Below are 55,454 nucleotides of genomic sequence, written 5' to 3' on the forward strand. Positions count from 1 at the left end.
CGGCCGCCCACCCCCGGTCGAAGTCACTCGGAGATCATCCCACGGGCGGGGTCATGCGCAGGCCATGCACGAAGACGGAACCTGAACAGTCACCTTTAAGCCTCTCCGGTTTCATGGGGATACCCTTCGGCCCGCCTGCATGACGGGGGCGCTGGCTGATCAGCCTCCTGTCCGTGCTGGTTGCAGGCTGCTGACTTGGCCTTCTCACCTTCCCAAACGAAAGCTATGCTCGATAGAAGAATATGAGGCACAGTCACCACACAGAATCAGTGAACCCCCTGTGGCCTGGCTGGAGAGGAATGGCATGAGCGTCCCCCATGGCTTTGATCCCTCCGTATCACCTCGCGCCTACTTCGCCGCCGAGCTGCGTCGAATTAGAGAATCCACAGAAACCAGCCAAAAAGTACTTTCCAAACGGATCGGCTGGTCAGAGAGTCAGATCAGCATGGTCGAGAACGGGCACCGCAAGCCGACCCGGAAGTTCGTCGAAGCGGTGGATTCGGCTCTGAAGCTGGACGATGCGCTCATCGGCCTCTATGACATGACCGATGCCATGGGGGGCCGCTTGCCCGAATGGTTCCGCCCATGGGTGGAGATCGAACGCGAAGCGAAGGTCTTGCGCACCTGGCAGCCGCTGGTGGTTCCCGGTCTCCTCCAGACCGAGGAGTACGCCCGCATCATGCTGAGCGGAGAACCCGGGGTCACCCCCGCACAGTTGGACGAGAATGTAGCCGCACGAATAGATCGCAGGGGGATATTGTCCCGCGCCAACCCGCCTATCCTGTGGGTGGTCCTTGACGAGAGAGTCTTGCGCCACCCCGTTGGCTCCGAGGACGTGATGGCGAGGCAGATCGAACACCTTGCCGAGGCAGCGCAACAGCCCAACATCACGGTCCAGGTCGTCCCCCTCAACTCCGGTGCGACGACTGGTCTGTCCGGCGGATTCGTCCTGGCGGAGATTCCAGGGATGGCCGATGTGGCCTACATGGACTCGGCTCAGCACGGACAGGTGACCGACCGTACGGAGGAGGTAGCGACCCTAAGCTACCGATACGAGGTGATCCGCGCCGAGGCACTGACCAAGCGTGCGTCACTGAAGCTGATCGAGGAGATGGTTCAATGAACGACCTGAGCCGGGAGCTGGCAGAGGCGGCATGGCGCAAGTCCAGCCGGTCATCCAGCAACGGTGGCGACTGCGTCGAGGTCGCCCAACTGTCCGGCGGCCGGAGAGGTGTCCGTGACAGCAAGAACCCCAACGGCCCCAAGCTCGTCTTCACTCCCAGCGAGTGGGACGCCTTCCTGAACGGCGTGAAGGCCGGCGAGTTCGACTAGCCCGCGGTGCCGTTCGGATAACCGTCGGCGGGCACCGCCGCCCCTGTGACCGACGAAGCCCCCGGCGGTTGCCGGGGGCTTCGTCGGTCACTCTGGCCGGGAACCGGCTGCGCGCCCCCTGCTGGAGTGCGACGCGGCCGGACAGCGGCGGAGGTCAGGCCCAGAGCTGGCCTTCCAGGCGCTCCTCGGCCTCGTCCAGGGTGCCCTCGTAGGCGCCGGTGGACAGGTACTTCCATCCGCCGTCCGCCACCACGAACGCGATGTCGGCCCGCTGCCCGGCCTTGACCGCCTTGGCGGCCATGCCCAGGGCGGCGTGCAGGGCGGCACCGGTGGAGACGCCCGCGAAGATGCCCTCCGCGGCCAGCAGCTCCCGGGTCCTGCGCAGGGCGTCGCCCGAGGAGACGGAGAAGCGGGTGGTCAGCACGTCGGGGTCGTAGAGCTCGGGGATGAAGCCCTCGTCCACGTTGCGCAGGCCGTACACCAGCTCGCCGTAGCGCGGCTCGGCCGCGACGATGCTGACGCCGGGGACGTGCTCGCGCAGGAACCGGCCGACGCCCATCAGGGTGCCGGTGGTGCCGAGCCCGGCGACGAAGTGGGTGACCGTCGGCAGGTCCGCCAGGATCTCCGGGCCGGTCGTCTCGTAGTGGGAGCGCCAGTTGGCCGGGTTGCCGTACTGGTAGAGCATCACCCACGACGGGTTCTCGGCGGCGAGGCCCTTGGCGACCCGGACCGCCTCGTTGGAGCCGCCGGCCGCCGGGGAGGAGATGATCTCCGCTCCCCACATGCGCAGCAGCTGGCGGCGCTCCTCGGAGGTGTTCTCCGGCATCACGCAGATCAGCTTGTAGCCCTTGAGCCTGGCGGACATCGCCAGCGAGATGCCGGTGTTGCCGCTGGTGGGCTCCAGGATCGTGCAGCCGGGCCTGAGCAGCCCGTCTTTTTCGGCCTGCTCGATCATCCACAGCGCGGGCCGGTCCTTGATCGACCCGGTCGGGTTGCGGTCCTCGAGCTTGGCCCAGATCCGCACGTCCGCCGAGGGCGAGAGGCGGGGCAGTCCGACCAGGGGGGTGCGGCCGACCGAGTCGATCAGCGATTCGAAGCGCATGAGGAGTGGTTTCCGCTCCGTGTCAGCGCGCGCCGCCGGCCACGGCCGGCAGGACGGTGACGGTGTCGCCGTCGGCCACCGGGGTCTCCAGGCCGCCGAGGAAGCGCACGTCCTCGTCGTTCAGGTAGACGTTCACGAAGCGGCGCAGCGCGCCCTGCTCGATCAGGCGGTCCTGCAGGCCCGGGTGGCGGGCCTCCAGGTCTCCGATCAGCTCCTGGAGCGTGGCGCCCTTGGCGTCCACGGCCTTGGCGCCGTCGGTGTACGTGCGCAGGATGGTGGGGATGCGAACCTCGATGGCCATCGCGAGTCAGTCTCCTTGTGTCGTCGGGGGCGCCACCGGATCAGAACACCGGAGGCGGGAGGGGGATTCCAGGACTGCGGCTCAGCGACAGTCGTAGACGACGGAGAACGGCGTGTGCCCGAACAGGAAGTTCTGCACGGGTGCGAGGCCGGCCTGGCGGACCCGGACGCCGGGACGCGCGCACACGACGTCCTCGTGGGTCGGATCGGCGGTCGGCATGGTGGCCAGTCTACCCAAAGCGGTCATCGTCCCTCACGGCCGTATCACGTGGCGGACGTCACGCCGGGACGATCTCGACCTCCTCCTCGGTCACCACTCCGTCGACGATTCGGTAGGACCGCAGCTCCACGCTCTCCCGCAGCTCCTCGCGCGTGGAGACCAGCACGTAGTGGGCGTTCGGCTCGGAGGCGTAGCTGATGTCGGTGCGGGAGGGGTAGGCCTCGGTCGCGGTGTGGGAGTGGTAGATGACCACCGGCTCCTCGTCGCGGTCGTCCATCTCGCGCCAGACCTTCAGCTGCTCCATGGAGTCGAAACGGTAGAAGGTGGGCGAGCGCTCGGCGTTCTCCATCGGGACGAACCGGACGGGCGTGTCGGAGCCCAGCGGACCCGCGATCACCCCGCAGGCCTCGTCCGGGTGGTCGGCCCGGGCATGTTCAATGATCTTGTCGACCAGTTCCTTCGAGATCGTGAGCATGTCTGGAAGCTACCAAAGGGCTCGGACGAGGCTGTCCTGGAGGTAGGTGAGCCAGTCGTAGGTGAGGTAGGCGGGGTAGCGGGGGTCGTCCTCCGGCAGCCCGGAGAGCTCCTCGTGGAGCTCCTCGGTCACCTCCAGCCGGGTGCCGAGCGCGAGCCGTACGTCGTTCAGCGCCCGCACCCACGCCTGCGCCTGCTCGCCGGTGAGCTCCACCCGGCCGGGCGCGGCGCTGTCGAGCATGGTCTGCGCGTCGGCCCGCTTGCCGTCGCGCAGGGTCGCCTCGGTGTAGCGGCGGAACTCGGCCGACAGCTCGTCGTCCTCGTAGGCGGAGGGGAACAGCCGGGCCAGCACCGGGTCGTCGGACTGCTCGGACGGGCCGATGCCCAGCGCCCGCTCCAGCGGGTCGTCACCGGTCGTGCCCGGCTCGACCAGGTCGAGGATCTGCGCCATCAGCGAGCGCAGGACCGCGACCTCCGCCGGGTCGAAGTCGGCGATCACCGAGCCCTCGGGGCCCGCCGTGAACCCGCTGCTCACGACTGCTTCTGCACGGTGGCCCACAGGCCGTAGGAGTGCATGATCTGCACGTCGCGCTCCATCTCCTCACGGGTGCCGCTGGAGACCACGGCCTTGCCCTTGCGGTGCACGTCGAGCATCAGCTTCTCCGCCTTCTCCTTGGAGTAGCCGAACACGGTCTGGAAGACGTACGTCACGTACGACATCAGGTTGACCGGGTCGTTCCAGACGATGGTCAGCCACGGCAGATCGGGCCGCACGTCCATCGCCGGACGCGCGACCTCCATCGGAGCAGTGCCACCCACGTTCCCCAGTCTGCCCTACTCCGGGCCTAGTCTTCGACTCGTGACGATGAGCATGAGCAGTGCGTTGCTGACGGATCACTACGAGCTGACGATGCTGCAGGCGGCGCTGCGCAGCGGCGCCGCCTGCCGGGGCGCCGTTTTCGAGGTCTTCGCCCGGCGGCTGCCCGGGGCGCGGCGCTACGGAGTGGTCGCCGGCACCGGCCGGGTGCTGGACGCGCTGGAGGGCTTCCGGTTCGGCGAGGACGAGCTCGCCTTCCTGCGGGACGGCAACGTGGTGGACGGCCCCACCCTGGACTTCCTCGCCGGCTACCGCTTCTCCGGCCGGGTGTACGGCTACCGCGAGGGCGACTGCTACTTCCCCGGCTCCCCCATCCTCACTGTCGAGGGCACGTTCGCCGAGGCCGTGCTGCTGGAGACGCTCATCCTGTCGATCCTCAACCACGACTGCGCGATCGCCACGGCCGCCTCCCGGATGGTCCACGCCGCGGGGTCCCGGCCGATCATCGAGATGGGCTCCCGGCGCACCCACGAGGCGTCCGCGGTGGCCGCCGCCCGCGCCGCGTACCTGTGCGGGTTCGCCGCCACCTCCAACCTGATGGCCGGCCGCGTGTACGGCGTGCCGACGGCGGGGACCGCCGCCCACGCGTTCACCCTGCTGCACGACTCGGAGGAGCAGGCCTTCCGGGCCCAGCTCGACGCGCTCGGCACGGGCACCACGCTCCTGGTGGACACCTACGACGTGGCGCAGGCCGTACGGACCGCGGTGGAGCTCGCCGGACCGGAGCTGGGCGCGGTCCGGCTCGACTCCGGCGACCTGGGCGAGGCCGCGCACGAGGTGCGCGCGCAGCTCGACGCGCTGGGCGCGCACCGCACCCGCATCCTGGTCACCAGCGACCTCGACGAGCACGCCATCGCGGCGCTGGCCGCCGCCCCGGTGGACGGCTACGGCGTCGGCACCTCACTTGTCACCGGCTCCGGCTCCCCCACGGCCGCCCTCGTCTACAAGCTCGTCGCCCGCGAGGACGCCTCCGGCGTCATGCGCCCGGTGGCCAAGAAGTCGGTCGGCAAGCCGAGCCGGGGCGGACGCAAGGAGGCCTTCCGCGAGCTCGACGAGTCGGGTACGGCCGTCGCCGAGCTGGTGACGACCTCCGGCGACCGGCCGGCCGGAGCCCGCCCCCTCCAGGCCGAGCTGGTCCGCGACGGCGAGATCGTGGGCCGCGAGAGCCTGGACGAGGCCCGCGCCCGCCACCGCCGCGCCTTCGCGGAGCTTCCCGCCGTCGCCCACCAGCTCTCCCGGGGCGACGTGGCGCTGCCGACCGTGTTTGACTAGCACCATGGCAACCGCGCTGATCATCGTCGACGTCCAGAACGACTTCTGCGAGGGCGGCAGCCTCGCGGTGGGCGGCGGCGCCGAGGTGGCCGCCGCCATCTCCCGGCACGCCTCCTCCCACCCCTACGACCACGTCGTGGCCACCCGCGACTACCACGTCGACCCGGGCGACCACTTCGCCGCCGAACCCGACTTCGTGCTCTCCTGGCCCGCGCACTGCGTGGCCGGGACCCCGGGCGCGGACTTCCACCCCGCCTTCGACACCGGGCGCGTGGAGGAGGTGTTCAGCAAGGGCGCCCACTCGGCCGCCTACAGCGGTTTCGAGGGCGCCTCCGCCGACGGCGTGCGCCTGGCGGACTGGCTCGCCGAGCGTCATGTGCACGCGGTGGACGTGGTCGGCATCGCCACCGACCACTGCGTGCGGGCCACGGCCCTGGACGCGGTGGAGAACAACCTGGCCGTCCACGTGCTGCTGGACCTGACCGCGGGCGTCGCCCGCCAGACCACCGAGGCCGCCGTCGCCGAGCTCGACTCCGCCGGAGTCCTCCTGAGCGGCGCCCCGGTGGTCCGTTCCGCCTGAGGCGGCGTCAGGCCGCCGGGGGCATCCCCAGGAGGTGGATGATCCGGTCGAGCTTCCCGTCCATGGTCCCGAAGTCCTCCTTCAGTCCCGCGACATCCGATTTCAGGCCCGCGACATCCTGCTTGACCTCGACCATGTCCGACTTCAGGCCCGCGACATCCCGCTTGACCTCGACCATGTCCGACTTCAGGCCCGCGACATCCGCCTTCAGGCCCGTGACATCCGTCTTGAGGACCGCGACATCCCGCTTGACCTCGTTGAGGTCTTCCTTGGTGGCGAACCTCTCAAGATCCTTCTTGGTTGCGAGAGTGTCCATCTTCACCAGGATCTGCCCGATTACGGGAGCCATGTACTCCACGACTTCTTCCCTGATCTTCGCGCGGATGATCTCGTCGATCATGTGTCCTCTTTCCGAGAGTACCCGAGTGGCACCTGGAGGGGGCGGGGCCGATGACGTGGGAACGCTACAGGATTCGACTACGGCAGGCATGCAATCGATCACCCTGTGTCAATGAAGAGGTAAACGCAGCCACCACCGGATGGGACAGGAGTATGACGGAGAGTCGCGATCCTCAACCTCACGGTGGTGACTCGTATGCTCCTGCTCGGCGTCCTGTGGCTGCTCGCGGCTCCGGTGTGCGTGTGGCTGCTGGTCCGCGGCCGCGGCCGCGGTCCGGCCCGGCTCGGCGGCCTGCTCGTGCTCGCCGGGCTGGAGGCCGCCACGTTCTGGCTCGTTCCGGAGACCGGGTCACCGGCCCCGCTCTCCCGTCCCGTGTCCGCCGCACCGCCAGAACCGGCCGCGCCCGCCTGCTCGGCCCGGCCGCCCGTTCCCGAGCAGGTGAGGCCGACCAGGAAGAAGCACGGGCTCCGGGCCGTGACGCTCTCCTGGACGGCGGCGGCGGACGAGTGCGGCACCGCGACCGTCGTCCTCCAGCGCAGGAACCACAGGATCAGGGTGTGGCTGCACGAGGGGACGGGCCCTGCACCCGCCGGGGCCCGGACGGTCCCGGTGACCGTGGCGGGCGGGACGGCCTCCGCCGAGCTCCGGTTCGATCCGCCGCTGCCGGGCCGGAGCGAGCTCACGGCCGTCGACGGGCGCACCGGCCGTCCCGTCGCCCTGCGCTGACCCGCACCGGACCCGGAGGCCCCTCAGAGCGCCCGGGGCCCGGAGGGGTCTCCGGGTCCGGCTACCGGGAGCGCTGGGTGGCCCAGAGGCGGATCCTGTCGATCCGCTCCTGCACCTGCTCCGCGGTGGCCTGGGCGATGGCGGGGCCCCCGCAGGCGCGGCGGAGCTCGGCGTGGATGACGCCGTGGGGCTGGCCGGTCCGGTGGTTCCACGCGCCGACCAGGCCGTTGAGCTCCTTGCGGAGGTTGGCGATCAGCTCGTGCGGGGCGAGCTGGGGCTCCTTGGGCTCAGGCGCCTTCCGCTTGGCCTTGAGCTGGTCGGACTGGCGTTTGCTCAGCAGGGTCCGGACCTGGTCGGGCTCCAGCAGTCCGGGCAGGCCGAGGAAGTCCTCCTCCTCCGGGGAGCCGGGCTCGGCGGCGGCGCCGAACTCGCCGCCGTCGAACAGCACCCGGTCGAAGGTGGCGACCGCCTCCAGCGTCTCGAACGGCAGCTCGTCGCCGACGACATCGGGGTTGTCCTTCTTCCGGTTGGCGTCCTCGACGAGGAAGTCGTCGAGCCCCTCCTCGGGGAGCTTGCGGTCGAGGACGTGGTCGCGCTCGGCCTCCATCTCCCCGGCCAGGCCCATCAGGTTGGGCACCGACGGCAGGAAGACCGAGGCGAACTCGCCGCGTTTGCGCGCCCGGACGAAGCGGCCGACGGCCTGGGCGAAGAACAGCGGCGTCGAGGTGCTGGTGGCGTAGACGCCGACGGCCAGGCGCGGGATGTCGACGCCCTCGGAGACCATCCGGACCGCGACCAGCCAGCGCTCCTGCGACGCCGAGAACTGCTTGATCTTCTTGGACGCCTCGGGGTCGTCGGAGAGCACGACCGTGGCGCCCTGGCCGGTGATCGTGCGGATGTGCCGGGCGTAGGCGCGGGCCGTCTCGTGGTCGGTGGCGATCACCAGGCCGCCCGCGTCGGGAACGCCCCTGCGCACCTCGGTCAGGCGCCGGTCGGCCGCGTGCAGCACCTGCCGGATCCAGTCGCCCTTGGGGTCGAGCGCGGCCTTCCACGCCTGGCCGAGCTGGTCCTTGGTGAGCGGGGTGCCGAGCGTCGCGGCGATCTCGTCGCCCGCCCGCGTCCGCCAGCGCATCTCGCCGGAGTAGGCGAGGAAGATGACCGGCCGGACGACGCCGTCGGCGAGCGCCGGGCCGTACCCGTAGGAGTAGTCGGAGACGCTGCGCCGCACGCCCTCGCCGTCCTCGGCGTAGGTCACGAACGGGATCGGGTTGACGTCGGACCGGAACGGGGTGCCGGTCAGCGCCAGGCGTCGCGCGGCGGGCTCGAACGCCTCGCGCACGCCGTCGCCCCAGGACTTGGCGTCGCCCGCGTGGTGGATCTCGTCGAAGATCACCAGTGTCTTGCGGGCCTCGGTCCGGGCGCGGTGCAGCGCCGGGTGCATCGAGACCTGCGCGTAGGTGACCGCCACCCCGGCGTAGTCGCGGGAGGTCGCGCCCTGGCTGTTCTTGAACTCGGGGTCGATCGCGATGCCGGCCCTCCCGGCGGCGTCGGCCCACTGCTGCTTGAGGTGCTCGGTGGGGGTGACGATCGTGATCGCCCGGACGATCCCCCGGGAGAGCAGGTCGCTCGCGATGCGCAGCGCGAATGTCGTCTTGCCCGCGCCCGGCGTGGCGACCGCCAGGAAGTCGCGCGGCTCGCGCCTGCTGTAGAGGTCGAAGGCCTCCTGCTGCCATGCGCGCAGCTTCGGCGCGGTCCCCCAGGCGGCCCGGTCGGGGAACGAGGGGGAGAGGTGGGAGGCGGCGAAGGTGCTCATGCGCCCCTCCTCACCCGCAGGCCCGTCGGGGCGTTCGCAACACCGCTGTGTCTGATGGCTCGCTCGCTTCGCTCACTCACAATTTCCCCAGACTAATCGCCATCGCCGACAGGACGTGCCGGTCGCCCGAGATCCTCGTCAAGGTCATCTCCTCGTGCTAGGGGCCCCACGACCCGGTACGGCTGCGCCCGCCTGTCCCCTCCCGCCGCCCCGCGCGCCCCCTCACCAGGCGTTCCGCGGGCGCGCGGGGCGGGCCGCCGTCACGCCCTGCGGATGCCGGCGACCACCGCCTCGATCCCGGCGCGCACCCCGGGGCCGTCGGGCTTGGCCACCGCGACCACGACCACCGGGGGCCCGCCCGGCCCGGTGAGGAACACCACACGCAGATACGCCGGGCCGTTGACCACGTCGCGGTACTCCGCCCGGAGGGTGCGGCTGTGCCCGGTCCACCCGCCGGCGGCGACCGGCCGGTCGTCGTCGACCTCCACCTCGTCGCCGTGGAGCAGCAGCCTGCCGTACAGGTCGGCGAGACCGACCGCGGCCTCGCGCGGGTCGGCGGCCGGCTCCCCCGGTCCGACCAGCACCGTCACCGCCGCGCCGTCGCCGGCCGCCGAGGTGAACCCGGTGACCGGCGGCACCGCGCCCTGCCGCCACCCGGCGGGCAGCGGGTAGCCGACGCCCGCGGCCGGGTCGCTCACCCGCGCGGGCGGGTCGGCGGAGGGCAGGGTCCGCAGCGCCAGGACGCCCGCGGCGACGGCCACCGCGGCGCAGGCCGCCAGGGCGAGCGCGCCGAGCAGGAGGCGGCGCAGGCGGCGCGGGACCCGGCGCCGGGGCGGCGTGGCGGGCGTGCCGTACCAGCGGGCCGAGGGCGGCAGGTCGTCATCGCCGGACGCCTCGTAGGGACGCGCCCGGCCGGGCAGCGCGGCGCTCCACCCCGGCTCCCCGGGCGGCGCCCGGTGCGGAGACCCCTGCGGCGGCCAGGCCGGCGGAGGCTCCCCCGGCCGCGGGCCCCCCGGCCGGGGCTCTCCCGGGGAAGGCTCCCCCGGCGGCTCCCGCAGCGGCCGTACCCTGCTCGGGGGCGCGTGCGGCGGCCGCTTCCGGCGGGGCGGTTCGTCCAAGGATCCTCCTCCCGGCGGTCAGCGCACTCCCGTCCTACCATGCACCGGCCGCGGGGATCCGGCCAGAGGCGATCACCGATATGGGGCGAAGGTCAGGAGGCGTCGCGCATGCGGCCCGCGGCGGCCGCGCCGGCCAGCCCGATCACCGCCATCAGGGCGACGATCGTGAGATAGCCGGTGGCGATGTCGTCGTGGCCGATCAGGTTGACCAGCACGCCGCCGAAGCCGATGGTGAGCCCGCTGCCCAGGGTGTCGACGACCTGCAGGGCGGCGGAGTTCGCGCCCTGCTCGGCGTCGGGCGACTGCCGCATGGCGGTGACGTTCACGCTGGGCATGCTGACGCCCATGCCGAGCCCGGCGACCAGCCAGGCGGGGGCCATGAGCCAGCCGGTCAGCCCCGGGACGAGCCCGAGCCCGGTCAGCAGGATGCCCGCGGTGACGGCGGCGGCGCCCAGCCGGACCAGCAGGGCGCGGTCCCACTCGCGGCGGGCCTGCAGGTAGGAGCCGGTGCTCCAGCCGAGGGCGCCGACGGTGAGTGCGATCCCGGCCTGGGCCAGGCCGAAGCCGAGTTCCTTCTCCAGCACCAGCGGGATGTAGGAGTTGACCCCGAAGAACGCCGCGGCGAGGACGCCGCGCATCATGATCGTGGTGGGCAGCCCCCTGCCGAACCTGAGCGAGCCCGCCGGCAGCAGCCGGGGCAGTCCCGCGGCGAGGGCGGCCAGGCCCGCCGCGGTGGCGATCCCGCCGGTCACCGGGTCGGTGTGCAGCCGGTCCGCCCCGGCGAGCAGCACCCCGGCGCCGACGGCCGTCGCCAGGGCCGCCAGGGTCATCGGCAGCGGCCGGGAGCGGGGGCCCGATCCGGGGGCGGAGCCGGAGCCGGGGGCCGGAGTCTCGCCCCCGTCTCCGCGCAGCGCGGGAAGCAGCATCACCAGGGCGGGGACCACCAGCGGGACGATCCCGTAGAAGACCCAGCGCCAGCCGACCGTGCCGGCGATGATCCCGCTGACGCCGGGACCGACCAGAGCGGGCAGCACCCAGGCCGCCGAGAGCGCGGCGAAGATCCTGGGCCGGGCCTCGGGGGCGTAGACCCGGGCGATCATGACGTAGATCGCGACGATGGCGGAGCCGCCGCCCAGCCCCTGGACCACGCGGGCGGCGATGAAGACCTCCTTGGACCAGGCCGCTCCGGCCAGGGCCATGCCCGCCGTGAACAGGCCCACGCCGAGCAGGAACGGCACCGCGTGGCCCCGTCGGTCGGACCAGAGTCCGGCGACCACGTTGGCGAACAGGCCGGCGATCAGGAAGGCCGAGATGCTGATGCCGTACAGGTCGAGCGCGTCGAGGGCCTCGGAGACGGCGGGCATGACCGTGCTGATGGACATGCCCTCGAAGGCGATCAGCGTGACGACGAGCAGGATGCCGAGCGAGGCCGTGCGGTAGAGCGGACCGAAGATCCGGGGCGGTTCGTATGGAGCGTCAAGTGTCTTCGGTGCTGTCACCCGTCAAGGGTAATGTCCCCTTCGTCCCGCCGGTACGCGGCCCACGAGTCCTGCATCCGGGCCGCCTGCCCTCTGGTGAACGCGGACATGCAGGCGTCGTGGGAGTAGTCCATGAAGTTGTGGACCGGGTCCGGGCCGTCTCCCGGGCAGGTGTCCTTGCCCGCCGGGCAGCCCATGGTGGGGTGGGCCTCCGGCGGCGTGTCGGCGACCGCGTCCCCGGGAGCCCGGCAGCCGTTCTCGAAGGTGTGCAGCAGCCCCAGCCAGTGGCCGATCTCGTGGACCCCGGTGTAGCCGAGGTCGAAGTCGCGCAGCGACCCGCCGGGCAGGCTGCGCCAGTCGACGACCACGCCGTCGAGCCGGGGCTCGGCGGCGTACCAGTGCGGGTAGGTGGAGTAGCCGAGCACCAGCCGGCCGAGCTGCGCGACGTAGAGGTTGAGCGTGCCGGAGCCGCCCCTGCGCAGGCGTTTCATCTCCCGCTCGTGGGTGATCGGGTCCCGGAACCAGGCGGGGTTCTCGGTCCGGGTGAGGCCGTCGAGCCGGAACCGGATGCCCGTGTCGGCCCCGCCGAACCGGCCGCCGTAGGCGTCGTTGAGGACGGCCAGCTGCCGCTGCACCGCGCCGTCCGGGGCGCCCTGGGCGCCGTCGGTGATCACGTGCACCCAGGTCGGGACGGTGACCGGGGTCCAGGCCGCCCGGCGGAGCACCGGTCGGCGCGCGTCCAGGGCCGCGATCATCTCCGCGACCTGCTCCGGCCCGGGCGCGCGGGGCTCGGGCCCCCGGCCCGGAGACGCGGCCCGCGCGGCGACCGGGCAGCCGGCCGGGCCCGCCGCGGAGACGGCCGCGCCCGGCGGGGCGGCCGCCCGCACCGGAAGGGCCGCCCGTTCCGGGACCGCCGCCGGGAACCGTGCCGGAGCCACGACGGTGACCGGAGCAACGGCGTCCGCCGGAGCCGCGGACGTCCCCGGGGGTCCGTCAGGGGCGGTGCCCGCCCCCGGGGGCGCGGTGCCCGCGGCGAGCAGGCATGCCGAGACGACGGCGATCGCGCGCGAAACCATGACTCCCCCGATAAGCCATCCGACCTGGCCGGATGTCGCTTCTCAGCGACATCCCGACCGTAGCCTCATCGGCGGCGATCACCCGTGAGCAACACTCACTCGTTGTTGCCGTCTTCGCCCTTGGGCAGGCCCTCGTAGATCTCCTTGCACTCGGGGCAGACCGGGAACTTCTGCGGGTCGCGGTTCGGCACCCAGACCTTGCCGCAGAGCGCGCGCACCGGGATGCCGCTGAGCGCACTCTCCATGATCTTGTTCTTCTCGACGTAGTGGGCGAACCGCTCGTGGTCGCCGTCGCCGTGCGACAGGTCCGGCCGTACGTCGCTCTCAGGAAGGATCTTCGTGCTCACCCTCCCGAGTTTATGCGCGCGCCGCCCCGGGCCGCCCACCGGCACGGTCCCGGAAACGGGTACGGCTCCCGCCGGGCGGCGGCGGGAGCCGTACCGGGAGCGGGAGCCGTCGCGGGAGCGGCGCGGGTCAGCCCATGTGGACCGGGGCGCCCTCGGTCTTGCGGCCGGCCTTGACGACCAGCGCGAGCAGCGCGGCGAGGATCGCCACACCGGTGCTGACCTGGAAGCCGAGCTGCATGCCCTCCAGGAAGGAGGAGTTCACCACCCCGGTGATCGCCTGGGCCACCGCCTCGGGCGTGCCGGGCTGGACGGGCGCCTCGGCGAAGGACGCGGCCTGGGTGACGCCCGCCATCTGCTCCGGAGGCAGCGCCGGGAGCCCGGCCGCGCTCCAGTGGCCCGGGAGCACGTCGCCCACCCTGCCCGCGACGATCGCGCCGAGCACCGCGGTGCCCAGCGAGCCGCCGACCTGCATCGCCGACTGCTGCATGCCTCCGGCGACGCCGCTGAGCTCCTCGGGGGCGTTGCCCACGATGATCTCGGTGGCGCCGACCATGACCGGTGAGAGGCCGAAGGCCAGCAGCACGAACGGGACCGCGCTGGCCATGTAGCCGTCCTCCAGGCCCAGGCGGGACAGGAGGAACATCGCCGTGGCGGTGATCACCATGCCCACCGCGATCGGGATCTTCGGGCCGAACTTGCTGATCGCCGCACCCGCCAGCGGCGAGGCGACGATCATTCCCGCGCTCATCGGGAGCATGCGGATGCCTGCGTCCAGCGGGTCCAGGCCGTGCACGCCCTGGAAGTAGAACGTGAGGAAGAACATCGCGCCGAACATCGAGAACGCCATCAGCACCATCAGCACGGTGCCGACCGAGACCGACAGGTTGCCGAACAGGCTCAGCGGGACCAGCGGCTCGGCGGCCTTGCCCTGCCACCAGACGAACGCCGCTCCGAGCACCACGGCCCCGGCGAGGAAGGCGAGCGTCGCGGTGTCGCCCCAGCCGTACTCGGGGGCCTTGATGATCGCCCAGATCAGGCAGAACATGGCGCCCGAGAGCAGCACGACGCCGAGCCAGTCGACCTTGGACAGGGACTCCGCCCTGCTCTCCCTGATGACGAGCATGCCGACGATCAGCGCGACGATGCCGACCGGGACGTTGATGAAGAAGACCGACTGCCAGTTGACGTTCTCCACCAGCAGGCCGCCGACGATGGGGCCGGCCGCGCTGGACAGGCCGATCGTGGCGCCCCAGATGCCGATCGCCATGTTGAGCTTCTCGGCCGGGAAGGCGGCGCGGAGCAGGGCGAGGGCGGCGGGCTGGAGCAGCGCGCCGAACAGGCCCTGGAGCACGCGGAAGGCGATCAGCATGCCGATGGAGTCGCTCAGGCCGATCGCGAGCGAGGTGAGCGCGAAACCGGCGATGCCGATCATGAAGATCCGCTTGTGCCCGAACAGGTCGCCGAGCTTGCCCGCGGTGATCAGGAAGACCGCGAGCGCCAGCAGGTAGCCGCTGGTCACCCACTGCAGGTCGGCGAGGGAGGCCTTGAGCTCCTCACCGATCACGGGGTTGGCGATGGCGACGACCGTGCCGTCGAGCATCACCATCATCACGCCGAGCGAGACCGCCAGCAGAGTGAGCCAAGGGTGACCCTGCCTGGACGATGTGCCCGGTCCGGATGGCGGCGGTGACGCCACCGCCGTCTTGGCGTTGGCCATGGAAGGGTCCCCCTCATCGATTCGATAGATCCCACCTTGGGATGTCAGCTCAGGTAATTTATGTCAGCCGCTGACAGATGACAAATCCTTTTATTGGGCAGTACATGACTTATGGCAGACTGTGAACCCTACGTTGCGAGGAGGTGACAGCCATGAACCAGCCCGGACTGCGGGAGCGCAAGAAGCGCAAGACGCGGCTGGCACTGATCGACGCCGCCCTCGACCTCTTCGCCGCCCAAGGCTACGAGGCCACCACCGTCGACCAGATCGCGGCCGCCGTGGACGTCTCGCCCCGCACGTTCTTCCGCTACTTCGCGACCAAGGAGGACGTCGCGCTCTCCTCTCCCGTCGACGGGCAGGAGGTGATGCTGAGGGAACTGGCCGCCCGTCCCGCCGAGGAGCCGCCCTTCGTCGCACTCGGCCACGCCATGCGCGCGGTCGTCACCGCGCTGCAGGAGGGGGACCTGACCGAGACCGCGAGGTTCCTCAAGACCCGCGAGCTCGTCGAGAGCACCCCCGCGCTCTTCGCCGGGAGCATCCGCCGGATGATGGAGAACGAGCGGCGGCTGATCGCCGAGATCGCCCGGCGCGAGAGCACCTCCCCCGACGACCTCCTGCCCCACTTCGCGGTCTCCCTGTTCACCGCCGTGGCCCGGGTCGGCTTCGAGTCCTGCCACCCCCGCAGCCCGCAGGACCTGCCCGCCTTCGGCGAGCGCCTGGAGCAGATCCTCGCCCTGGCCGAGCGCTCCCTCCGCCCCGGCTGGGACCGGCCCCGGAGCGGCGCCGACGCGGCGCGGCCCGGGGGCTGACGACCGGCTCCCGCCCGGTCGCGGCGGACCCCCGGCCGGTCCACCGGCGCCCCGCGGCGGGCGCCGGCCGTGCGGAGGCGCCCGCCGCGGCGGTCAGTTCATCGAGGGGTCGTCGGGGCAGGTCGCCACGTAGGCGAGCTCGCCGCGCTGGCGGCGCAGCACCGCCCGCCACAGGGAGCCGGGGTCGTCGTGGAAGGTGTCGCCGGGCTCGGCGTCCACCAGGTACCACGCGCCCTCCGCGATCTCCGCCTCCAACTGCCCGGCGGTCCATCCCGCGTAGCCGGCGAAGATCCGCATCTGGGCGATCTCCCCGGCGAGGATCTCCGGCGGGGCGTCGAGGTCGACGGTGCCCAGCCGGGAGACCGCCGCGGTGCCGGTGTGCAGCCGCCGCCAGCCCAGGGGCTCCTGCCCGCTCGGGACCGCGGCCAGCGCCAGGGCGCTGTCGGTCTGGACCGGACCGCCCTGGAAGAGCACGGACGGGCCGGTGACCAGGGCGTCCCAGGTGGGCAGCACCTGGGTCACCGCGATGTCGCTCGGCCGGTTGAGCACCACGCCGAGGGTGCCCCCCTCGAGATCGTGCTCGAGGATCAGGACCACGCAGCGCCGGAAGTTGGGATCCTCGAGCTTCGGTGTGGCCACCAGCAGCGCCCCAACATAGATCGCCTCCGCCATCCCTCCATCATGATGGGTGGAAGCCCGGTTGCGCCGCCCCACCCCCCATCTCGCCCTCCCGGACGCGCGGTCGCGGCGCGGCCTTCCGTGAAAAGCGGTGGAACGCCCGCCGGGGCGGCGCCCGCCCCCGGTCGCGCCGCCTACGCCTCGGTCATGCCGGTGCGGGCCCGGCCCCCGGCCGACTCGCGCACGGCCGCCGCGACGGCGCCCGCCACGTCCGGGTGGAACACGCTGGGGATGATGTAGTTCGGGCCGAGCTCCTCGGCGGTGACCACCGCGGCCAGGGCGCGGGCCGCGGCCAGCAGCATCTCCTCGCTGACCACGCTGGCCTGGGCGTCGAGCAGGCCGCGGAAGACACCCGGGAAGGCCAGCACGTTGTTGATCTGGTTCGGGTAGTCGGACCTGCCGGTGGCCACCACGGCGGCGTGCTCGCGGGCGTCGTCGGGCGAGACCTCGGGCTCGGGGTTGGCCAGGGCGAAGACCACGGCGTCCTCGGCCATCGTGGCGATGTCGTCGCCGTTGAGGATGCCGGGGGCGGAGACCCCGATGAACACGTCGGCGCCCTTGACCGCGCCGCGCAGGTCGCCGGAGTACCCCTCGGCGTTGGTGTGGCCGGCGATCCACCGCAGCGAGTCGTCCAGGTCGTCGCGGCCCAGGTGCACCGCGCCCCGGTAGTCGCAGACGATCACGTTGCGCGCGCCGGCCGCGAGCAGCAGGCGCAGCACGGCCGTGCCCGCCGCACCGGCCCCGGCGAGCGTGATGCGGACCCCGGACAGGTCCTTGCCGACCACGCGCAGCGCGTTGGTCAGCGCGGCCAGCACGCAGATCGCGGTGCCGTGCTGGTCGTCGTGGAAGACCGGGATGTCCAGCAGCTCGCGCAGCCGCCGCTCCACCTCGAAGCAGCGCGGCGCCGAGATGTCCTCCAGGTTGATGCCGCCGAAGCCGGGGGCGATGCAGCGGACGATCTCAACGATCTTGTCGACGTCCTGGGTGTCCAGGCAGATCGGCCAGGCGTCGATGTCGGCGAACCGCTTGAACAGCGCGGCCTTGCCCTCCATGACGGGCAGCGCGGCGGCCGGGCCGATGTTGCCCAGACCGAGCACGGCCGAGCCGTCGGTGACCACGGCGACGCTGTTGCGTTTGATCGTCAGGCGGCGGGCGTCCTCGGGGTTGCGGGCGATCGCCATGGAGACCCGGGCGACGCCGGGCGTGTAGGCCATGGAGAGCTCGTCGCGGTTGCGCAGCGGCACCTTCGACTTCATCTCGATCTTGCCGCCGAGGTGCATGAGGAAGGTCCGGTCGGAGACCTTGTGGATGACGACGCCCTCGACGACGTCGAGCTTGTCGACGATTGCCTGGGCGTGGTCGGTGTCACGCGCGGCGCAGGTGACGTCGATGCGCAGGGTCTCGTGGCCGGCGGTGGTCACGTCGAGCGCGGTGACCACACCTCCGGCGGACTCGACGGCGTGGGTGAGCTGGCTGACGGCCTTGCCGCCGGCCGGCACCTCCAGGCGCACGGTGATGGAGTACGACACGCTCGGCACTGTGGCCACCGTCAATCCGCTCCTTCGCGACCGACCAGGTTCGGGGGTCCTCCCATCGTGCCACTCCCGGGCGGGTGTCCGCGCCCCGGGAGTCAGCCGAGGGCCGCCGACGCGGTGGCGATCAGCTCCACGCAGGCGTCCACCGGGATGGTCGTGCTGTCGAGGACCAGGTGGTACAGCGTGGGCGAGGCGGGGTCGGTCCGGTAGAAGTGGCGGACGTAGGCGGTGCGCGCCCGGTCGTTCTCCTCCACCAGCTTGCGCGCCTCGCGGGCGCTCATCCCGCCGGCCTCCGCCGTCCGCAGGATCCGCCGGCTCTGCAGGGCGTCCAGGCGGACGTGCAGGGCGCCGGGGTGGCCGGCCAGGACGAGGGCCCCCGCGCGGCCGAGGATCACCCCGCCGCGGTCCCGCGCGATCTGCCTGATCACCCCTTCGGTGTGGGTGACGAAGTCCTCGGGGGGCAGGGGCATGGAGCCCGGCAGGTAGACGTCGACGCCGCCGAACGTGGCCGTCGGGAGCCGTACGGCTCCCGACAGCAGCCAGCCGAGCCCGTGCTCGGAGCGGTCGTCGTGGGCGAGCGCCTCCTCCAGCGTGCAGCCGAGCTCCTCGGCCACCGCCCCGGGGATCGCCCGGTCCACGAAGGGCACGCCGAGGCGATCGGCCACCGCGGGGCCGATCACGCTGCCGGCGGTGCCGTACGTGGCGGAGATGGTGACGACCCGCATACCTCGTTCATGCCCGTAAAACCGTACCCGTATGACACTTTTGTCCCGCGATTACGCGTTCCGCGGTTACGCGGGCTCAGAACAGGGCGGAGGCGAGGTTCCTGCGGGCCCTGGCGACGGACGGGTCGTCCGCCGGGAGCGTGTCGAACAGGCCGAGCAGGTGCACCCGCACCCGGTCGCGGTCGTCGCCCGCGGTCCGGCGCACGACCCCGACGAGGCGGTCGAAGGCGGCGTCCACCTCGCCGGAGAGCAGCTCGAAGTCCGCGGCCAGGAGCTGCGCCCCGATGTCGGCCGGGTCGCCCAGGCGGCGCTCCACGTCGGCGGGGTCGACGTCCTGGGTCCGCCGGATCAGACCGAGCCCCGCCAGGCCCAGCTTCGCGTCCTCGTGGTTCGGCGAGCGGGCCAGCAGCCGCTGGTAGGCGGCCGCGGCGGCGTCGAGGTCACCGGCGTCGACGGCCTGCTCGGCGGCGAGGACGTCCGGGTCCACCGGGGGCTCCTCCGGCCGGCCCTCGGCCCCGTCCTCCTCGGAGGGCGGCGGCAGGTACTGGGCCAGGGCCTCCATGAGCTGGGACAGCCAGTCGCGCAACTGCGGCTCGGTGGCGATGCCGGGCACCACCGCCACCGGCTGGCCCTGGAAGATGGCGTACAGGGCGGGCACGTTCTGCACCCGGAGCGCCTGGGCGATCTGCTGGCTGACCTCGACGTCCACCCGGGCCAGCGTCCACCGGCCCGCGTTCTCCGCGGCCAGCTTCTCCAGCAGCAGGCTGTACTGCCTGGCCTGCTCGGCACGGGTGACGGTGAGCTCGAGCAGCACCAGGCTGTTCATGGAACGCTCGACGACCTCGGCCGAGAAGGTGGCGTCGTCGACATCGATGACCTGCGCCGGAACGCCTCCGCTCTGCTGCGCGGCGGTCTCCCGCCGTGCCTGCGCCTCCAGCGCCTGCTTGCGCGCGCCGAGGTCCACGGCACCGTAGAGCGATCCGGGTCGAGTGAAGTCCGCTGGGCTCATGTCCCCAATCCTGCCGCATCACGGGCCCGTCACGGGCCACGGCGCCCGCGAGGGGGCGCCGGTGCACCGGACCGGGGAGCGGAGCGGGCAGGCGGCGGGCGGGCGGCGGGCGGGCGTCGGGGGGAAGGCGCCGGCCGCCCGCCCCCGAGCCGGCCGTGCGGGGCGCGGCCCGTCAGCACAGTCAGAAACGGGCGGGCTCGGTGTAGACGCCCCAGACGTCGCGCAGGGCGTCGCAGATCTCGCCCAGCGTGGCCTCGGCGCGGACCGCGCCGAGCATGGCCGGGATCATGTTGCCCTCGCCCCGGGCGATCCGGACCAGCTCGGCCAGGGAGGCGTCCACGGCCGCCCGGTCGCGGGCCGCGCGGCGCTCGGCCAGGACCCGGTTCTGCTCGCGCTCGACCTCGTGGCTCACCCGCAGGATCTCCAGGGGCTCGTCGATGGAGGCGGTGTGGCAGTTCACCCCGACGATCCGCTTCTCGCCCTTCTCCAGCTTGCGCTGGTAGTCGAAGGCCGCCTCGGCGATCTCGGACATGAACCAGCCGTCCTCGATCCCGCGCAGGATGCCGGAGGTCATCGAGCCGTCGGAGCCCATCTCCCGGATCCTGGCGAAGATCGCCTCGGCCTCCGCCTCGATGCGGTCGGTCAGCGCCTCGACGTACCAGGATCCGCCGAGCGGGTCGGCGACGTTGACGACCTCGGTCTCCTCCATGATCACCTGCTGGGTGCGCAGCGCGATCTCGGCGGCCTTCTCCGTGGGCAGCGCGAGAACCTCGTCCAGCGCGTTGGTGTGCAGCGAGTTCGTCCCGCCCAGCACGGCCGCCAGCGCCTCGATCGCGGTGCGGACCACGTTGTTGTACGGCTGCTGCCCGGTCAGCGAGACCCCGGCCGTCTGGGTGTGGAAGCGCAGCCACTGCGCCTTGTCCGTCCTGGCGCCGTAGACGTCGCGCAGCCACCGGGCCCAGATCCGCCGGGCGGCGCGGAACTTGGCGATCTCCTCGAAGAAGTCGATGTGCGCGTCGAAGAAGAACGACAGGCCGGGGGCGAAGACGTCGACGTCGAGCCCGCGCGACAGGCCGAGCTCCACGTAGCCGAACCCGTCGGCCAGGGTGAAGGCCAGCTCCTGCGCGGCCGTGGAGCCGGCCTCGCGGATGTGGTAGCCGGAGACGCTGAGCGGCTTGTAGGCCGGGATCTCGGCGGCGCAGAACTCCATCAGGTCGCCGATCAGGCGCAGGTGCGGCTCGGGGGCGAACAGCCACTCCTTCTGCGCGATGTACTCCTTGAAGATGTCGGTCTGGAGCGTGCCGTTGAGCCTTCCGGCCGGGACGCCCTGCCGCTCGGCGGCGACGACGTACATGCAGAAGATCGGGACGGCCGGGCCGCTGATCGTCATCGAGGTGGTGGTGTCGCCGAGCGGGATGCCGTCGAAGAGCAGGTCCATGTCGAGCGCGGAGTCGATCGCCACCCCGCAGTGGCCGACCTCTCCGAGGGACCGCGGGTCGTCGGAGTCGCGACCCATCAGGGTCGGCATGTCGAAGGCCACGCTCAGTCCGCCGCCGCCGGCGCCCAGGATCATCTTGTAGCGCTCGTTGGTCTGCCGGGCGTTGCCGAAGCCGGCGAACTGCCGGATGGTCCAGGCCTTGCCCCGGTAGCCGGTGGGGTGCAGGCCCCGGGTGAAGGGATACTCCCCCGGCCAGCCGATGCGCCCGAACCGCGGGTCGTCCCCGGAGGGCCCGTAGACCGGCTCCACCTCCAGGCCGGAGAGGGTCCGGAACTCGGACTCGCGCTTGGCGGCCCTGTCGAACCGCGCCTGCCAGCGCGCCCGTCCCGCCTCGATCTCCTCGGCGTCCATCGCCTGCTCCATTCGTCCGGCTTGTGGCCTCGAAAAAATACTAGGACGTCCTAGTATTTCTTGGCCAGACCTCCCGGGAAGCAGTCCCTGCCCCGCTCAGCCCTCGAAGTCCCCTGCGGCGACCCGCAGGGTCCTGAGCAGCTCGAACATCTGCTCCAGCTCGGCCTCGCCGTACATCGTCATGGCGAAGTCGGCGCCCATCAGCGCCTCGGTCGCCCGCTCCACGACCTCCCGGCCCCGGTCGGTGATCTCCGCCAGCACCCCCCGGCCGTCCCGGGGGTTGCGCCTGCGGCGGACCAGCCCGGCCCGCTCCAGGCGGTCGACGGTGTTCGTGACGCTCGTCGGGTGCACCATCAGCCGCTCGCCGATCCTGGACAGCGGCAAGGCCCCCGTCTTGCTGAAGGTGAGCAAAACCAGCGCCTCGTACCGGGCAAAGGTCAAGTCATGCGGTTTGAGTAGCGTGTCCAGTTGCGCCAACAGGATCTGGTGCGCTCTCATGATCGAGGTGACCGCGGCCATGGCCGAGGACGGCCCGAAGCGAGCACGCCACGTGTCCGCGGCGCGTTCGATGGGGTCGAACGGCAAGTTCAGCTGACCGGTAGCCACAGGGCTACGGTAGCGCGGCCTCGTCCCGGTTCATCCGTATACGTACAGCGACCAGAACGGCGGCTTCGGCGAGAACCCGGGCAGCAAACGTCACACTCAGTTATGGTTCCCACATCGAATGGTGAGGCCGTGGCCAAGAGCCACGCGGACTCAGTCCGGCCTGCGGGGGAAGCGGGCCGGGCCGGATGCCCAGGGGATCGGCTCCGCACATTCACGGCACGGGGGGTGCTTGATGAACGAAAATCCGGACGCGTTCGGATGCCATACCGATCTCGACCCGGTCTTCTGCCCGGTCGACGCGGCGTGGGCCCTGCCCACGCCCCACGGTGCGTGATCACAGGGGCGTTTCACGCGAGGAACTCCAGCAGAGCGCGTTGGTGGCGGTCGCCGTCCTGCTCGTGCTCGGTGTGGTCACTGCGTGGAGCGTCCTCATCCCAGGCGTCAGCGCGTGGGAGAACATCGTCGTCGCGCTCATCGGCTCGCTCCGGATCACCGGGCCGGTGGCCGCCGCCTTCGCCGCCTGGGTGGCGGTCCGCAGGCGGCGCGGGACCGGCGGCCGGGCGCTGACCGCCTGGCAGGCGGTGCGTGCGCCGCTGGCGATCCTGGTGGTCGTCATGGGCTCCTTCACCGCCACCGTGCTGGTCCTGGCGGTCAGGACGATGCTCACCGAGCAGGCGGGCCGGCTGCTGCCCAGCGGCCTGATCATGAGCGTGGCCGGGCTGGCGCTGTACGTCACCATCGGCTGGGTGACGGGCTGGCTGCTGCCCTGGACGATCACCCCCGCCCTCGCCGGGCTCGGCTGCTACGCGCTGTTCAGCTGGCTGGCCGGCAGGTCGGCCTGGACCGACCGGCTCGTGCCCGCCACGCGGGAGCCGTACGACCTGTTCCAGGGACTGAGCTCGGCGGCCTTCACCGACCAGACGCTCTGGCTGGTGGGCGTCAGCGCCGCGCTGCTGCTCGGCTGGGCCGCGGTCGTGACCCGCCAGACCCTCGTGCTGGCCGCCGCGCTGCTCGCGGTCCTGGCCGCCGGGACCGGCGTGGCCAGGCTGCTGGACGACCCGCGGCCCGTGGCGGCGGAGCGGGTCGTCTACAGCTGCCAGGAGTGGCCGATCCGGGTGTGCGTGCACCCGGGGATGCGCAACGGCCTGGACGAGCTCGGCTCGGCCTTCATCAAGATCGCCTCCCGGCTGGCCGGGACGCCCGGCGAGTTCTCCCGGGTGGAGCAGCGCCCCCGGCACGACGACACCTCCCTCGCGCCGGGCGCGGTTCCGGTGCACGTGGACGACCTGGCGACCGGGTTCGCGGACCGGGCGGCCGGCGAGTTCGTGGAGAGCCTGGCGGAGAAATGCGACGGCACGCCGGCCGGCGGCTACCGCGACATCGTGACCGCCTGGCTGCGCGGCGAGCCGCTGCCCGGCGGGCCGCTGCCCGAGCACCAGTACGCCGCCGCGTGGTTCTCCGCCCTGTCCGAGACCCAGCGCCGCGGCTGGCTCCGGCTGCACTACGCCGACTTCGCCGGATGCCGGCTGCAGGCCGCCCACTTCGGCGCTCAGGCGCCCCAGGCCGCCGGGGCGGAGGAGGCGGAGGAGGCGGACCGCCCGGAACGCGGGGGCCGGGACGGCGGGGCGCCGCACGGCGAGGCCGGTCAGGCGCCGCAGGCGGAGGTGCGGGCGACGCCGTGGACGACGCCGGGCGCGGAGATCCCCGCCGCGCCGCAGACGGGGACGCCGCAGGCGCCGTGGCAGGCGCCGGACGGGGAGGGCCCCGCCGCGCCGCAGGCGAGAACGCGGACGGTGCCGGACGCAGGCGGCCCCGCGACGCCGCACGGGGGAGCACGGGGAAGGAACGGCGAGAGAGCCGACCGGGAAACGCCGCGGCAGTGACAAGATCAGCATAGTCTCGAGGTGAGAAGGCGGGCACCGAGGGAAGGAGACCTCTGTGAAGGCTCCCCCGGAAGCATCCGCCGAGGCCCCCTCGGCGCCCCGCCGTCGCCGTCGCCGCTGGCGCCTCCTCGCCGCGCTCCTCGTCGTCGCGGTCCTCCTGCTGGTGGGAGGCCGACTCGCCTGGTCGTGGCTGAACCCGTTCGGCGAGACCGCGGTCGACCGCAGCCAGCCCGTCCTGCTGCAGTCCATCCACGACCTCAGCCGCTTCGAGGCCGCCACCGGCAACTTCCAGGTCGTCGTGGACCTGGAGAAGGACGCCGCCTTCCTGCCCGACGCCATCAAGGGCACCCGGACCCTCTTCGTCGGTGCGGGAGGCGTCGACGCCTACGTCGACTTCGGCGGCCTCTCCGAGGGCGCGCTGACCGTCTCCCCCGACCGCACCGAGGTCACCGTACGGCTTCCGCGCGCCCAGCTGGAGAAACCCAACCTCGACAACAAGCGCTCCTACGTCTACGCCCAGCAGCGCGGCCTCTTCGACCGGGTCTCCGACTTCCTGTCGTCCTCCCCCGGCGACCAGCAGGAGCTCTACGTGCTGGCCGAGAAGAAGATCGCCGAGGCCGCCCAGGCGAGCGACCTGCGCAACCGCGCCGACCAGAACACCAAGGCCATGCTGCAGGGCATGCTGACCACGCTCGGCTTCGACAAGGTCACCGTGAAGTTCGCCGACGAGCCCTGAGCCGACCGGCCGGCCGGAGACGGGCGGTCCCCGCGCCTCCGGTCCGGCCCCGCGCGGCCCGGGAGCGGGCGTCCCCGGAGAGCACCGCTCCGGCCGCGCTCAGGTGAGGGACGCCAGCAGCTCGTCGGCCGCCGCGTAGGGATCGAGGCCGGTGTCCGAGACGCGCGCGGCGAGCGCGTCGAGCCGCCGGTCCCCGTGCAGGTCGGCGAAGCGGGAGCGGAGCGCCGTCAGGGCGATGGCCTCGATCTCGTCACGCGCCCTGGTCCGGCGGCGGCGTTCCAGCTCGCCCGAGGACTCCAGATGCGCCAGATGCCCGTCGAGAGCCTCGACGACCTCCTCGGCGCCTTCGCCCCGGTAGGCCACGGTCGGCACGATCGGCGGCCTCCAGTCGCGCTCGACCAGGGCGATCATGTTGCGGAGCTCGCGGATCGCCGCCTGGGCGCCGTCGCGGTCGGCCTTGTTCACCACGAACACGTCGGCGATCTCCAGGATGCCCGCCTTGGCCGCCTGCACGCCGTCGCCCATGCCCGGGGCGAGCAGCACGATGGTGCTGTCGGCCAGGGAGGCGATCTCCACCTCGGCCTGGCCGACCCCCACGGTCTCCACGAGGACGACCTCGCAGCCGGCGGCCTCCAGCACACGCAGCGCCTGCGGCGTGGCCCACGACAGGCCTCCCAGGTGGCCCCGGCTGGCCATCGACCGGATGAACACCTCCGGGTCGGTGGCGTGGTCCTGCATCCGCACCCGATCGCCCAGCAGCGCCCCGCCGGTGAACGGCGAGGACGGGTCCACCGCGAGCACGCCGACCTTCACGCCCCGCTTGCGGAACGCCTGGACCAGCATGCCGGTCGAGGTGGACTTGCCCACCCCGGGCGAGCCGGTGAGCCCGATGATCCGGGCCCGGTTCGGCCGGTCGGCGCAGAGCCTCGCGGTGATCTCCCGCAGCAGCGGCGAGCCGTTCTCCACCAGGGAGATCAGCCGGGCCACGGCCCGGGGCCGGCCCGCGCGCGCCCCGTCGATCAGCTCATCCAGATCCATGCCACCCTCTCGATCATGGCCCGCGACCGGGGCCCGCCAGGCCGTACCGGAGCGTCCGCGGGACCGTCCGCCCGCTCACGGGCGGACGGTCCCGCGGGCGGGCTCCGCGCGTCAGGCCGAGGGGACCCGGATGATCAGGGCGTCGCCCTGGCCGCCGCCGCCGCACAGGCCGGCCGCGCCGAGGCCGCCGCCCCGCCGCCTGAGCTCGTGGGCGAGGGCGAGCACGATGCGGGCGCCGGAGGCGCCGATCGGGTGGCCGACGGCGATGCCGCCGCCGTTGACGTTGACCTTGTCGAGCGGGACGCCGAGGTCCTTGGCGGACTGGAGGACGACCTGGGCGAACGCCTCGTTGATCTCCAGCAGGTCGAGGTCCTCCACCGAGAGCCCCTGCTTGCCGAGGGCGTGCTTGACGGCGTTGGCCGGCTGGGACTGCAGCGAGTTGTCGGGACCGGCCACGTTGCCGTGGGCGCCGATCTCGGCGAGCCACTCCAGGCCCAGCTCCTCGGCCTTCGCCTTGGACATCACGACCACGGCGCAGGCGCCGTCGGAGATCTGCGAGGCGGAACCGGCGGTGATCGTGCCGTCCTTGCTGAAGGCGGGGCGCAGCCTGCCCAGGGCCTCGGCGGTGGTGTCGGCGCGCACGCCCTCGTCGGCGGAGACGACGACCGGGTCGCCCTTGCGCTGCGGGATGGGGACCGGGACGATCTCGTCGAGGACGCCGTTCTTGATCGCCGCGGCGGCGAGCTGGTGGGACCGGGCGGAGAACTCGTCCTGCTCCTCGCGGGTCCAGCCGAGGCGGGCGTTGTGCCGCTCGGTGGACTCTCCCATGGACACCTGGTCGTAGGCGTCGGTGAGGCCGTCGTGGGCCATCGAGTCGACGATGTCCGCACCGCCGTACTTCACGCCCCTGCGCAGGCCGGGCAGCAGGTGCGGGGCGTTGGACATGGACTCCATGCCGCCCGCCACCACGATGTCGAACTCGCCCGCCCGGATGAGCTGGTCGGCGAGGGCGATCGCGTCCAGTCCGGACAGGCAGACCTTGTTGATCGTCAGCGACGGCACGGTCATCGGGATCCCGGCCTTCACCGCGGCCTGGCGGGAGGGGATCTGGCCGGATCCGGCCTGGAGCACCTGCCCCATGATCACATACTGCACGGCCTCGGGGGCGACGCCGGCGCGCTCCAGCGCGGCCTTGATCGCGATGCCGCCGAGCTCGGCGGCGGTGAGGCTCGACAGGGAGCCGAGGAGCCGGCCGATGGGGGTACGAGCTCCGGCGACGATGACGGAACCAGACATGGAGGGGCCTCCCTGGCAGGAAGTGGGGCGACTTTGCCACCATACCCATGAGTACTCAAGCCGCTGCCATGGAGGTTGGCCCTATGTTCATGCGTATCGACCATGTGGGGATCGCCTGCCACGACCTGGAGGAGAAGATCGCGCTCTTCGAGCGGACCTTCGAGCTGACGGTGGTGGCCCGCGAGGTCAACGAGGAGCAGGGGGTCAAGGAGGCGATGCTCCACATCGCCGACGGCGAGGGCGGAGGCTCCTACATCCAGCTCCTCGAACCGCTGGGTCCCGACACCCCCGTGGGGAAGTTCCTCGCCAGGCGCGGCGAGGGCGTGCACCACGTCGCCTTCGGCGTCCCGGACGTCGCGCGGGCGCTGGAGGAGATCGGCGGCAGGGGGGTCCGCCTCCTCGACGAGAAACCGCGCCACGGCTCCATGGGATCCTCCATCGGATTCCTGCATCCCAAGGATGTGGGCGGGATGCTCACCGAGCTCGTCCAGGCCGCGGAACCGCAGGCCTAGCCATGTCAAACGCAAGAAAGGCTCATGCGTAACAAGTCCACCCACATAGTCGGAGGGGGAGGCCAACGCGGCAACAGCGGAGTACGCTGGCCTATCACCGGACGTGGATCCCGTCACGGCTCCCGCCTCGGATGCCAGAAACCCTCGTCCGGCCCGTGTAGCCGTCTCGCCAACCCAGGATCGAGCCTCCATGCAGTCCGACATCGACGCCCAGCTCAACAACTTCTTTGAAGACGCCCCCGCTCGGGAATTCGACGTGGTGCTCCGTGGCTATGACCGGCACCAGGTCCATGACCACCTGAAGCAGATCGACGGGGAGCTGCGCCAGGCCCGCGAGCAGGTCCAGGGCCTGCAGCGGGACCTGTCCGACTCCCAGCGCCAGCTGCAGGAGCAGGAGCGCCCGACCTACTCCGGTCTCGGCGCCCGGATCGAGCAGCTGCTCCGTCTCGCCGAGGAGCAGGCCACCGAGCTGGTCCAGGCCGCCCGGTCCGAGGCTAACGAGATCAAGGCCGCTTCGAAGGTGGAGGCGGCCGACCTGCGCGCCGCCGCCGAGAACGAGGCCGCGGAGAAGCGCGCCCTCGCCACCCGCGAGGCCGACGACATGCGCGGCACCGCCGAGCGCGAGGCCGAGGAGATCCGCTCGACCGCCCGCCGCGAGGCCGACGAGCTCACCTCGACCACCGAGCGCGAGGTCGCCAAGCTCCGGGCCACCGCCGACCACGAGGTCGCCGAGAAGCGCGCCGACGCCGAGCGCGAGATCGCCAAGCTGCGCACCACCACCGAGCGCGAGGTCGCCCAGCTCCGCGCCTCGACCAAGCGCGAGCGCGACGAGGTCCTCACCACGGCCAAGCGCCAGGCCGACGAGATGCGGGCGCAGGCCCAGCGCGTGCTGGAGGAGTCCGAGGCCAAGCGGGCGCAGGACGAGGCCGAGTTCGAGATCCAGCTCGCCGCCCGCCGCGAGGAGGCCGAGCGCCAGGAGGCCGAGCGCCACGCCACCGCGCAGGCCGCCACCCAGAAGCTGGTCGCCGAGGCCGAGCAGCGGGCGGCCACCGCCGAGCAGCGGGCCACCAAGGCCACCCAGCAGGCCGAGCAGACCCGCCGCGAGGCCGACACCCACGCCAAGCAGCTGCTGGCCAACGCCCGCAAGAACGCCGACCAGATCGTCTCCGAGGCCAAGACGAGCGCCGAGTCGATCGTCTCCGAGGCCAAGGCCGAGGCCGAGCGGAGCCGCTCGGTCGCCCAGCGCCAGGTCGACGAGCTGACCCGCCAGCGCGACAGCATCACCAGCCACCTGGCGCAGCTCCGCCAGCTGCTCGGCGGCGCCCCGCTCCCGGCCACCGAGCCGGAGCCCGCGGTCACCGCGGCCCCGCCGAAGCCCGCCATCGCCGCCGCCAACGACAAGCCGGTCCCCGCTGCCGCCAAGGCGGACAGGGCCGACGACGACGCGGAGTGGTGGCAGGAGTAAGCGCCTCTCGGAGGCGTTGACGACGGCTACGGAAGAGCCCGGTGACCTTCACGGTCACCGGGCTCTTCTTCGTTGGCACGGGCTCCGCTCCCACGTTTTGAACATTATGTTTAACACATTCAATTGACAATATATAGTTTTGACGGCAGACTCGGGACATGGTCTCCACTCCTCGATCTTCCGATGATCCCTTCACCGCTCCCGACCCCGGCCAGACCCGAGCCCAGCGCGAGGCCGCCGCCCTGTTCCGGATCACCGACCGGCATGCGTCCGACACGCGGCTGCGTTACCGCCAGGTGCATCCGGATGTTCCCGGCCCGCACGAGGCCGTGCGGCTCGTCGCCTTCCTGCTCGCGGGCCCGGCCTCACTCCAGGACGGTGAACCGGAGGTGGACCACGCCGACCTGGTGGCCGCGCTGACCCTGCTCCCACGGGTCCGCGCCGAGTTCGACGACGTGGAGGCCGCTCTGCTGAAGATGGCCCGAGGGCGCGGCATGACCTGGCAGGAGATCGCCTTCGGCCTCGGCCTGGGCAGCCCGCAGGCCGCTCGCCAACGGTACGAGCGGCTCATCGAACGCGCCGCTCCCGACCGCATGACCGGCCTGCAGGCAGCCGCGCACGATCCTCAGTGAGCGCGGGAAAGGCTCCACTGTCCGCCGGGGCACGACGGCGGCGGGCCGGAGCACGGCGGCGACGAGCGGCCGGTCAGAGGATCCGGTCTCTGAGGAAGCCGGCGACGGCGCGGTTGAAGGCCTCGGGCTGTTCGATCGCGCTCAGGTGGCCGGCCTTCTCGATCACGGCCAGGCGGCCGTCGGGGACCGCCTCCGTCATCGCCTCCGCGTCGGGCAGCGGCGAGAGCTCGTCCTCCTCCCCCACGATCACGAGGGCGGGGACCTTCAGCGCGCGCAGCGTGTCGAAGGAGTCCGGACGGGCCGCCATGGCCCGCTGGGCCCAGGCGACGGCGCCCGGCGGGGCCGACTGGACCAGGCCGCGGACGCGGCCGAACACCATCGCGCGGCGCTGCCTGGTGGTCGGGCCGACCAGCGCCGGGAGCACCTCCTCGACCAGGACGGAGGAGCCCCGGTCCAGGACCGCGGCGGCGATGCGCTCACGGTTCTCCCTGGCCGCCTCGGGGTCGGCGGTCGCCTTGGTGTCGGCGAGGACCACGCCCAGGACCCGGTCGGGGTGGCGGCGGCACAGGGCCATCGTCACGTAGCCGCCCATGGACTGGCCGCCGACCACGGCGCGGTCCACGCCTTCCTCGTCCAGGAGCCGGGCGACGTCGTCGGCCATCACGTCGAGCGACGGTTCGTCGTCTCCGAGGAGGGATCCGCCGAAGCCGCGCAGATCCGGAGTGATCACCTTGCAGGTGGCGGCGAGGCCCTCGCGCTGGGCCAGCCACATGGTCGACGACATCGGGAACGCGTGGAGAAGGACGACCGGAAGTCCCTCGCCCGCCGATCGTGTGTACAGGCGCACGCAGTCCACCGTAATCGCGGACTCCGGATCTGACACCCCTTGACCGTCCATCGGTTATGAGGTCGCGGTCACCCCTCCGTCGATGAAGAGCACCTGGCCGGTCATGTAGGCGGAGGCCGTACCGGCGAGGAAGACCGCGGGGTGGGCCATCTCCTCCGGGGTACCCCAGCGGCGCATGGGGACGGTCTGGACGGTGGCCTGGCTGGAGCCCGGGTCCTCCCAGAGGTTCCGGTTGAGGTCGGTGGCGGTCCAGCCGGGGCACAGGGCGTTGGCCCGGACTCCGCTCCCGGCCCACTCCAGGGCCAGGCTCTTGGTGAGCGCGACGAGGCCGGCCTTGGCCGCGGCGTAGGGGGCCAGGAACGGCGCGCCCTTGGCCGCCACCGAGGCCACGTTGATCACCGATCCGGCGCCGCGCTCCAGGAGATGCGGCGCGACGGCGTGGCAGACGGCCATGGCCGAGTCGAGGTTGAGCCTCATGAGCTTGTCCCAGCCGGACAGGCGCAGGTCCTTGAAGGGCACGAGGAAGTTGGACCCGCCGGCGTTGTTGACCACGACGTCCAGGTGGCCCAGCGCCTCGATCGCCTGCCGTACGGCGTCCGCCGCGGCGTCCCGGTCGGTGAGGTCGCACGGGATCACCACGGCCCGGCGCCCGCACGCCTCGACCTCCTTGGCGACCTCGGCCAGCGGTCCGGCCGACCGGGAGACGAGCGCGACGTCGGCGCCGGCCTCGGCGAACGCAACCGCGATCGCCCGGCCGATGCCCCGCGACGCGCCGGTCACGAACGCCTTCATCCCGGAAAGATCGAAAGCCTGCACGGCCGCCTCCTCATCGTTCGCGACGCCGCACCGCGCGGCTCGAACCGAACAAGATTCTACGAGTCGGCGACCTCGGTGGGGAGGGGGTGGGCGGCCGGGTTCACGCGGAGGACGATCTCGTTCAGCACGATCCGCACGTACGGCTCGCCCACCCACAGGTGCTTGGCGCCGTCCACTCCGACCACCTCGGCCTGCGGCACCCCGGCGAAGCGGGCGCGGGCCTCCTCCGGCTGGAGGTAGTCGTCGAACTCGGGCACCAGCGCGGTCAGCGGGCGGCCGAACTCCGCCCACGCGTCGAGGTCGGCGTCGCCGGCCCGGTGCAGCGGCGGGGAGAGCAGGACGGCCCCCCGGACCAGCGGGTCGCGGCCCCACTTGAGGGCCAGCTCGGTGCCGAAGGACCAGCCGACCAGCCAGGCGTCCGGCAGGTCGTGGAAGTCGGCGTACTCCAGGGCGGCGGCGACGTCGAACCGCTCCCCCTCGCCGCCGTCGAAGGCCCCCTCGGAGGTGCCGCGCTCGGAGCCGGTGCCGCGGGTGTTGAAGCGCAGCACCGCGAGGTCGGCGAGGGCGGGCAGCCGGTTGGCCGCCTTCTTGTACAGGTGACTGTCCATCATGCCGCCGTGCGTGGGCAGCGGGTGCAGGCAGATCAGCGTGGCGACCGGCGGCCGCTCCGCCGGGAGCGCCAGCTCGCCCACCAGGGTCAGCCCGTCACCGGTGTGCAGCTCGATCGGCTCGCGCCGTGCGGGCAGGACCGTTGAGGCCCGGATCTCCATCTCGTCCCTTTCATGGCTGTTCGCTTCCGCGGCGGCCGGAGCCGGTCCTTCAGTACCGGCTCCGGCCGGGGCCGCGTCTGACCCGGTTGCGCCAGCACGCGGAGTGCCAGTGCCTGCGCTCGTCCTCGCCGCCCGCCCAGGCCGGCCAGCTCACCAGATGCGGCAGGCCCGCCCGGATCTCCTGGTCGCAGCCGGGGCAGCGGTAGACCTTGCCGCTGCCCGCGCCGGCGACCCGGCGCACGTGCCAGTCGCCGTCGGGCCACTCCTCGACCTGGTCGACGCCGGGCACGGCTCCCCCGACGGGCCGGGAGGAGCCCCGGCCGCCGCCGCGGTCGAAGGGGTCCATCCGGCGCGCTTTGCGCGGGCTCACGACGGCAGGTCGCGGATGCTCCGCATCCCGGCCGTGACGAGCTGGTCGAGCAGCGGCGCGGGGGCGAAGGACGGCTCGCGGTACTCGGCGTAGAGGGCGCGCAGGCCGTCGCGGACGGTCTCCAGGCCCAGCCGGTCGAGCGTCTCGAACGGTCCCGCCGGGTAGCCGCAGCCGAGCTTCATGGCCGTGTCGATGTCCTCGACCGAGGCGTAGCCGGACTCGTACATCCGCACGGCGTCGTTCAGGTAGGGGTAGAGCAGGGCGTCGACCACGAACTCGGCCCGGTCCTTGCACGGCACCGGGGTCCGGCCGAGGATGCGCAGCAGGCCGACGGCGATCCGCGCCGTCTCCGGTGAGGTGAGCACGGTGGAGGCGACCTCCGCGACCTGGTCGCCGACCAGGTGCAGGCCGACCAGGCGGTCGGGGTGCGGAAGCCCTACGGCCCGCTCGACCACGGGCGTGCGGGACAGCGCGACGACCAGCTCGGCGTCCTCGGTGCCCACGATCTTGAATCCGGCGCCGGAGAGCCGGGCGGCGAACTCCTCGGCGCCCTCGCCGAGGACCGCGACCGAGGCGGCCGACGGCTTCTCCTCGGACGACGGGGACTGCGGCTCCTCGGCGCAGTGGAAGCCCTGCCCGGACTTGCGCCCGAGGAGGCCCGCGGTGACGAGCTCGCGCAGGATCGGGGCGGGGGCGTGCCTGGGGTCGCGGGTCTCCCGGAACAGGACCTCGCAGATCTCGTGGGAGGTGTCCAGGCCGATCAGGTCGAGCAGGGCGAAGGGGCCCATCGGGAAACCCGCGCCCAGCTTCATCGCGGCGTCGATGTCGTCCCGGCCGGCCAGGCCGTTCTCCAGCAGGACGGCCGCGTGGTTGAGGTAGGGCAGCAGGAGCCTGTTGACCACGAATCCGGCGCGGTCCCCGACGGTCACCGGGGTCTTGCCGAGGCGGCGCGCGAGGTCGGCCACCTCACCGGCGAGGCCGTCGTCGGTGGTCACGGTCCGGACCACCTCGACCAGCTTCATGACCGGCGCGGGGTTGAAGAAGTGCATGCCGATGACCCGGCCGGGCCGGGTGGTGGTGGCCGCGATCGCGGTGACAGAGAGCGAGGAGGTGTTGGTGGCCAGCACCGCGGACGGTTTGCAGACCCGGTCGAGGTCGGTGAACAGGGCCCGCTTGTAGTCCATGACCTCGGGGATGGCCTCGATGACCAGGTCGGCGTCCGCGAGGTCCTCCAGGGAGGTGGTGAAGGACACCCGGCCGAGGATCTCCGCCCGCTCCGCCTCGGTCAGCCTGCCCCGCGCGAGAGCCCGGCCGGTGGAGCCCTCCAGGTGGCCGCGGCCGCGCTCCAGTGCCGCGGGGTCGGCCTCGACCCCGATCACCGCGAGTCCCGCGCGGGCGAACACCTCGGCGATCCCCGCGCCCATCGTGCCCAGGCCGACCACGCCGACCGTCTCAAAGGTGCCCGCCATCGCCTCTCCCCATCGCACCGAGAACGTGCTGCCGCCGGAGCTGCCCGCCCCGGCACCCCATCAGTCTCCCAGAGATGACCTACCCGCCTCGCAGGCCGGGTGCCCATCCGGCCCTCCTCTTCCAATCTCAGGAAACTACTTGAATGGGAGTTGAGTATCACCTAATGTTTGAGTGGATGAGCGAGGAGGGACGGTCAATCACCCCGGACTGAAGGCCGGGGTCTCCACACTGGAGGCAACCGATGAGAGAGAACCTCACACCCGAAGACGCCCTGCGGCACATCGGCGACATCGACCGGCGCGCGCGCAGGCCCGCGCGGACGACAGGGCTGATCCTCCTGGTCATGGGCTTCGCCAACATCCCCTACTGGCTGGCGATGTCACTCGGCCCCGACTGGTCCAAGTACATGGCGATGGTCTCGTGGTTCATCATGACGATCTTCATCGTCGTCCTCGGACACCGCTGGTCCCAGCAGGCGCAGGACCGCGAGGTGACCCGGGTCAACAGGCCCACCGGGCCGGTGACGATCACTACCCTCGTCATGACCGCCGTGATGGTGGCGGGGACGTTCCTCCTGCCGGAGCACCCGGGCGCCGGCTGGGTCACGCTGGTCGTCGCGCTGACGGTCTGCACGAGCCTGCCGATGTTCTACGCGGCCTGGCGGATCCTCCGGGCGGAACGGTGAGCGGTAACGGCTCGCACCTGCGCCACCAGCTGGACGACCTCATCCACGCGCCGGTCCGGCTGTCGATCATGGCTGCCCTGGCCGCCGCGGACAAGGCCGAGTTCCGCTTCCTGCGGGACACGATCGAGGTGAGCGACTCCCTGCTCTCCAAGCACATCATCACCCTGGAGGAGGCCGGTTACGTCGAGGTGGAGAAGGTGTTCGTGGGCAAGCGCCCGCGCACCTGGCTCTCCCTCACCGACGCCGGGCGGCGCGCCTTCCAGGATTATGTCTCCGTGTTGAAACGACTGACCGAGGGATCCCCCCGATGATCGAGATAGATGATCTACACAAACGGTACGGCGACAAGATCGCCCTGGACGGAGTCTCCTTCTCCGTGAAACCGGGTGAGATGTTCGGCTTCGTCGGCGCGAACGGCGCGGGCAAGACGACCACGATGCGCATCCTGATGGGCGTCCTCTTCGCCGACTCCGGGCAGGTGCGCCGGGACGGCCGGGCGCTGGCCTTCGAGGACCGCCGCAGGTTCGGCTACATGCCCGAGGAGCGCGGGCTCTACCAGAAGATGAAGGTCGCCGAGCAGGTGCACTACTTCGGGCAGCTCAACGGGCTGTCCCCGAAGGGGGCGGCGAAGGCGACCGGAGACCTGCTCGAACGGCTCGCGCTCACCGAGCGCGCCGGTGACGAGGTGGGCGCGCTCTCCCTGGGCAACCAGCAGCGCGTGCAGCTCGCCGTCGCCCTGGTGCACGATCCCGAGGTGCTCGTGCTGGACGAGCCCTTCTCCGGGCTGGACCCCATCGCCGTCGACGCGCTGGCCGAGGTGCTCGCCGAGCGCCGCGCGGCGGGTGTGCCGGTGCTCTTCTCCAGTCACCAGCTGGACCTCGTGGAGCGGCTGTGCGACTCGGTCGGCATCATCTCGGCCGGCCGCATGGTGGCCAGCGACACGGTGGAGGCGCTCCGGGCGCGGGAGGGACGCCGTCTGCTGAAGGTGGTGGTCCGGGGGGCGACCCCCGACTGGACGACCGGCTTGAGCGGAAATATCACGAAAAACGGTGACGAGGTGCTCTTCGCTGACGCGAACGGCAGCGACCAGGAGATCCTGCGGGCCGCCACGGCGGCGGGAACGGTGGAGCACTTCGGCTGGGAGCGGCCCACGCTCACCGAGATCTTCCGGGAGGCAGTGGCATGAACGGGCTGTGGCTGGTCGCGCGGCGGGAGATCACCACGCGCGGCCGTACGAAGGGCTTCGTCGTCGGCCTGGTGCTGAGCGCGGTCCTGGTCGGCGCCCTCGCCGTCCTCCCCCGGCTCTTCTCCGGCCCCGACTCCTTCACCGTGGGCGTCGTCGGCTCCCCGGCGCTGCAGTCCGCGCTCGCCGAGGCCGGGGCCGGGCGGCAGGGCGAGGACGGCACCGAGGTCACCGTCGAGCCGTTCACCGACGAGGCCGCGGCGCGCAAGGCCGTCCTCGACGGCGACGTGGACGCCGCCGTGGTGGGCGACCGCAGGACGCTGGCCGACGGGGAGGTGGACCGGGAGCTCGGCGCGCTGCTGGAGAGCGCGCACCAGGCGGCGCAGACGCAGAAGCAGCTCTCCGAGGCGGGCCTGGACCCGGCCAAGGTCTCCGCGGCGATGCGGGTCGCCCCGCTGGAGCAGGTCTCCGTCGGCGCCGACACCCGCTACGAGGATGTGCGGACGGGCATCGCGTTCCTCCTGGTCATGGTGCTGTTCTTCCTCCTCCTGCAGCCGTCGATGTACGTCGCCATGGGCGTGGTCGAGGAGAAGGGCAGCCGCATCGTCGAGATCCTCCTCACCTCGATCCGCCCCTGGCAGCTGCTCGGCGGCAAGATCCTGGGGCTGGGAGTCCTGGCTCTGGCCAACCTCGTCGTGATCATCGTGGCCGGTCTGGGCGCCGCCGTCGCGACCGGCTTCTCCGCCGACCTGCCGCCCGGCATGGCCGGCATCGTGCTCAGCGCGCTGTTCTGGTTCCTGCTCGGCTACGCCTTCTTCGCCACCATGGCCGCCGCGCTCAGCTCGCTGGTCTCCCGGCAGGAGGAGGTCAGCAGCGTCATCAGCCCGCTGACGCTGCTGATCATGGCCACCTACTTCGTGTCCTACTTCGCGGCCGTCGAGCCCGGCAGCGGGGTGGCCCGCATCCTCTCGCTCATCCCGCCGTTCTCCACGATGGTCATGCCGGTCCGTACGGCCGGCGGCGGGGTGCCCTTCTGGGAGATCGGACTGGCGGCGGCCCTGATGGCCGTGGCGACGGCGGCGATGCTCGCGCTGGGCGCCCGCGTCTACGAGCGCGCGGTCCTGCGCACCGGCGCGCGGGTCAAGCTCTCGGAGGTCGTGCGCTGACGGGCGCGCACCGGGTACGGTCACGGCCCGCCAGGTGAGGCCGCACCCGGTGTCCGGCGAGACGACCGGCCGTCCGCTTCGGCGGGCGGCCGGTCCCGTCCGGCCGGTAGGGTGGTCGTCCATGCGGCTGGTCATCGCGCGTTGCAGCGTGGATTACGTGGGTAAGCTCACCGCCCATCTCCCGATGGCACCCCGGTTGATCTTGATCAAGGCGGACAGCAGCGTGTCCATCCACGCCGACGACCGCGCCTTCAAGCCGCTGAACTGGATGAACCCGCCGTGCAAGCTCCGCGAGGACGGCGGCACCTGGACGGTGACCCACGGCAAGACCGGCGAGAAGCTGGTCCTCACCATGGAGGAGATCCTCCACGACTCCCGCCACGAGCTGGGCGTCGACCCGGGCCTGATCAAGGACGGCGTCGAGGCGCACCTGCAGGAGCTGCTGGCCGAGCACATCACCACGCTGGGCGCGGGCTACACCCTGGTCCGGCGGGAGTACATGACGGCGATCGGGCCGGTGGACATCCTCTGCCGCGACGCGGGCGGCGCCACCGTCGCCGTGGAGATCAAGCGACGGGGCGAGATCGACGGGGTTGAGCAGCTCACCCGCTATCTGGAGCTGCTCAACCGCGACCCGCTGCTCGCCCCGGTCCGGGGGGTGTTCGCCGCCCAGGAGATCAAGCCGCAGGCCCGGGTGCTCGCCACCGACCGCGGCATCGACTGCGTGACCCTCGACTACGACGCGCTGCGCGGCATCGAGCCGGAGAACCCCACCCTGTTCTGACCCCGTACGGCCCGCCCGCCCGGCCCCCCGCGCCGCACGTGGCCGGGCTCCGCCGCCGCACGCTCCACGAGCGGGCACGGTCCTCGCCGCCACGGCCCCCACCTGCCCGCGTCCCGCGCTCCGGCCGTATCCACCGCGGCCACCGCATTCCCGCATCCACCGCATTCCCCATGCCTGCCGTATCCCCAGTGTCCGCCGTATCCCCTGCGCCCCTTACATCCCCAGCGTCTGCCGTATCCCCGGTGTCCTCCGTGTCCACCGAACGGAGGACAACCGGTTCCACCGGCCGTCGGTACCGCGCGAGCCGTACCCCCGCGATGCTCGGAGCATGACGACAGCGGTGAAGGTACGCGGCCTGACCAAGCGCTACGGCGACGTGCAGGCGGTCGGGGGCATCGACCTCGACATCAGGGCCGGAGAGGTGTTCGCAATCCTGGGGCCCAACGGGGCCGGCAAGTCCACCACGGTGGAGATCCTGGAGGGCTACCGGAAACGGGACGCCGGTGAGGTGAGCGTCCTGGGGACCGACCCGGGCAGGCCGACCCGCGAGTGGCGGTCCCGGGTCGGCGTGGTGCTGCAGACGGCCAACGACGTGGCCGAGGCGACGGTGCGCGAGACGGTCCGGCACTTCGCGGGCTACTACCCGAACGCCCAGGACCCGGACCGGGTGATCGAGCAGGTCGGCCTGGCTGAGAAGGCCGGCAAACGGATCCGGGAGCTCTCCGGCGGCCAGCGCCGCCGGGTGGACGTGGCGCTGGGCGTGATCGGCAGCCCCGAGCTGCTCTTCCTGGACGAGCCGACCACCGGGTTCGACCCCGAGGCGCGCCGCCAGTTCTGGGAGTTGATCCAGGGGCTGGCCCATCAGGGCACCACGATCGTGCTGACCACCCACTACCTGGACGAGGCCGAGGCGCTGGCCGACCGGGTGGCGGTCATCGCCAAGGGCCGGATCGTGGCCGAGGGCGAGCCCTCGACCCTGGGCGGGCGGGCCACGGCCAGGGCCACCGTCCGCTGGTCCGGGGGGGCGGTGGAGACCGACACCCCGACGGAGACCGTGCTGGAGCTGACCCGGCGCTTCGACGGTGAGATCCCCGAGCTGACCGTGACCCGGCCGTCCCTGGAGGACGTCTACCTCCGCCTGATCGAGGGCTGACCCCCGGCCTCCCGCGCCCCGGCCTCCTCCGCCATCCACCCGCCTGACCGAGGAATGATCCCCGTGACCCAGACCATCGCCCCGCCCGCCGCTCCGGCGGCCCCCGCCAAGCTGCCCTCCGCGTTCAGGCTGAGCCTGTCCCGAGCGGCCATCGAGACCCGCATGTTCTTCCGCGAGAAGGACGCGGTGATCTTCACATTCTCCTTTCCGATCATCCTTCTGGTGATCTTCGGATCGATCTTCGCGGCCGAGCTGGAGGGGACCGGCCTGAACGTCTCCCAGCTCTACGTGGCCGGCCTGATCGGTTCGGCGACCATGACGGGCTTCCAGAACCTCGGCATCGGCATCTCCATGGACCGGGACGACGGCACGCTCAAGCGGCTGGCCGGCACGCCGATGCCGCGCACCGCCTACTTCGCGGGCAAGGCGCTGAACACCCTGCTCGTATCCTCCGTCCAGGTGGCGGTCCTGCTCGCCATCGGGGTGGCCATGTTCGAGCTGGAGCTGCCCTCGACGGTCTCCAGCTGGCTGACCTTCACCTGGGTGTTCGTGCTCGGCGTGCTCGGCTCCTCCCTGCTCGGCATCGCGGTCAGCAGCCTGCCGCGGTCCGGCAAGAGCGCGAGCGCGGTGATCGCGATGCCGTTCGTGGTGCTGCAGTTCATCTCCGGGGTGTTCATCCCGATCGACCAGCTTCCCGAGTGGCTGACCCGGATCGCGTCGTTCTTCCCGCTCAAGTGGATGTGCCAGGGCTTCCGGGCGGTCTTCCTGGGCGACGACGGTGCCACACTTGAGCTGGCCGGATCGTATGAGCTCGACCGGGTCGCGCTCATCCTGGGCGCGTGGGTCATCGGAGGACTGGTGCTGTGCCTGACGACCTTCCGCTGGAAGGGCCGCCGCGACGGATGAGCGGCCGACCGGACGCCCCCGGCGGGGAGAGGCCGCGGGACGGGGCCGGGGAGGAGACGCCGCGGCCGGTGGGAGCCCTCACCGGCGGGCCGCCCGCCCCGCGCCGACCGGTCCCGCGGATCCCCATCCCGCTGATGCGGCCGGGCCGGCCCGCCGACCCGGCCGGACCCCACGCCTGGGAGTCGCTGCGCGGCTGGGAGCTGATGCTCGGCGCCTCGACGCTCCTGCCCGCCGTGTTCATCGCGCTGGAAGGCCGGCCCGGCTGGGAGGACCCTCTCGCCGCCGGGCTCATGGCCGCGATCCTCCCGGTCTACCTCCTCGTCGGCCGCCCGGCGATCCTGGACGAGGACCGGCGGCGCGGGGTCGTCTACGTCGTCCTGCTCGTCGTGCTGTTCACTCCGGCCGCGCTCCTCGCACCGAGTGCGACGTTCGCCCTCTTCGGACTCTGCCCGCAGTGCTTCATGGTGCTGGCGGCCAGGCCCGCCGTCGCGGTGGTCGTCGTGCTCAACGCCGGCCCGGCCCTGCGCTTCCTGCTGTCCCGCGACGGCTGGGAGGGGACGTTCAACTTCCTGACCGTCACCACGATCACGGTCTTCTTCTCCGCCGTCTTCGGCGTCTGGATGGAGCGGATCATGGAGCAGAGCGAGGAGCGGGCCTCGCTCATCGAGGAGCTGGAGGCCCAGCGGGCCGAGGTGGCCCGGCTCTCGGCCGAGCGCGGCGCGCTGGCCGAGCGGGAGCGGCTGGCCGGGGAGATCCACGACACCCTGGCCCAGGGGTTCACCAGCATCATCATGCTGATCCAGGCCGCCGAGGCGCAGCCGGACCCGGCCCGGCACCTGGCGCTGGCCGTACGGACCGCGCGGGAGAACCTGGCCGAGGCCCGCGCGCTGGTCGCCGCCCTGAGCCCCGCCCCGCTGGACGGCTCCACCCTCGACGAGGCGCTCAGGAGGCTCGCCGCCCGACTGGGCGAGGAGACCGGGATCGCGGCGGACGCCGCCGTCAGGGGGGAGTCGAGGGCACTGCCCCCGCCCACCGAGGTCGTCCTCATCCGCGCGGTTCAGGAGGCCCTGTCCAACGTGCGCAAGCACGCGTCGGCCGGGCGGGTGGAGGTCTCCACGACCTACGGGGCCGGTTCCGTGGCGCTGCGGATCCGCGACGACGGCAGGGGGTTCGATCCCCGCTCCCGCGACGGGTACGGCCTGCGGGGCATGCGGGCCCGCGTGGAGCAGGTGGGCGGGTCCCTCACCCTGACCAGCGCTCCCGGCGAGGGCACCGCCGTCGAGATCACCGTTCCCGCCGGACCGGCCGCCTCCGCGGAGGGAACCGGCGCCCCCGTCCCCCCGCCGGGCGGGTTCCGGGACGGGGACGGCAGCGGGGCGTCCGGCGGGGGCGTCCCCGCCGGGACCGGGGACACCGCCGAGCGGAGGGCATGACCGTTGCTGCGTCTGATGATCGTCGATGACCACCCGGTGGTCCGCGAGGGCCTGCGCGGGATGCTGGAGTCCGATCCCGGGATCACCGTGGCGGGCGACGCCGCCTCGGGCGACGAGGCGGTCGTGCGCGCGCGGGAGCTGGCGCCGGACGTGATCCTGATGGACCTGCGCATGCCCGGCGGCGACGGGGTGAGCGCGATCTCGCGCATCCTGGCGGACCGGCCGGAGAGCCGGGTGATCGTGCTGACCACCTACGAGACCGACCAGGACATCGTGCGCGCGGTCGAGGCCGGGGCCGCCGGGTACCTGCTCAAGGACACCTCCCGGGCGGACCTGCTGGCCGCGATCGCCTCGGCCGCGCGGGGCGAGACGGTGCTCTCGCCGTCGGTGGCGACCAGGCTGGTGACCCGGATGCGGGCCCCGGCGGCCGTGTCGCTGTCCCGGCGCGAGACCGAGGTGCTCTCCCTCGTCGCGAGGGGGCTGACCAACGCGGAGATCGGCCGGGAGTTGTTCATCAGCGAGACCACGGTCAAGACGCACCTGCTGCGGATCTTCGGCAAGCTCGGCGTCTCCGACCGCACCGCCGCGGTCACCACCGCCCTGGACCGGGGGATCCTCACCCGGTGAACGGCGGGGGCGGCCGGAGGCATCCGGGTAAGTAATGGTTTACTGCGCAACGGGCGCGGTCTATCGTGGGCCGCACCGTGCCCGTCCGGTCCGCCGCGCCTCCCGGGGCGGAGGCGCCCCTCCCCGGGCATCCGCCACGCACGACAGGAGGCCCGTGATGTCCACGGCGACCGAGCAGCGAACCTTCGACTCCCTCAACCCCGCCACCGGCGCCGTCGTCGGCACCCACCCGGTCCAGGACGCCGGGGCCGTGCGCGCCGCCGTGGCCGAGGCCGGATCCGCCGCGGAGTGGTGGGCCGGGCTGGGCTGGAGCGAGCGCAGGCGCCGGCTCCTGGACTACAAGGCGGTGATCACCCAGAACATCGCCAGGGTCGCCGGCGTGGTCCACGAGGAGACCGGCAAGCCGAAGGCCGACGCCACCCTGGAGGTGATCCTGGCCATCACCCACATCGACTGGGCGGCCCGCAACGCGCGCCGGGTCCTCGGTCCGCGCCGGATCTCCCCCGGGATGGTCGGCGCCAACCTGGCGGCGACGCTGGAGTACCTGCCGCTGGGCGTGGTCGGGGTGATCGGCCCGTGGAACTACCCGGTCTTCACCCCGATGGGCTCGATCGCCTACGCGCTGGCGGCGGGCAACGCCGTGGTGTTCAAGCCGAGCGAGCTGACCCCCGGCGTGGGCGTGCTGCTGGCCGAGCTGTTCGCCGAGGCCGTGCCCGAGCGGCCCGTCTTCCGTACGGTGACCGGCCTGGGCGAGACGGGCGCCGCGCTCGCGGGGGACCCCGGGGTCAAGAAGATCGCGTTCACCGGCTCGACGGCCACCGCCAAGCGGGTGATGGCGGCCTGCGCGGAGAACCTGACGCCGCTGGTCGCCGAGTGCGGCGGGAAGGACGCGCTGATCGTGGACGCCGACGCGGACGTGGCCGCGGCGGCGGACGCCGCGCTGTGGGGCGCGATGTCCAACGCCGGGCAGACCTGCGTCGGCGTGGAGCGGGTCTACGTGGTCGACGCGGTCTACGACGCGTTCATGCGGGAGCTGACCGAGCGGGCCCGCACGCTCCGGGCGGGCGAGGACTACGGCCCGATCACCATGCCCGCGCAGATCGACGTCATCCGGCGGCACATCGGCGAGGCCGTCGCGGGCGGGAAGGCGGTGCTCGGCGGACCGGAGTCGGTCCGCGAGCCGTACGTCGACCCGGTGATCGTGGAGGACGTGCCGGAGGACTCCCCCGCGGTCCGCGAGGAGACGTTCGGCCCGACCGTGACGGTCCGGCGCGTCGCCGACGCGGAGGAGGCGCTGGAGAAGGCCAACGCCACCGCCTACGGCCTGGCCGGCACGATCTTCTCGGGGAACCGGCGGCGGGCCGTGGAGCTCGCCCGCCGGATGCGCAGCGGCATGACCGCGATCAACTCGGTCATCTCCTTCGCCTCCGTCCCCGCGCTCCCCTTCGGCGGCCTCGGCGACTCCGGGTTCGGCCGGATCCACGGCGCGGACGGGCTGCGCGAGTTCGCCCGGCCCAAGGCCGTCTCCCGCCAGCGCTTCGCGCTGCCCGGAATGAACCTCACCTCGTTCGCCCGAGGGCAAGCCGAGCTTGACCGCGTGGTCAAGCTTGTGACGTTCTTGCATGGCCGTCGGAAGCGATGACGCCCTGACTCTTCCCCAAAAAGGATCTTGCACCCATAATGGTGGGTTCCGGTATCCAGGATCATGGGGTGGATGTGATAGAGCGTGAATTTGTCAAGCCCTCACCCGCAGCGAGGACTTGACGTGGGTCGGCGTCTGTACAGAGGAATGTCAACAGAGGAGCGGATGGAGGAGCGCCGGGAGCGGCTGATCTCGGCCGCGTACAACCTCTATGCCAGGAACGGCTTCCCCGACACCACGATCGAGAAGCTGTGCGCCGCCGCGCGCATCTCCAACCGCGCCTTCTACGAGTGCTTCAGCGGCCGCGAGGAGCTGATGCAGGTGGTGTACGACCGCTGCGTCCGGGACAACCTCGTGGCGGTCTCCAGGGCCGTCGAGCAGGCCCCGAACACGCTGCTCGGGCGGATCGAGGCCGGCGTCGCCGCCTACATCGAGTTCGTCACCGAGGATCCGCGCCGGGCCCGGATCCTGCACCTGGAGGTACGGCGGGCGGGCGACTGCCTCACCACCTCGCGGCAGGAGGCCGTGGCGGGCTTCACCCAGATCATCGAGACCGGCCTCCTGCAGACGCCCGAGGCGGCCGACACCGATCCCCACCTGCTCGTGCTCGGCATGATCGGCGCGCTCCAGGAACTGCTCATCGAGTGGGTGCTGGCCGACCCCCCGCCCCCGCTCGACCGGTTGATCGGCACCGCCGTGCACATCTACCGGCGGTCGCTGACAGCCTGATGGGCGTGCTCCGGGGGGCGGGACCCCGCCGGGCGTCCGGGACGGAGCCGCCCCCTCCCGGCGGCGGCCGGTGCCCGGCCGGACCCGCGTCCCGGGCCGGGAAGGGGGTCAGATCCACCCCTTCTCCTGCGCCACGCGGATCGCGGTGATCCGGTTGCCCGCCCCCAGCTTGGTGATCGCGCTGGACAGGTAGTTGCGGACGGTGCCCTCGGTGAGGTGGAGCGAGGCCGCGATCTCTCCCACCGGGGCGCCCCGCGCGGCCAGGGCCAGCGCGTCCCGCTCCCGGTCGGTCAGCGGGCTCTCCCCCGCCATCATCGCCGAGGCCGCCATCTCCGGATCGAGGTAGCGCCCGCCGGAGTGGACCCTGCGGATCGCCGTGGCCAGCTCGTCGGAGGAGGCGTCCTTGGGCACGAAGCCGCGGACCCCGGCCGCCAGCGCCCGCCGCAGGTAGCCGGGACGGCCGAAGCTGGTCAGCATCAGCACGGCGTGCCCGGGCAGGGTCTCCGCGACGCTCAGTCCGTCCATCCCCGGCATCTCGATGTCCAGCACGACCACGTCGGGCGCGTTGTCCCGTACGGCCTGCCCCACCAGGTCCCCCCTGGCCACCTGGGCCACGACCTCGATGTCCGGCTCCAGCCCGAGCAGCGTGGCGATCGCCTCCCGGATCAGGTGCTCGTCGTCGGCCAGCAGCACCCGGATCACCGGACCTCCTCCGGCACCGCCGCTGCCCGCCTCGCCCGGATCATCGTGCTCCCTCCAGCGGGACCGTCGCCCGCAGTCTGAACTCCCCGGAGCGGTCCGCCCCGGCCGTGACCGACCCGCCCGAGGCGGCCACCCGCTCGGCCAGCCCGGTCAGGCCGGTGCCGCCCCGGCCGTCCACTCCCGTCACCCCGTCGTTGACCATCTCCAGCACCGCCGCCCCGGCCTGCAGGGCGATGGAGATCCTGCAGCGCGTCGCCGCGCTGTGCCGCAGCACGTTGGTGGTGCCCTCGCGGACCACCCAGGCCAGCAGCGTGGCCAGTTCCTCGGGGATCTCCTCCGGCGGGGTCCGGAGCACGCAGCGGATCCCGCCCGCCTCCAGCACCGCCGCCATGCTGCGCAGCTCGGCGCCGAGATCGACCGTACGGTAGCCGCGCACCGCCGTGCGGATCTCCTTCAGCGCCTCCCTGGCCAGCCCGCGGACCTCGTCCATCTCCGCGGCGGCCCGCTCCGCGTCGGCCCCGGCGAGCTTGACGGCCACCTCGCTCTTGACCGCGATCGCCGAGAGGCTGTGCCCGACGAGGTCGTGCAGGTCCCGGGCGAAGCGCAGCCGCTCCTCGGTCACCGCCAGCCTGGCCTTGGCCTCCTTGCCGGCCTCCGCCGCCCGGACCACCTCCCAGAACCAGAGCTGGAACCGGTTCGCCCACGGGAGCGCCAGGGACACCCCGATGTAGCCGCCGACCGCCGCGCCGAACTCCTCCTGGTCCGTGTAGATCGCCAGAGCCTCCGGAGAGTCCGGGGCGCCCGGCCAGAGCAGGTACAGCCCGGCCGCGGTCGCGCCGAAGGTCGCGAGGAGGGTGCCGGGCCGGCTCAGCAGCAGCGCCGCACCCGTCGCCCAGGCCGTGGCGGCCATCCCCCAGGACCACAGGTGCCCGTCCTGGGTCGCCAGCACCACCAGCGCGATCGCACCCGAGGCGACGACCTCCCGGTTGGCGGGGGTACCGTCCATCGCGGCCCTGACCATGCGGACCTGGAGCAGGCTGAACAGGACCAGCACCACGACTCCCAGGACCATGACGGGAACCGGCCGGTCCATCGCGGTGGCCCGGGAGAGCCAGCCGAGGGAGCCGACCCACGGCAGGAAGGCACCGATGCTCAGCATCCAGAAGGTCAGCCGGCGCAGCCGCTCGACCTGGGAGCGGTTCCTCCGGCGCAGCGGCAGGCGGGGAACGGACGGAGGGACGAGGCGCCGGATGCGCCCCGCCCCCTTTCTGTCAGTATTCGTCGGCATCGGCGTTCACGTTAGCCGTGCCGGGGCTCCCACCGGAACAGCCACCTGGCCAGCAGCCCGCCGATCACGATCCAGACGAGCAGGATCCCGATCGAGGGCAGCGCGGCCACCCACTGCCCGACCATGCTCAGCTTCTCGCCGCCGCTGGTGAAGTGGTCCGCACCGAGGAAGCCGGTGCGCATCATCTCCACGATCGGGGTGACCGGGAGCAGGCCCGTGACCACGGCCAGCGGGCCGGGCAGCACGTCGGCGGGGAAGGCGACCGGCGCGGCGACCATCATGACCAGCAGCACCGGCAGCACCGTGATCTGCGCCATCTCGGCGTTCGGCGTCATACCGGAGAAGGCTGCCGCGATCAGGCCGAACACGGCGACCCCCAGAGCGGCGGCGAGCACCATCATCGGCACGTTGGCCGGCAGGATGCCCTCGAAGCGGTAGACCCAGATCCCCAGCAGAACCACCTGGAAGAGGAAGAGCACCAGGGCGCTGAGCCCGCTTCCCGCCATGACCGCCGCCGCCGACGGCTGGCCCCCGCGCAGCCGCTTGAGCACCAGTTCCTCGCGGCGGGACGTGAAGGCGTTGACCAGGTTGATGAAGACCGCGAACGCCAGCATCAGCCCGGGAACGCCGGTCAGGACGAACACCTCGCCGCTCACCCCGGCGGTCTCCCCCACCGGGAACGTGCTGTAGAGCGCGGCGATCAGGATCGGCATCAGCATCACGTTGAACAGCACGGTGGTGTTCCTGCCGACCAGGGTCAGGTCGATCCGCGCCAGCCGTACGGCGTGCAGAACATCGGTCTTCATCACTCACCACTCCTCGTCCGCAGGGCGGGCCGCCCGCCTGCGCGCCTCACTCCGCCTGCCATGCCGGCGTCTGCCGTGCCGATGTCTGCCGTGCCGGCGCCTTCCAGGGCGCCCGCCGGATCGGTTCCGTCGCGCTTCACGCCTCAGACCTCTCCCACGATCCGCATGAAGACGTCCTCCAGGGTGCCCCGGCGCACGGCGAGCCGCCCCAGGGTCTCGCCGTGCGCGTCGGCCCAGGCCAGCAGGGGCCGGAGCGCGGCGTGCGCGCGGGTCCCGGTGTCGGAGCCGGTCAGCGTGTAGCCGACCTCCGTGCCGCCGCCGGCGTAGGTCAGCACCGGGGTGACGCCGTCCAGCGCGGGCAGGTCACCGAAGGTCCAGGAGGTGCCGGGGAGCCGGAAGGTGATCATGTCGCCGGAGGTGGCCACCACCTCGTCGACCGTGCCGTGGGTGTGGATGCGGCCCTCGTGCATGATGGCCAGGCGGTCGGCCAGGCGCTCGGCCTCCTCCAGGTAGTGCGTGGTGAGCAGCACGGTGGTGCCCGCGTCCCGCAGTCCCTCCACAACCTTCCACGTCGTACGGCGCGCCTCGGGGTCCATCCCGGTGGTCGGCTCGTCCAGGAAGAGCACCTCGGGGCCGGAGAGCACCGCGAGCGCGAGGTCGAGCCGGCGCTTCTGGCCGCCGGAGAGCTGCTTGACCTTGACGCGGGCCTTCTTCTCCAGGCCCACCAGCTCCAGCGCGCCCATGGTCACGCGGTCCACCCGGCGGATCCGGGTGCCCATGAGGGTGAACCCGCCCGGCAGCTCGGTGCTGCCGGACAGGGTGACCGGGCGGCCGGCGTCCTGGCTCAGGCCCTTCCACAGGTCCACGGTCTCGGCCACGGTGAGGTCGCCGAGGAAGCCGCCCTCCTGGAGCATGATGCCCACGCGGGGGCGCAGCTCGCGGTGCTGCCGGATCGGGTCGAGGCCGAGGACCCGGACGGTGCCGTCGGTGGCGGGCGTGTAGCCCTCCAGGACCTCCATCGTGGTCGTCTTCCCGGCCCCGTTGGTGCCCAGCAGGGCGAAGACCTCTCCCCGGGGGACGGCGAAGGAGATGCCGCGCACGGCCTCGAAGTCGCCGTACTTCTGCCGGAGCGCGCCGACCTCGATCACGTTCTCCGGGCCGGCGAGCCCGGTGCCGGTCGCGTCCGCAAGCTGTGGTGTGCTCATGTGAGAAATCATGATCCATCGGCCTACCGGCAGGTAGTCGCCGATATCACCGGAGAAATATGGATCTCGCAGGTGATCGGAATGACAAATGTCATACCGGACGGCCGGGCCCGGGACGGCGCCCCGGACCCGGCCGCCCCGGGGTCACGCGGGGGACGGCGCCGGTGGACCTCCCGGCCGCGCCGGGCCGGAGGAGGACCGGATCACGGCCGGGGAGGCAGCGCCGGGCGGCGGCGGGAGGGACGCGCCGCGGCGTCGGGCGGGCTCGCCGCGGGGCGCTCCGCCAGGGCGGCCAGCGCCAGCCGCACCGCCTCCTCGATCTGCGGGTCCCGCCCGGCGGCCCAGTCGTCCGGGGTGATGTCCACCTCGACGTCCGGGTCGACGCCGTAGTTCTCCACGCCCCAGCCGAGCCCCTCGAACCAGAACGAGTACCTCGGCACGGTGACGGCCGTCCCGTCCGCCAGGCGGTGGTCCTCCTCGATGCCGATGACCCCGCCCCAGGTGCGGGTGCCGACCACCGGGCCGAGCTTGTGGATCTTGAAGGCGGCGGTGACGATGTCGCCGTCCGACCCGGCGTTGTAGTCGGTGACCGCGACGAGCGGACCGCGCGGGGCGTCCTCGGGGTAGGTGATCGGAGCCAGGCCCCGGGGCAGGTCCCAGCCGATGACCCGGCGCAGCAGCTTCTCGATGACCAGCTCGGAGGTGTGGCCGCCGCGGTTGCCCCGCACGTCCACGACGAGCCCCTCGAAGGTCATCTCCCGGCGCAGGTCGCGGTGGAACTGCGCCCAGCCCTCGGCCACCATGTCCGGGATGTGCAGGTAGCCCAGGCGCCCGTCGCTCAGCTCGCGGACGTGCGCCCGGCGGGCCGCCACCCAGTCCTGGTACCGCAGCCGCCGGTCGTCGCGGAGCGGCGTGACGACCACCCGGCGCCCGCCCTCAAGGGTCAGTTCGACCGGCTTGTCCGCGGCGCCGACCAGCAGCCGCGCGGGCCCCTCCGGGGGGACCGGGCGGCCGTCGACCGCCAGCAGCGCCTCCCCCGGCCGGACCGCCGCGCCGGGCGCGGCCAGCGGGGAGCGGGCGTGCACGTCCGACGACTCGCCGGGCAGCACCCGGTCCACCTGCCAGCGGCCCTCGCCGTTCCTGGACAGGTCCGCGCCGAGCAGCCCGACCGCGTCGGAGGCGGGGGGACCCCACGGCGCGGGGATGACGTAGGCGTGCGAGCTGCCGAGCTCACCGACGACCTCCCAGAGCAGGTCCGCGAAGTCGTCGCCGGTGGCGACCCGGTCCACCAGCGGCCGGTACTCCGCCAGCACGGCGTCCCACTCGACGTCCGCCAGGTCCTCCACCCAGAAGTCGGCCCGCACCCGGCGGCCCATCTGCGCGTAGGCGTGCCGCCGGTAGGCCGCGGGATCGGCGGTGATCCGGATCCGCGACAGGTCCACGGTCACGTCGTCGCCGCCGTTCTTGCCGGTGGCGGAGCGGACCGTGAGCGCGCCCTTGTCGCTGACGACGAGCCGGGTCCCGTCGCCGCTCACCCGGTACCAGTCGAGCGCGCCGACCAGTTCCTCGCAGGTGCGCTTGGCCAGGTCGTAGCGGTCCAGCGCGGGCCTGGGCGGCTCGCCGCCGAGCTCGCCCCGGTCCTCGCCGAGCTCCCCGGCCAGCGGCTCGCGCAGCCAGACGAACCCGCCCTTGACCGCGCGCAGCGTCGAGTAGCGGCCCTCGGGCACCGGCACCTGCACCACGCGGGAGGCGATCCCCTCCACGTCCACGGTGAGCGCGGGCTCGCTCTTCTTCCCGCCGCCGTCCCCGCCGTCCCCCCCGTCCCCGTCCCCGCCGCCGTCCTGCTCGGCCGCGGGCCGCCCGTCGGGGCTGGGGGCGAAGGGAGAGGGGGTGGCCGCGGCCAGCGGGACCAGGTAGGGGCGGTAGCCGTACGGGAAGGACATGTCGAAGGAGTGCGCGTCGTAGACCGGGTCGAACCCGCGGCGCGACAGGAACGCCAGGTGGCCGCCGGTGAAGGCGGGCGAGACGTCCACGAAGCGGCCGTCGGTCACGTCGTGGACCACCCGGTCGGCCACCCGGGCCAGCCGGATCCGGCGCAGCGGCGTCGCCTCCGGATGCGACCAGGCCAGCCAGGCGGAGTCCGGGGACCAGGCCATGTCACCGATCTGGCCGTTCGCGGCGGTCAGTTCGACGACTTCGCCGGAGGCCACGTCCACCAGGAGCAGTCTGCCGTCCCTGGCCGCCACCGCGACCGTGCTCCCGTCGGGCGCGACGGCCAGGTCCCCGACCTCGCCCAGTCTCCCCGCGGCGATCCTGCGGGTCTCCCCGCCCCCTGCCGGGCCGATCTCCAGGCCCTCCTCCCGCCCGTCGTCGACGACCCACACCACCTGGTCCGCGCCGAGCATGCGGGGCTTGCCCGCGGCGAGCCCGGAGCTGAGCTGCCGCGCCGGGCCGTCCCGGTGGGTGAGCCAGTGCACGGTTCCCTTGACCTCCACCGCGCTGGCCCGCCCGGTCGCGTCCACGGCCAGGTCGTGCAGGTTGCGGCCGGCGTTGACCTGCCGCGGCTGCCTGCCCCGGACCGGGGAGCCGAGCCGGACGTCGAGCTTCCGGGCTTCGGCGTCCAGGCCGTCGAGGAGGTAGAGGTCGCCGGCGCTCTGGTAGACGATCCGGGTGCCGTCGGTGGTGGCGTGCCGGACGTAGAAGGCGTCGTGGTCGGTGTGGCGGCGCAGTCCGGTCCCGTCGAGCCCGGTGGAGTAGAGGTTCCCGACGCCCTCGTGGTCGGAGAGGAAGACCAGGCGCCCGCCGACGATCATCGGGCTGGCGAGGTGGCCGTTCAGCCCGGCCGCCAGCCGGGTGAAGTCACCGCCCGCGCGGCCGACCCACAGGCGGCCCGCCGTACCGCCCCGGTAGCGTTTCCAGGTCCCCGGATCGCGGGCGAGGGAGGCGGTGAGCAGCGCCACCGTGCCCCCCGGGCCTTCCGTGCCCCCCGGGCCTTCCGTGCCCCCCGGGCCTTCCTGGGCGTCCGGCTCTCCGGTGACCGCCAGGTCGGTGACGGGACCGTACGGCAGCCGCTCGGCGTGCGCGCCGTCCAGCGCGTAGGCGAAGGTCATGGAGGCGAACGGCTGGCCGGTGGCGCTGATCGCGAGGACCCGCCCGTCCGGGGTCCACCCCCGGGTCCGGGTCCGGAAGTCGCCCCAGTAGGTCAGCCGCTCGGCGGAGCCGGTCTCCAGGTCCGCGAGGAACACCTCGGGGTCGCCGTCGCGCAGGCTCGTCCAGGCGATCTTCGTGGCGTCGGGGGACAGCCGGGGGTGGCTCGCCGGGGCCCGGTCGGAGGTCAGGCGCCAGGCCCGCCCTCCACCGGCGGGAGCCGTCCAGACGTCATCGTCGGCGACGAACGTCAGGGTGTCACCGGAGATATGCGGAAAACGCAGGTAAGAACCAGAGAGCATTGGTGAAGCATATTGCCCGCTATGGGGGTTAATCAGGGCATTTTTCTGCCCGATAGCCTGACTCCATGACGCGAGCCGACAGAGACAACCCCGTGGTGCTCTCCAAGATCTACACCCGTACCGGGGACGACGGCACCACCGCCCTCGGCGACATGAGCCGCACGCGCAAGACCGACCCCCGCCTGGCCGCCTACGCGGACGTGGAGGAGGCCAACGCCGCGCTCGGCGTGGTCCTGTCCCACGGCGCGCTCGACGAGGACGTCTCCGCCGTCCTCCTCCGGATCCAGAACGAGCTGTTCGACGTCGGCGCCGACCTGTGCACCCCGGTCACGGAGAACCCGGAGTTCCCCCCGCTGCGCGTCGAGCCGTCCTACGTCGAGTGGCTGGAGGCCCGCTGCGACGAGTTCAACGAGCGCCTGGCGCCGCTGCGCAGCTTCATCCTCCCCGGGGGCACCCCTGCCGTCGCCTGGCTCCACGTGGCCAGGACGGTCGTGCGCCGCGCCGAGCGGACCGTCTGGGCCGCCCTGGAGGCCCACGACGATGTCAACCCGCTGACCGCGACGTATCTCAACCGGCTCAGCGACCTGATGTTCATCCTCTGCCGCGTGGCGGCGGGCGGCGACGAGATCCTCTGGAAGCCCGGCGGCACCCGCTGAGAGGGTCCCGGACGCGGTAGAGCGGGCGGCACCGCCGAGAGCGCCCGGCCCCGGCCGGGACGTCCGTCAGGCGACGTCGAGGTGGGCGCTGGGCGGGGCCGACTCCAGCCAGGCCACGAAGCCGGTCAGCGCCCGGTAGCCGGCGGCCAGCTCGAAGCGGAACGTTCCGCTCTCGCACTCCAGGGCCGTCACGCCCTCCAGGAAGCCGAAGAACTCGCCGGTCCCGATGCGGCGGCGCCCGGAAACCACGAGGCCGCGCCTCACGATCACGTGGCGCGGCCTCGGTAGCAGACCTATGAGCGGGATCCAGTTGAGCCGGTCCCCCGCGTAGCGGGCCACCCCCACCCGCCATCCCCGCTTGCCGGGCAGCGGGCGCAGGCAGCACAGCACCGAGCCCCGGGAGCGGATGAGGATCAGCACGCGGGAGGCCAGGAGGGCGGCGAGCAGTGCCGCAACGATGAGTACGTCAAGCACCATCATGTCCGCCGCCCCCAGAAACCACGCCGCTCAGAAGCAGAACCTATCCGACTTCCTCGCCTGCCGCGCGCAGCCGGGCCCGGGCGCGCTTGGCCTCGGCGGCGGCGTCCGCGTTCTCCTGGTTGGCCTCGACAGAGGCCTGCGCGCGGTCCAGCGCGTGCTTCGCCCTGGCGACGTCCACCTCGGAGCCGAGCTCGGCCACTTCGGCCAGGATCGACACCTCGTTGTCGGCCACGGAGAGGAACCCGCCGTGGACCGCGGCGACCAGGTCGGCCTCGCCGCCGCCCCGCTTCACCTTCAGCACGCCGCCCTCGACGAGGACGCCGAGCACGGGAGCGTGCTGGGGCATGATGCCGATCTCGCCGTCGACGGTCTTGGCGATCACCATGTCGGCCTCGCCGGACCAGATCTCCCGCTCCGGGGAGACGACGCCTACTCGCAGCTTCGCCACTTTCGCATCCGTTCCTTTCGAACCGGGCGCCGGCACGGCCTGGGCCGTACCGGCGCCGAAGGCGACTAGCGGGCGAGTTCCTTGGCCTTGGCGATGGCCTGCTCGATGCCGCCCACCATGAAGAACGCCTGCTCGGGCAGGTGGTCGTAGTCACCGGCGCACAGGCCCTTGAAGGACGCGATGGTCTCGTCCAGCGGCACGAACTCACCCGGCTGGCCGGTGAACGCCTCGGCGGCGTACATCGGGTGCGACAGGAAGCGCTCGATGCGGCGGGCCCGGTTGACGGTGACCCTGTCCTCTTCGGAGAGCTCGTCGATGCCCAGGATCGCGATGATGTCCTGCAGTTCCTTGTACTTCTGCAGGATCCGCTTGGTCTCCTGGGCCACGCGGTAGTGCTCCTCGCCGACGACCTGCGGGTCGAGGATCCGCGAGCTGGAGTCGAGCGGGTCCACCGCGGGGTAGATGCCCTTCTCCGAGATCGGCCGGGACAGAACGGTCTGCGCGTCGAGGTGCGCGAACGCGTTGTGCGGGGCCGGGTCGGTGATGTCGTCCGCGGGGACGTAGATCGCCTGCATGGAGGTGATCGAGTGACCGCGGGTCGAGGTGATGCGCTCCTGGAGCACGCCCATCTCGTCGGCCAGGGTCGGCTGGTAGCCCACCGCGGACGGCATGCGGCCGAGCAGGGTGGAGACCTCGGAGCCGGCCTGGGTGAACCGGAAGATGTTGTCGATGAACAGGAGCACGTCCTGCTTCTGCACGTCGCGGAAGTACTCCGCCATGGTCAGGGCGGAGAGCGCGACGCGCAGACGGGTGCCCGGCGGCTCGTCCATCTGGCCGAAGACGAGCGCGGTGTCCTTGAGGACGCCCGCCTCCTCCATCTCCAGCCAGAGGTCGTTGCCCTCACGGGTACGCTCGCCGACGCCGGCGAAGCACGAGGTTCCGGAGAACTTCAGCGCGACGCGGCGGATCATCTCCTGGATCAGAACGGTCTTGCCGACGCCCGCGCCGCCGAACAGGCCGATCTTGCCACCCTTCACGTACGGGGTGAGCAGGTCGATGACCTTGATGCCGGTGGGCAGCATCTCGGTGCGCGACTCGAGGGTGTCGAACGCCGGGGAGGGGCGGTGGATGCCCCACTTCTCGGTGACCTTCAGGGAGGCGGTCGGCACGTCCAGGGACTCGCCGAGCGCGTTCCACACGTGGCCCTTGACGACGTCGCCGACCGGCACCGAGATCGGCAGGCCGGAGTCGGAGACCGCCGCACCGCGGGTCAGGCCGTCGGTGGGCTGCATCGAGATGGCCCGGACCAGGTTGTCGCCCAGGTGCTGAGCGACCTCCAGGGTCAGGGTCTTGCTCTCGCCGCCCACGACGATCTCCACGTTCAGGGCATTGAAGATGTCGGGCATCGCCTCGACGGGGAACTCCACGTCGACGACGGGACCGGTGACCCGGGCGACGCGGCCCACGCCGGTCTCAACAGTCTCTGCAGTCATTTCACTCTTTCCCCGCTGCGGCGTCAGCCAGCGCGTTCGCGCCACCGACGATCTCGCTGATTTCCTGGGTGATCTCGGCCTGGCGAGCCTGGTTCATCTGCTGCGTGAACACGCGGATGAGCTCGTTGGCGTTGTCGGTCGCCGACTTCATGGCCCGGCGACGCGCGGCGTGCTCCGACGCCGCGGACTGGAGCAGCGTGCTGAAGATCCGCGACTCCACGTAGCGCGGGAGCAGCGTGTCGAGCACGTCTCCCGCGGTGGGCTCGAACTCGAAGTACGGCAGCGGCGTGTCCGGCTTCTCGGTGGTCTCCACGACCTCCAGCGGCAGGATGCGCTTGACCACGACTTCCTGCGTGAGCATCGAGACGAACTCGGTCGAGACGACGTGGATCTCGTCGATCCCGTTCTCGTCCGAGAACGCGCTGATGAGCGTGTCGGCGATCTCCTTGGCGTTGGCGTACGCGGGGCTGTCGGAGAACCCGCCCCACTGTCCGCCCATCTCCCGTCCCCGGAAGCTGTGCCAGGTGATGCCCTTGCGCCCCACCACGTAGGGCACCGGCTCGATGCCCCTGCTCCGCAGCAGCCCGCCGAGCGCCTCGGCCTCACGCAGGACGTTGGCGTTGAAGCCGCCGCAGAACCCGCGGTCGCTGGTGACGATGAGCACGCCCGCCCTGCGGGGGTTCTCCTTCGCCACGGTCAGCGGGTGGTCGACGCTGCTGCTGTTGCTGACCACGCCCGTGA

General features: G+C 72.2%; 58 protein-coding genes (1 of these 58 running past the window's edge). 23 read left to right on the forward strand and 35 right to left on the reverse strand.

From position 1 onward, the window contains the following. Positions 1-304: 304 nt before the first annotated feature. The gene (locus tag FHS22_RS23175; RefSeq protein ID WP_184944790.1) at positions 305-1,123 is read left to right on the forward strand and encodes a helix-turn-helix domain-containing protein; all 819 of its coding nucleotides are present in this window, start codon (positions 305-307) and stop codon (positions 1,121-1,123) included. Then, positions 1,120-1,332 carry a DUF397 domain-containing protein gene (locus FHS22_RS23180; protein WP_184944792.1) on the forward strand — a complete coding sequence of 71 codons (213 nt, stop codon included), beginning with the start codon at positions 1,120-1,122 and terminating at the stop codon, positions 1,330-1,332. The genes FHS22_RS23175 and FHS22_RS23180 overlap by 4 nt, the downstream gene beginning before the upstream one ends. A 154-nt stretch (positions 1,333-1,486) precedes the next feature. Here FHS22_RS23180 and FHS22_RS23185 read toward each other — a convergent pair whose 3' ends face one another. The 6 genes from FHS22_RS23185 to clpS form a co-directional block, all read right to left on the reverse strand. Then, the gene (locus tag FHS22_RS23185; RefSeq protein WP_184944793.1) at positions 1,487-2,434 is read right to left on the reverse strand and encodes a PLP-dependent cysteine synthase family protein; all 948 of its coding nucleotides are present in this window, start codon (positions 2,432-2,434) and stop codon (positions 1,487-1,489) included. A 22-nt stretch (positions 2,435-2,456) separates the two neighbouring features. After that, on the reverse strand, positions 2,457-2,735 hold the full coding sequence (locus FHS22_RS23190; RefSeq protein ID WP_184944795.1) for a MoaD/ThiS family protein: 279 nt from the start codon (positions 2,733-2,735) through the stop codon (positions 2,457-2,459). Between the two features lie 81 nt (positions 2,736-2,816). Further along, positions 2,817-2,954, reverse strand: a complete 138-nt coding sequence (locus FHS22_RS23195) for a hypothetical protein (RefSeq protein ID WP_184944797.1) — start codon at positions 2,952-2,954, stop codon at positions 2,817-2,819. A gap of 58 nt (positions 2,955-3,012) precedes the next feature. Then, complete coding sequence (locus FHS22_RS23200) at positions 3,013-3,429, reverse strand: M67 family metallopeptidase (RefSeq protein ID WP_184944799.1); 417 nt, start codon at positions 3,427-3,429, stop codon at positions 3,013-3,015. A gap of 9 nt (positions 3,430-3,438) precedes the next feature. Beyond that, on the reverse strand, positions 3,439-3,963 hold the full coding sequence (locus FHS22_RS23205) for a DUF2017 domain-containing protein (protein WP_184944801.1): 525 nt from the start codon (positions 3,961-3,963) through the stop codon (positions 3,439-3,441). Continuing rightward, on the reverse strand, positions 3,960-4,229 hold the full coding sequence (clpS, locus tag FHS22_RS23210) for an ATP-dependent Clp protease adapter ClpS (protein ID WP_184945056.1): 270 nt from the start codon (positions 4,227-4,229) through the stop codon (positions 3,960-3,962). Before clpS ends, FHS22_RS23205 begins: the two co-directional genes overlap by 4 nt. 64 nt (positions 4,230-4,293) lie before the next feature. Between clpS and FHS22_RS23215 the strand changes: the two genes are divergently transcribed. Both FHS22_RS23215 and FHS22_RS23220 read left to right on the forward strand, forming a co-directional pair. Beyond that, entirely contained in the window at positions 4,294-5,577 is a 1,284-nt protein-coding gene (locus FHS22_RS23215) for a nicotinate phosphoribosyltransferase (protein WP_221474001.1), read from the forward strand. A gap of 4 nt (positions 5,578-5,581) precedes the next feature. Then, positions 5,582-6,157, forward strand: a complete 576-nt coding sequence (locus FHS22_RS23220; RefSeq protein WP_184944805.1) for an isochorismatase family protein — start codon at positions 5,582-5,584, stop codon at positions 6,155-6,157. A gap of 7 nt (positions 6,158-6,164) precedes the next feature. On the opposite strand, the gene FHS22_RS23225 is transcribed toward FHS22_RS23220, so the two are convergent. Then, positions 6,165-6,557, reverse strand: a complete 393-nt coding sequence (locus FHS22_RS23225) for a hypothetical protein (RefSeq protein ID WP_184944807.1) — start codon at positions 6,555-6,557, stop codon at positions 6,165-6,167. Between the two features lie 186 nt (positions 6,558-6,743). Here FHS22_RS23225 and FHS22_RS23230 point away from each other — a divergent pair, with 186 nt between their 5' ends. Further along, on the forward strand, positions 6,744-7,283 hold the full coding sequence (locus FHS22_RS23230) for a hypothetical protein (protein WP_184944808.1): 540 nt from the start codon (positions 6,744-6,746) through the stop codon (positions 7,281-7,283). 61 nt (positions 7,284-7,344) lie between these two features. Here FHS22_RS23230 and FHS22_RS23235 read toward each other — a convergent pair whose 3' ends face one another. The 6 genes from FHS22_RS23235 to FHS22_RS23260 form a co-directional block, all read right to left on the reverse strand. After that, entirely contained in the window at positions 7,345-9,096 is a 1,752-nt protein-coding gene (locus tag FHS22_RS23235; RefSeq protein ID WP_184944810.1) for a DEAD/DEAH box helicase, read from the reverse strand. Positions 9,097-9,356: 260 nt separating this feature from the next. Further along, positions 9,357-10,214 (reverse strand): hypothetical protein, encoded by an 858-nt coding sequence (locus FHS22_RS23240; protein ID WP_184944811.1) that lies wholly within the window; start codon positions 10,212-10,214, stop codon positions 9,357-9,359. A 92-nt stretch (positions 10,215-10,306) separates the two neighbouring features. Continuing rightward, positions 10,307-11,713 carry an MFS transporter gene (locus FHS22_RS23245; protein WP_184944813.1) on the reverse strand — a complete coding sequence of 469 codons (1,407 nt, stop codon included), beginning with the start codon at positions 11,711-11,713 and terminating at the stop codon, positions 10,307-10,309. Further along, complete coding sequence (locus FHS22_RS23250) at positions 11,710-12,768, reverse strand: zinc metalloprotease (protein ID WP_184944815.1); 1,059 nt, start codon at positions 12,766-12,768, stop codon at positions 11,710-11,712. Before FHS22_RS23250 ends, FHS22_RS23245 begins: the two co-directional genes overlap by 4 nt. Positions 12,769-12,863: 95 nt before the next feature. Further along, a complete protein-coding gene (locus FHS22_RS23255; RefSeq protein ID WP_184944817.1) occupies positions 12,864-13,115 on the reverse strand; it encodes a DUF3039 domain-containing protein in 252 nt (83 codons plus the stop codon). 127 nt (positions 13,116-13,242) lie between these two features. After that, positions 13,243-14,832: an MFS transporter gene (locus FHS22_RS23260; protein ID WP_184944820.1), complete on the reverse strand. Its 1,590-nt coding sequence runs from the start codon at positions 14,830-14,832 to the stop codon at positions 13,243-13,245. A gap of 152 nt (positions 14,833-14,984) precedes the next feature. Between FHS22_RS23260 and FHS22_RS23265 the strand changes: the two genes are divergently transcribed. Beyond that, complete coding sequence (locus FHS22_RS23265; protein ID WP_184944822.1) at positions 14,985-15,641, forward strand: TetR family transcriptional regulator; 657 nt, start codon at positions 14,985-14,987, stop codon at positions 15,639-15,641. A 93-nt stretch (positions 15,642-15,734) separates the two neighbouring features. Here FHS22_RS23265 and FHS22_RS23270 read toward each other — a convergent pair whose 3' ends face one another. The 6 genes from FHS22_RS23270 to FHS22_RS23295 form a co-directional block, all read right to left on the reverse strand. Continuing rightward, the gene (locus tag FHS22_RS23270) at positions 15,735-16,313 is read right to left on the reverse strand and encodes a YqgE/AlgH family protein (RefSeq protein ID WP_184944823.1); all 579 of its coding nucleotides are present in this window, start codon (positions 16,311-16,313) and stop codon (positions 15,735-15,737) included. Positions 16,314-16,453: 140 nt separating this feature from the next. Continuing rightward, positions 16,454-17,866: a malic enzyme-like NAD(P)-binding protein gene (locus FHS22_RS23275; RefSeq protein WP_184944825.1), complete on the reverse strand. Its 1,413-nt coding sequence runs from the start codon at positions 17,864-17,866 to the stop codon at positions 16,454-16,456. Between the two features lie 83 nt (positions 17,867-17,949). After that, positions 17,950-18,579: a cytidylate kinase-like family protein gene (locus tag FHS22_RS23280; RefSeq protein WP_184944826.1), complete on the reverse strand. Its 630-nt coding sequence runs from the start codon at positions 18,577-18,579 to the stop codon at positions 17,950-17,952. 76 nt (positions 18,580-18,655) lie between these two features. Continuing rightward, positions 18,656-19,588 carry a tetratricopeptide repeat protein gene (locus tag FHS22_RS23285; RefSeq protein ID WP_184944828.1) on the reverse strand — a complete coding sequence of 311 codons (933 nt, stop codon included), beginning with the start codon at positions 19,586-19,588 and terminating at the stop codon, positions 18,656-18,658. Between the two features lie 181 nt (positions 19,589-19,769). Continuing rightward, entirely contained in the window at positions 19,770-21,437 is a 1,668-nt protein-coding gene (locus tag FHS22_RS23290; protein WP_184944830.1) for a coenzyme B12-dependent isobutyryl-CoA mutase large subunit, read from the reverse strand. Positions 21,438-21,533: 96 nt separating this feature from the next. After that, on the reverse strand, positions 21,534-22,028 hold the full coding sequence (locus tag FHS22_RS23295) for a MarR family winged helix-turn-helix transcriptional regulator (protein WP_184945057.1): 495 nt from the start codon (positions 22,026-22,028) through the stop codon (positions 21,534-21,536). A gap of 392 nt (positions 22,029-22,420) precedes the next feature. Here FHS22_RS23295 and FHS22_RS23300 point away from each other — a divergent pair, with 392 nt between their 5' ends. Together FHS22_RS23300 and FHS22_RS23305 are read left to right on the forward strand one after the other, a co-directional pair. Next, a complete protein-coding gene (locus FHS22_RS23300) occupies positions 22,421-23,926 on the forward strand; it encodes a hypothetical protein (RefSeq protein WP_184944832.1) in 1,506 nt (501 codons plus the stop codon). A 55-nt stretch (positions 23,927-23,981) separates the two neighbouring features. After that, positions 23,982-24,662, forward strand: coding sequence for a DUF4230 domain-containing protein (locus FHS22_RS23305; RefSeq protein WP_184944834.1), 681 nt, complete (start codon positions 23,982-23,984; stop codon positions 24,660-24,662). Between the two features lie 99 nt (positions 24,663-24,761). Here FHS22_RS23305 and meaB read toward each other — a convergent pair whose 3' ends face one another. Both meaB and FHS22_RS23315 read right to left on the reverse strand, forming a co-directional pair. Beyond that, positions 24,762-25,700: a methylmalonyl Co-A mutase-associated GTPase MeaB gene (gene meaB, locus FHS22_RS23310; RefSeq protein WP_184944836.1), complete on the reverse strand. Its 939-nt coding sequence runs from the start codon at positions 25,698-25,700 to the stop codon at positions 24,762-24,764. A gap of 111 nt (positions 25,701-25,811) precedes the next feature. After that, on the reverse strand, positions 25,812-26,996 hold the full coding sequence (locus tag FHS22_RS23315) for an acetyl-CoA C-acetyltransferase (RefSeq protein ID WP_184944837.1): 1,185 nt from the start codon (positions 26,994-26,996) through the stop codon (positions 25,812-25,814). A gap of 83 nt (positions 26,997-27,079) precedes the next feature. On the opposite strand from FHS22_RS23315, the gene mce reads away from it, so the two are divergent. The 3 genes from mce to FHS22_RS23330 all read left to right on the forward strand — a co-directional run bounded on the left by mce (position 27,080) and on the right by FHS22_RS23330 (position 29,605). Further along, positions 27,080-27,508, forward strand: a complete 429-nt coding sequence (mce, locus tag FHS22_RS23320) for a methylmalonyl-CoA epimerase (protein ID WP_184944839.1) — start codon at positions 27,080-27,082, stop codon at positions 27,506-27,508. A gap of 190 nt (positions 27,509-27,698) precedes the next feature. Then, positions 27,699-28,973 carry a DivIVA domain-containing protein gene (locus FHS22_RS23325; protein ID WP_184944841.1) on the forward strand — a complete coding sequence of 425 codons (1,275 nt, stop codon included), beginning with the start codon at positions 27,699-27,701 and terminating at the stop codon, positions 28,971-28,973. Positions 28,974-29,131: 158 nt separating this feature from the next. Further along, the gene (locus tag FHS22_RS23330) at positions 29,132-29,605 is read left to right on the forward strand and encodes a DNA-binding protein (protein WP_184944843.1); all 474 of its coding nucleotides are present in this window, start codon (positions 29,132-29,134) and stop codon (positions 29,603-29,605) included. 73 nt (positions 29,606-29,678) lie between these two features. Here the strand turns inward: FHS22_RS23330 and FHS22_RS23335 are convergent, their stop codons facing one another. The 5 genes from FHS22_RS23335 to FHS22_RS23355 are packed head-to-tail and all read right to left on the reverse strand — an operon-like array spanning position 29,679 to position 33,877. Next, positions 29,679-30,452: an alpha/beta fold hydrolase gene (locus tag FHS22_RS23335; RefSeq protein ID WP_338047895.1), complete on the reverse strand. Its 774-nt coding sequence runs from the start codon at positions 30,450-30,452 to the stop codon at positions 29,679-29,681. 54 nt (positions 30,453-30,506) lie between these two features. Then, entirely contained in the window at positions 30,507-31,268 is a 762-nt protein-coding gene (locus FHS22_RS23340; protein ID WP_184944847.1) for an SDR family NAD(P)-dependent oxidoreductase, read from the reverse strand. A gap of 56 nt (positions 31,269-31,324) precedes the next feature. Further along, positions 31,325-32,038 (reverse strand): alpha/beta hydrolase, encoded by a 714-nt coding sequence (locus FHS22_RS23345; RefSeq protein WP_184944849.1) that lies wholly within the window; start codon positions 32,036-32,038, stop codon positions 31,325-31,327. Positions 32,039-32,087: 49 nt separating this feature from the next. After that, positions 32,088-32,408 carry an ATP/GTP-binding protein gene (locus FHS22_RS23350; RefSeq protein ID WP_184944851.1) on the reverse strand — a complete coding sequence of 107 codons (321 nt, stop codon included), beginning with the start codon at positions 32,406-32,408 and terminating at the stop codon, positions 32,088-32,090. Further along, the gene (locus FHS22_RS23355) at positions 32,405-33,877 is read right to left on the reverse strand and encodes a 3-hydroxyacyl-CoA dehydrogenase family protein (protein ID WP_184944852.1); all 1,473 of its coding nucleotides are present in this window, start codon (positions 33,875-33,877) and stop codon (positions 32,405-32,407) included. Before FHS22_RS23355 ends, FHS22_RS23350 begins: the two co-directional genes overlap by 4 nt. A gap of 242 nt (positions 33,878-34,119) precedes the next feature. Here FHS22_RS23355 and FHS22_RS23360 point away from each other — a divergent pair, with 242 nt between their 5' ends. The 11 genes from FHS22_RS23360 (at position 34,120) to FHS22_RS23410 (ending at position 44,186) form a co-directional block, all read left to right on the forward strand. Then, entirely contained in the window at positions 34,120-34,563 is a 444-nt protein-coding gene (locus tag FHS22_RS23360) for a hypothetical protein (RefSeq protein ID WP_184944854.1), read from the forward strand. Beyond that, complete coding sequence (locus FHS22_RS23365) at positions 34,560-34,874, forward strand: winged helix-turn-helix domain-containing protein (RefSeq protein ID WP_184944856.1); 315 nt, start codon at positions 34,560-34,562, stop codon at positions 34,872-34,874. Before FHS22_RS23360 ends, FHS22_RS23365 begins: the two co-directional genes overlap by 4 nt. Beyond that, complete coding sequence (locus FHS22_RS23370; protein WP_184944858.1) at positions 34,871-35,749, forward strand: ABC transporter ATP-binding protein; 879 nt, start codon at positions 34,871-34,873, stop codon at positions 35,747-35,749. The genes FHS22_RS23365 and FHS22_RS23370 overlap by 4 nt, the downstream gene beginning before the upstream one ends. Beyond that, on the forward strand, positions 35,746-36,912 hold the full coding sequence (locus FHS22_RS23375) for an ABC transporter permease (RefSeq protein ID WP_184944860.1): 1,167 nt from the start codon (positions 35,746-35,748) through the stop codon (positions 36,910-36,912). Before FHS22_RS23370 ends, FHS22_RS23375 begins: the two co-directional genes overlap by 4 nt. A 121-nt stretch (positions 36,913-37,033) precedes the next feature. Beyond that, positions 37,034-37,696 carry an endonuclease NucS gene (gene nucS / locus FHS22_RS23380; RefSeq protein WP_184944861.1) on the forward strand — a complete coding sequence of 221 codons (663 nt, stop codon included), beginning with the start codon at positions 37,034-37,036 and terminating at the stop codon, positions 37,694-37,696. A gap of 328 nt (positions 37,697-38,024) precedes the next feature. Continuing rightward, on the forward strand, positions 38,025-38,849 hold the full coding sequence (locus FHS22_RS23385; RefSeq protein WP_184944862.1) for an ABC transporter ATP-binding protein: 825 nt from the start codon (positions 38,025-38,027) through the stop codon (positions 38,847-38,849). Between the two features lie 54 nt (positions 38,850-38,903). Beyond that, positions 38,904-39,755: an ABC transporter permease gene (locus FHS22_RS23390; protein ID WP_184944863.1), complete on the forward strand. Its 852-nt coding sequence runs from the start codon at positions 38,904-38,906 to the stop codon at positions 39,753-39,755. Positions 39,756-39,823: 68 nt separating this feature from the next. Continuing rightward, positions 39,824-41,188, forward strand: coding sequence for an ATP-binding protein (locus FHS22_RS39330; RefSeq protein ID WP_184944864.1), 1,365 nt, complete (start codon positions 39,824-39,826; stop codon positions 41,186-41,188). Between the two features lie 3 nt (positions 41,189-41,191). Beyond that, on the forward strand, positions 41,192-41,815 hold the full coding sequence (locus FHS22_RS23400) for a response regulator (RefSeq protein ID WP_184944865.1): 624 nt from the start codon (positions 41,192-41,194) through the stop codon (positions 41,813-41,815). Between the two features lie 157 nt (positions 41,816-41,972). Further along, positions 41,973-43,457, forward strand: coding sequence for an aldehyde dehydrogenase family protein (locus FHS22_RS23405; protein WP_184944866.1), 1,485 nt, complete (start codon positions 41,973-41,975; stop codon positions 43,455-43,457). A gap of 165 nt (positions 43,458-43,622) precedes the next feature. Continuing rightward, entirely contained in the window at positions 43,623-44,186 is a 564-nt protein-coding gene (locus tag FHS22_RS23410; RefSeq protein WP_260408203.1) for a TetR/AcrR family transcriptional regulator, read from the forward strand. 108 nt (positions 44,187-44,294) lie between these two features. On the opposite strand, the gene FHS22_RS23415 is transcribed toward FHS22_RS23410, so the two are convergent. From FHS22_RS23415 to FHS22_RS39005, 5 genes are all read right to left on the reverse strand, one after another. Further along, on the reverse strand, positions 44,295-44,888 hold the full coding sequence (locus FHS22_RS23415; protein ID WP_184944869.1) for a response regulator transcription factor: 594 nt from the start codon (positions 44,886-44,888) through the stop codon (positions 44,295-44,297). A gap of 40 nt (positions 44,889-44,928) precedes the next feature. Then, positions 44,929-46,176, reverse strand: coding sequence for a sensor histidine kinase (locus tag FHS22_RS23420; protein WP_184944871.1), 1,248 nt, complete (start codon positions 46,174-46,176; stop codon positions 44,929-44,931). A gap of 11 nt (positions 46,177-46,187) precedes the next feature. Further along, positions 46,188-46,982, reverse strand: coding sequence for an ABC transporter permease (locus tag FHS22_RS23425; protein ID WP_184944873.1), 795 nt, complete (start codon positions 46,980-46,982; stop codon positions 46,188-46,190). Positions 46,983-47,125: 143 nt separating this feature from the next. Beyond that, positions 47,126-48,187: an ABC transporter ATP-binding protein gene (locus FHS22_RS23430; RefSeq protein ID WP_184944875.1), complete on the reverse strand. Its 1,062-nt coding sequence runs from the start codon at positions 48,185-48,187 to the stop codon at positions 47,126-47,128. 203 nt (positions 48,188-48,390) lie between these two features. After that, positions 48,391-51,636 (reverse strand): S41 family peptidase, encoded by a 3,246-nt coding sequence (locus FHS22_RS39005; protein WP_184944877.1) that lies wholly within the window; start codon positions 51,634-51,636, stop codon positions 48,391-48,393. Positions 51,637-51,701: 65 nt separating this feature from the next. On the opposite strand from FHS22_RS39005, the gene FHS22_RS23440 reads away from it, so the two are divergent. Beyond that, entirely contained in the window at positions 51,702-52,292 is a 591-nt protein-coding gene (locus FHS22_RS23440) for a cob(I)yrinic acid a,c-diamide adenosyltransferase (RefSeq protein ID WP_184944879.1), read from the forward strand. A 66-nt stretch (positions 52,293-52,358) separates the two neighbouring features. Here FHS22_RS23440 and FHS22_RS23445 read toward each other — a convergent pair whose 3' ends face one another. The 4 genes from FHS22_RS23445 to FHS22_RS23460 all read right to left on the reverse strand — a co-directional run. After that, positions 52,359-52,772, reverse strand: coding sequence for a DUF2550 domain-containing protein (locus FHS22_RS23445; protein WP_260408204.1), 414 nt, complete (start codon positions 52,770-52,772; stop codon positions 52,359-52,361). Positions 52,773-52,812: 40 nt separating this feature from the next. Continuing rightward, positions 52,813-53,220, reverse strand: coding sequence for a F0F1 ATP synthase subunit epsilon (locus FHS22_RS23450; protein ID WP_184944880.1), 408 nt, complete (start codon positions 53,218-53,220; stop codon positions 52,813-52,815). Between the two features lie 65 nt (positions 53,221-53,285). Further along, positions 53,286-54,713: a F0F1 ATP synthase subunit beta gene (gene atpD / locus FHS22_RS23455; RefSeq protein ID WP_184944882.1), complete on the reverse strand. Its 1,428-nt coding sequence runs from the start codon at positions 54,711-54,713 to the stop codon at positions 53,286-53,288. A 1-nt stretch (position 54,714) separates the two neighbouring features. Further along, a protein-coding gene (locus FHS22_RS23460; protein ID WP_184944884.1) for a F0F1 ATP synthase subunit gamma crosses the window boundary here: on the reverse strand, positions 54,715-55,454 show its 3' portion. 160 nt of this gene lie beyond the right edge of the window; only the last 740 of its 900 coding nucleotides appear in the window; the start codon falls outside the window, past its right edge; the stop codon is at positions 54,715-54,717.

Origin of the sequence: Thiemannella venezuelensis, from assembly GCF_014203605.1 — a bacterium.
GTDB classification, from domain to species: Bacteria; Actinomycetota; Actinomycetes; order Streptosporangiales; family Streptosporangiaceae; genus Planomonospora_A; species Planomonospora_A venezuelensis.

Bases quoted from the DNA above. Each gene is read 5' to 3' on its own strand.
- FHS22_RS23175 (WP_184944790.1), top strand. From the start codon at position 305: ATGAGCGTCCCCCATGGCTTTGATCCCTCCGTATCACCTCGCGCCTAC.
- FHS22_RS23180 (WP_184944792.1), top strand. From the start codon at position 1,120: ATGAACGACCTGAGCCGGGAGCTGGCAGAGGCGGCATGGCGCAAGTCC.
- FHS22_RS23185 (WP_184944793.1), bottom strand. From the start codon at position 2,434: ATGCGCTTCGAATCGCTGATCGACTCGGTCGGCCGCACCCCCCTGGTC.
- FHS22_RS23190 (WP_184944795.1), bottom strand. From the start codon at position 2,735: ATGGCCATCGAGGTTCGCATCCCCACCATCCTGCGCACGTACACCGAC.
- FHS22_RS23195 (WP_184944797.1), bottom strand. From the start codon at position 2,954: ATGCCGACCGCCGATCCGACCCACGAGGACGTCGTGTGCGCGCGTCCC.
- FHS22_RS23200 (WP_184944799.1), bottom strand. From the start codon at position 3,429: ATGCTCACGATCTCGAAGGAACTGGTCGACAAGATCATTGAACATGCC.
- clpS (WP_184945056.1), bottom strand. From the start codon at position 4,229: ATGGAGGTCGCGCGTCCGGCGATGGACGTGCGGCCCGATCTGCCGTGG.
- FHS22_RS23215 (WP_221474001.1), top strand. From the start codon at position 4,294: ATGAGCATGAGCAGTGCGTTGCTGACGGATCACTACGAGCTGACGATG.
- FHS22_RS23220 (WP_184944805.1), top strand. From the start codon at position 5,582: ATGGCAACCGCGCTGATCATCGTCGACGTCCAGAACGACTTCTGCGAG.
- FHS22_RS23225 (WP_184944807.1), bottom strand. From the start codon at position 6,557: ATGATCGACGAGATCATCCGCGCGAAGATCAGGGAAGAAGTCGTGGAG.
- FHS22_RS23235 (WP_184944810.1), bottom strand. From the start codon at position 9,096: ATGAGCACCTTCGCCGCCTCCCACCTCTCCCCCTCGTTCCCCGACCGG.
- FHS22_RS23250 (WP_184944815.1), bottom strand. From the start codon at position 12,768: ATGGTTTCGCGCGCGATCGCCGTCGTCTCGGCATGCCTGCTCGCCGCG.
- FHS22_RS23260 (WP_184944820.1), bottom strand. From the start codon at position 14,832: ATGGCCAACGCCAAGACGGCGGTGGCGTCACCGCCGCCATCCGGACCG.
- FHS22_RS23265 (WP_184944822.1), top strand. From the start codon at position 14,985: ATGAACCAGCCCGGACTGCGGGAGCGCAAGAAGCGCAAGACGCGGCTG.
- FHS22_RS23270 (WP_184944823.1), bottom strand. From the start codon at position 16,313: ATGGCGGAGGCGATCTATGTTGGGGCGCTGCTGGTGGCCACACCGAAG.
- FHS22_RS23280 (WP_184944826.1), bottom strand. From the start codon at position 18,579: ATGCGGGTCGTCACCATCTCCGCCACGTACGGCACCGCCGGCAGCGTG.
- FHS22_RS23285 (WP_184944828.1), bottom strand. From the start codon at position 19,588: ATGAGCCCAGCGGACTTCACTCGACCCGGATCGCTCTACGGTGCCGTG.
- FHS22_RS23290 (WP_184944830.1), bottom strand. From the start codon at position 21,437: ATGGACGCCGAGGAGATCGAGGCGGGACGGGCGCGCTGGCAGGCGCGG.
- meaB (WP_184944836.1), bottom strand. From the start codon at position 25,700: ATGGATCTGGATGAGCTGATCGACGGGGCGCGCGCGGGCCGGCCCCGG.
- FHS22_RS23315 (WP_184944837.1), bottom strand. From the start codon at position 26,996: ATGTCTGGTTCCGTCATCGTCGCCGGAGCTCGTACCCCCATCGGCCGG.
- mce (WP_184944839.1), top strand. From the start codon at position 27,080: ATGTTCATGCGTATCGACCATGTGGGGATCGCCTGCCACGACCTGGAG.
- FHS22_RS23325 (WP_184944841.1), top strand. From the start codon at position 27,699: ATGCAGTCCGACATCGACGCCCAGCTCAACAACTTCTTTGAAGACGCC.
- FHS22_RS23330 (WP_184944843.1), top strand. From the start codon at position 29,132: ATGGTCTCCACTCCTCGATCTTCCGATGATCCCTTCACCGCTCCCGAC.
- FHS22_RS23345 (WP_184944849.1), bottom strand. From the start codon at position 32,038: ATGGAGATCCGGGCCTCAACGGTCCTGCCCGCACGGCGCGAGCCGATC.
- FHS22_RS23355 (WP_184944852.1), bottom strand. From the start codon at position 33,877: ATGGCGGGCACCTTTGAGACGGTCGGCGTGGTCGGCCTGGGCACGATG.
- FHS22_RS23360 (WP_184944854.1), top strand. From the start codon at position 34,120: ATGAGAGAGAACCTCACACCCGAAGACGCCCTGCGGCACATCGGCGAC.
- FHS22_RS23370 (WP_184944858.1), top strand. From the start codon at position 34,871: ATGATCGAGATAGATGATCTACACAAACGGTACGGCGACAAGATCGCC.
- FHS22_RS23375 (WP_184944860.1), top strand. From the start codon at position 35,746: ATGAACGGGCTGTGGCTGGTCGCGCGGCGGGAGATCACCACGCGCGGC.
- nucS (WP_184944861.1), top strand. From the start codon at position 37,034: ATGCGGCTGGTCATCGCGCGTTGCAGCGTGGATTACGTGGGTAAGCTC.
- FHS22_RS23385 (WP_184944862.1), top strand. From the start codon at position 38,025: ATGACGACAGCGGTGAAGGTACGCGGCCTGACCAAGCGCTACGGCGAC.
- FHS22_RS23390 (WP_184944863.1), top strand. From the start codon at position 38,904: ATGATCCCCGTGACCCAGACCATCGCCCCGCCCGCCGCTCCGGCGGCC.
- FHS22_RS23405 (WP_184944866.1), top strand. From the start codon at position 41,973: ATGTCCACGGCGACCGAGCAGCGAACCTTCGACTCCCTCAACCCCGCC.
- FHS22_RS23410 (WP_260408203.1), top strand. From the start codon at position 43,623: ATGGAGGAGCGCCGGGAGCGGCTGATCTCGGCCGCGTACAACCTCTAT.
- FHS22_RS23420 (WP_184944871.1), bottom strand. From the start codon at position 46,176: ATGCCGACGAATACTGACAGAAAGGGGGCGGGGCGCATCCGGCGCCTC.
- FHS22_RS23425 (WP_184944873.1), bottom strand. From the start codon at position 46,982: ATGAAGACCGATGTTCTGCACGCCGTACGGCTGGCGCGGATCGACCTG.
- FHS22_RS23430 (WP_184944875.1), bottom strand. From the start codon at position 48,187: ATGAGCACACCACAGCTTGCGGACGCGACCGGCACCGGGCTCGCCGGC.
- FHS22_RS39005 (WP_184944877.1), bottom strand. From the start codon at position 51,636: ATGCTCTCTGGTTCTTACCTGCGTTTTCCGCATATCTCCGGTGACACC.
- FHS22_RS23440 (WP_184944879.1), top strand. From the start codon at position 51,702: ATGACGCGAGCCGACAGAGACAACCCCGTGGTGCTCTCCAAGATCTAC.
- FHS22_RS23445 (WP_260408204.1), bottom strand. From the start codon at position 52,772: ATGATGGTGCTTGACGTACTCATCGTTGCGGCACTGCTCGCCGCCCTC.
- atpD (WP_184944882.1), bottom strand. From the start codon at position 54,713: ATGACTGCAGAGACTGTTGAGACCGGCGTGGGCCGCGTCGCCCGGGTC.